The sequence below is a fragment of the Acidovorax sp. DW039 genome, assembly GCF_037101375.1.
Taxonomy (GTDB): domain Bacteria; phylum Pseudomonadota; class Gammaproteobacteria; order Burkholderiales; family Burkholderiaceae_C; genus Acidovorax.
In genome coordinates, this window is record NZ_AP029020.1 from 286,332 (window position 1) to 343,646 (window position 57,315).

Genomic DNA, 57,315 nt, shown 5'->3' on the forward strand with positions numbered 1-57,315 from the left:
TAGACGATGACTTCGTGAAGATACTCACAGCGCTCGCTGGGTCGCGCGTTGAGATGGCGTTTGAGAGGCGTGGTGAGGGAACTTCGACGTACCCCTTCCATGGAGAAATCTTATCCGTGGATGAGCATGCAGGCACGATACAAATCCTACGCACCAGAACGCACGCAGGCGAAGTCCACACCATGGGTCTTCGATACTTCCTGAGTGCTACAGCGCCCAACTGCGAACCTTTTTTGAACAGCCTAGCGATTGATCGTCATAAGGCCCAGCTACAAAAATCAGTTGTTCGTGATAGGGCGATAGAAGTCCTGAAAGCGGATTCATTGGGCATTCAGAGCCACACTCTCACTGAATCCAGGTTTCTGAGCACGTCAACCATGGGCGATAAGCCGTCCAAAAGGTTCATTTTCGCAGATAAGTTGGATGCCACTCGGACCGTCAGCATCAGTGCCCGCTCAATGGCAGATGCGTCGAAATTCATGGCATCTCAGGACCTTTTCATGACCCTGGATGAGTCATTAGTGATCGCAATCAAGGGGCATGTGCTCTGGCCTGCGGGGATCGCCTACGACAGGCTCAGCAACCCTGAGGCTTGGAAAGCACCTTGGGATGCTATTTTCACGGCTCTTGACGATCTTCCCGCCGCAGCGTTGACGTTTTACCTTCAAAAAATGCGGGGCGGTTCAGTTGCTGTGAGGGACATCCAATCAATCGCTCCCTCAGTGCGTAGTAGTCTTGCGATCCGTAGTTTGCTGACCACGGAGGAACGCCCCGCGTCATACGAAGAAACCGTGAAACGAATCTCGGTTTCTGGTCTGAAAGATCTGCTCAAACATGCGGGAGTAAAGGCAAGAGTTCCGACGCGGTTGCTACTTGAGGCTCAGGTCCTATCTGTTATGACAAACGATCTGCACAAGAAGGCATTGCAGCTGATGAGTGCTCCCAAAACGTCCCTGAGGCCTCCGTGTGAAATGTCGAATGATGATTTCGCAAAAGCCCTCAATGAAATGCGGGATTTGATCTACACGATGCGCCAGTGGCTCAGAGCAACTTACGAATTGGAGCGCGAGGATGAACTAAGGTCACTTTCAGCCAGTCACTGATTGCAGTGGACAGAGCCAGGGGTACGATTGCACAGTGGCAGGAACGACTTCCATCAAGCAAGTTGAGAAAGGCAAGGCTCGCGCGGCATTGCGTGAGCTGATCATTGCCTGGGCCCATGATGCAGATACGAACTCGGCCACATACATCCTGGAACTAGGCCCTGACCGCTCTGGTGCCAAATCTCGCTGTCTCTGCCCTGGTTGCGGCAGTCCGCTGATCGCCGTCAACAACGCAAAAATCCAGCGCAAGGTTCGACCCCACTTCCGCCACCAACAAGGCGTCAACAGCAAGAACTGCTCTATCGTGGCTGCGCGGCTGGCCCTTCTGCGTTCTATGAATGAACTGGGCTGGATAGATCTGCCTGCACGCGAACGCAAGGCCACTATGACAGGACTGGATGGCACCAGCTATGAAGGAATCGCGGCCAGACCACCCGAGCGCATCTACATCACCAAGGTCGAGTTCAGCAACAGTGCCCCGGCAGTGCTGCATTGCGCCGATGGCAGAAAAATCAACGTCGTGCTGCATGGCGATGCAGCATCCCCCCATGATTCAACTACCCATGGGGCCACCATTGTCATAGAGGTGGACGATCCTGATATCGCTCTCATGGATCCTCAAGAGCTGAGGCAGCTCATCACCTTGAACCCCGCCGCCTGCTGGCGTCAGCATTGGAATGACGCGGAAATTCTGGAAGAGGCCAATAGTCAGGCGCGCGATACCGCCATTGAGCATCTGGCGCTTGCCCCCGATGACCTGGAGCTTCCCAGCGACATGCCCGCTGAACTCAAGTCTGAAACCGTCCTTCACTACGCTGTGAAGCACATTCTCAAGGAGGCTGGTGAGCTGCATACCCCTGAAGCTGTTGTGTATGCAGAGGCCTTCTCTGAGATTGATCACCACCACCGGACATGGAGGCTTCCTGAGCAGCGCTTGCGGCTTTCCAATGTGGAAATGGAAAAGAGATTGGGCCTGACCCGTCCTGATCTCGTCTGCCAGGCGGTGGATACCTCAAATGGCCCCTCCTACCCTGTTCTGTGCATAGAAGTCACGGTATCGAACCGCATCTCGGAGGAGAGGCGCAACAGGATCCAGAAGGTTGGAATGCCTGCGATTGAGATTGACCTCAGCCGCCTGCAGGGGCGCATCACCAGGGACAAGCTCAAACAACTGGTCGTCAACTCATCCCAATTGAAGCAGTGGATCTTCAATCCAGTGTTGCGCGATAGATCCATGGAACTCGATAAAGAGGTCCGTGATTTGGCTTCCGCTGAGGACGATGCTCTCCAAGAGCAAAGAGAAAAGCTTGAGCGGATCAAGGCGATCCCTCGGCGCCAGATAGTTGATCTCTACATTGAGTCTGCTTACCGTTACTTCCTTCTTTTCCAAGACACTGAGGGCAGCTGGCCAGCGCAAAACTCTTCACAGTTCATTGCTGTAGTGAAAGCAAAGCAGCAGTTGTGCGAGCATGCAAGGCTGCTTGCCGCCAAAGGTTTCCCAGGCGCCGATGAGAACGATTTTCTAAACCCACGCGGGCTGCTGGAAGGGCTGCTTTCACTCAAATTTGATCGTGGTCTATCGCGCAAGCTGAACACAGGGTTTGAGGTGTTAAATGTGCTGATGTCGGAGGGCAAGGGGATCACCCACGAACTCACACCGATATACCTTGCTGCGGCCAAAGTTTTCGATGTGCCAATGACCTCAGAGCAGCAGGCCATTTTTGGGGAATGGAGTAAAGCAGCACGGCACCGCATTGCAACCATAAAGCACAGCTACGTTCGGAACAGCAAATACGATGCGCTCATTGGTACCCTATTCCCCGAGTTGATTGATGCGCTGGTGCGCACTACGAGCAGGCATCTGGCAACCGTCTATGAAAAACACCAGCCCCGCACTCAAGGAATCAGTGCGCGGGCGTCCTCGCCACTGAAGACCTCGAAACAGCTCAGCTACACGGTTCCACAGTGGCTGCAAAATCCCATGTTTTTTTCTGGTGCCGAACTGCAAAACTGGATAGAGCAGAACCCCGAGTCGGCGAAAACCCTCGGCATTCAAACCAGTGAGAAGAATAGAGACGCCTGAGCTGCGAGCGCAGCTGTATCCAGTAGCCCACACCTGCACACACTCTGTGCATCGCCGCTTACACTTCGCTCACAACAATCATTGGCAACGACACCATGAATCGTCCAGAACTCGTTGAGTTAATTGCGTCCAAGAACGAACTGTCCAAGAGCGCCGCAAACCGGGTGCTGGACACCTTGATCGAGACCATTCAAAACACCGTCAAAAAAGGAGAAGCGGTGCAGTTGATCGGCTTTGGCACGTTCAAGGCAAGCAAGCGCGCTGCGCGCACCGGCAAAAACCCAGCCACTGGTGCCGCCATCAAGATCCCCGCATCCACGGTGCCCAAGTTCGTTGCAGGGGCCAAGTTCAAAGCTGTGGTGGACCCCAAGGCTGCCAAGCGCAAAGCAGCTAAGTAAACAGCCGCCCTACTCCCATAGAAAACGCCGCCACTGGTCTCACGCCACTGGCGGCGTTTTAACTTCGATATCCAACGAATTTACCCATGACGGCATTCCAAGTGTCTTTTCAGGCGGAGATCGCCCGCCTGGTTCGCAAGCAGGTCAAGGATGATCAGGCCGCGCTCAAGCAATCTGACCGTAAACAGCGCGAGGAAGTCACCAATCTCAAGCAAGAAGTCAAAGCGCTGAGCGGCTAGGTGCGTACGCTCACCAAGCAGCTGGCCAGAATGGAAAAATTGCTCCAGAGCCAGCAGCCAGTCAAAGAGCCGCGCGTGCCCCGCTCTCCTGATGGTTTTGTTTTTGACGACCAAGCACTGATCGCCAAGCGTCATGAGCTGGGCCTCACGCAAGCCCAGATGGCGCAGTTGCTTGGGGTATCGAGCCTTTCTGTCTACAAGTGGGAAACCGGCTCCGTTCATCCTCGTGCCAAGCAGCTGGAGCGGCTGCAAGAGGTTTTGAAGATGGGCCCACGGCAAGCCATGAAAGCCATTCGCGCCACCACCGCTGAGGCATAGTGCTTATGCCTGACACCTACAGCAGCTTTCGCGCTGGCCTCGAAGCAGGCCTTGCCTGCCTGTGGAAGCCATGGTTCATGAGTGGCGTGCGCAACGGCGGGTATGAGCAGACGCTGCGCAACGTGTGCATGCCAGCCATCGAAGAGGCCATGGGCCGTACTGCCTTCACCGAGTCAGACGGTCGCCGTGACCTGGTTTTGACCAGCGTGCGGAGCGATGCTCCGTCGAGCACCGCATGTGAGTTCAAAACCAACTTCGCATCTCAGATTGGAGACATCGAGACCCGCCCAGCTCAAGCGCTGCTTCAAATCAACCGCAGCAGCCTCAAAACCCATCAGGATCGTATCGTGGTCTACGCCGTGGCAGAGCTAGTGCTCGAAAGTGACAGCGACCAGTGCCTGGCAGTGCATCACAACGCCAGCGTCGGACCGAAATCCTACAAACGATTCCTCAAAGAAAACCCGGCTCAGATGCAGCGGATCTCACGGATCTTCGACTCCCCACAAGATCCAGGTCAACGTTTCGAGCGTGTCTTCGAGAAGGGGCTGAGAAAGCTGTACCTTGAAGACAAGTCGGGGTTTGCGCGCCTGCATGTTTGGACGCTCTACGTGCCAGGTTGAAGCGGTACCACCACCAGCGTTGTATCTTCACCCTTGACCAAGTGGCGGCGGGTCAGTGGCATCCTCTGCCTCAAACCGTTCATTGAACACCCAGCGAAAAGGTGTGTCTTGGGACTCGTCATCAAAAAGCTCGCTGGCCATCTTGCATTTCACGGTCACGGTAGGCACTTCGGTACCCCAGACATCGTGCTCAAAGAAAGCTCCCTGCAGCCGTTGGAGAGATAAGAATGCCCACGGGTGCACGAGTACCCACAATGCCCCCTGCCGCTTCTCACCAAAAAATCATAGCGACACCCGCAGTCGTAGGAGCGATGCTCACGGTGGATCGCTAGCTTGATCTCACTACTCAAGCTGGCATCGCCACTTTTACGCATGCTGCTCAAGCTGTTGTTTTAGGCACCCAAAATGGAAAGCCCCCTGTGGCACAAACAAGCCAGCCCTTGAGGGAGATGAAGACCTCTTGCACCGTGCTTTCGACACAGCAGCCATGCGACATGGTTCACATATTCCGGCGACTGGCTTACGAACAAGCTCTCGAAGATCGCAAGGTAGCCGAAATCAACGCATCTGCCCCTCCCGCCTCAGCATTTGCGAACTGATTTGAAATGCCACCGCATGCCCCCTCGTCCGACAAGCTTTCTTAAAAAAAACTCTTCGTCATACAGGCTGTCCTCGCTGCACAGACTCATCAGTAGATGTTTTCGACAGACTATTCCAATGTCCTCATCTGCATTGTGTACACGACTTAAATAGAGCGCGGCCTAGTGCGCGTTACACCAAATATGGCAGTGAAAAATCATCACACGCGTTAAGAGCAATATTTATACAAGTGATATAGAACATCATCAGCGTTCCATTGACTGATATTGCTGCAAAGCGAATGATTGATCCCTAGGCGCTGCGTGCTTCTACACGGGGCCCGACGATCTGGTTGATCAACCGATTGGCAACGATATAAAACAAAGGAGACGCCCATGCATGAATGCCCCGTCACCCTGTTTCCGCAGCAGATCCGCTGGGAGACAGACGGCACTAGCCGCATTCCCTTCCAGACCTATACCGATGAGGCGCTATACCGCAGGGAGCTGGACCGTTTGTTCTACAACGGGCACTGGTGCTATGTTGGCTTGGAAGCGGAGATTCCCAACGCGGGGGATTTCAAACGCACGGTGATTGGCGAGCGTTCGGTGCTGCTGGTGCGTGACAAGGATGCTTCGATCCACGTGGTGGAAAACGTCTGCGCCCACCGGGGCATGGCGTTTTGCCGCGAGCGGCATGGCAACCGCGAGAGCCTGACCTGCCCATATCACCAGTGGAACTACACCCTGTCGGGCGACTTGCAGGGCGTGCCGTTTCGGCGTGGTGTGAAGCAGGATGGCAAGGTCAATGGCGGCATGCCTGCAGACTTCAACCCGGCGGAGCATGGGCTGACCAAGCTCAAGGTGGCCACCCGTGGCGGCGTGGTGTTTGCGTCGTTTGACCACAGCGTGGAGCCGCTGGAGGAATTCCTGGGCCCCACCATCCTGGGGTACTTTGACCGGCTGTTCAATGGTCGCAAGCTCACCATCCTGGGCTACAACCGCCAGCGCATTCCGGGCAACTGGAAGCTGATGCAAGAGAACATCAAGGACCCGTACCACCCCGGCCTGCTGCACACCTGGTTCGTTACCTTTGGGCTCTGGCGTGCCGACAACAAGTCGCAACTGCTGATGGATGCGCAGCACCGCCATGCGGCCATGGTCTCGACTCGTGGCGCGGCGGGCAAGGCGGCGGATGTGACGCAGGTGTCCAGCTTCAAGGCGGGCATGGAGCTGAACGACCCGCGCTTTCTCGACATTGCGCAGGAGCACTGGTGGGCGGGGCCGGCCCCGGCGGCCAGCGGGGAGGGTGCTGCGGCGCCGAGCGCGGCGGCACCGGTGCCCACGGCGGTGATGATGACCGTGTTCCCCAGCGTGATTTTTCAGCAGCAGGTCAACAGCGTGTCCACGCGCCACATCCAGCCGGATGGCAAAGGCGCTTTTGATTTTGTGTGGACGCACTTTGGCTTTGAAGACGACAGCGAGGAGATGACGCAGCGCCGCCTGCGCCAGGCCAATCTGTTCGGCCCGGCGGGCTTTGTGTCGGCCGACGATGGCGAGGTGATCGAGTGGTCGCAAGAAGGCTTTGAGACCAAGCCCGCGCACCGCACGCTGGCCGAGCTGGGCGGGCGCGAGGTGGGCGACACGGACCACATGGTGACCGAGACGCTGATCCGGGGCATGTACGAATACTGGCGCAAGGTGATGGAGGCGGAGGCTTGACCATGATGGACTTCCAGACCTACTTCGAACTGAACCAGCTCTACGCCCGCTACGCCCGCGCGCTCGACGCGGCGGACTGGGAGGCGTGGCCTGAATTTTTTATCGACCACTGCGTGTACAAGCTGCAGCCGCGCGAAAACCACGAGCGCGGGTTTCCGCTGGCCACGCTGGCGTTTGACAGCAAGGGCATGCTGAAAGACCGCGTCTACGGCATCCGCGAGACGCTGTTCCACGACCCCTACTACCAGCGCCATGTGGTGGGTGTGCCGCTGGTGCACAAGGTGGATGCCGATGGCCGCATCCACTGCGAGGCCAACTATGCGGTGCTGCGCACGCGCCTGTCGAAGGAATCGACGGTGTTCAACGTGGGGCGCACGCTGGATGAGGTGGTGCCCACGCCCGAGGGCCTGAAGTTCGCATCGCGCCTCGTCGTTTACGACAGCGAGATGATCCCCAACTCGCTGATCTACCCCATCTGAGGAGCCGCCATGACGACGATGACAACGAACTGGATTGACGCCGCAGCGCTGGACGATGTGCCCGAGGATGACGTGATGGGCCTGGCCGTGGCCGGGCGCGACATTGCGCTGTATGGCGTGGGCGGCGAGGTGTTTGCCACCGACAACCTGTGCACCCACGGCAATGCACGCTTGTGCGATGGTTTTTTGGAAGGGCACGAGATTGAATGCCCGCTGCACCAAGGCAAGTTTGATGTGCGCAACGGCAAACCCACCTGTGCGCCCGTCACCGAGCCGCTGCGCAGCTATCCCGTGAAGATCGAGGGCGGTCGCGTGTGGCTGGCCCTCGACTGAGCGCTGCTTTCCCCCAGAAGGAGTACCCCATGCTCGATGAGCGACCTGCGGTCGGAGCTGCCGCATTGCCGGATGGCAGTGCAGGCGTCCGTCCGATCCACACCATCGTAATCATTGGCGCGGGCCAGGCGGGCGGCTGGGCGGCGCAGACGCTGCGCAGCGAAGGCTTCACGGGCAGGCTGGTGCTTGTCGGTGACGAGTTGCATCCACCACACGAGCGGCCACCGCTGTCCAAGGCTGTGTTGTCGGGCGCGGCATTGCCCACGACAACTTGGCTCATGAAGCCCGATGCCTTTAGCGCACTGGACGTGGAATGGCGGCCCAGCACGCGAGTGCAACGCATTGACCGCACCGCCCGGCAGGTGCTGCTTGCGGATGGCGAAACATTGCCCTACGACAAGGTGATCCTATGCACGGGGGGGCGTGCACGTCAACTCGATGTGCCAGGTACCGACCAAGTGCAGCTGCACACGCTGCGCACTATTGAAGACGCGCAGGCACTAGCGCCCACCTTGGCCCCTGGCCGCAGCGTGGTGGTGGTTGGTGGCGGCTGGATTGGCCTAGAGGTGGCGGCTACGGCGCGCCAGCAGGGCGCCGACGTAGTGGTGGTCGAGACCCAGAGCCGCCTGTGCGAACGCACCGTGCCTGTCGAGATTTCTGACTATCTGCTGGCCTTGCACAGTGCGCAGGGCACGCGCGTGCTGCTGGGCACTGGCGTGCGGGGCTTTGCCCGTGCTGCAGATGGCCGCTCAGAGGTCTTGCTGGCCGATGGCAGTGTGTTGGCGTGCGACACCATCGTACTGGGCATTGGCCTGGTGCCCAACGACGAGCTGGCGCGCGCGGCGGGCCTGGCCTGCGATGGCGGCGTGCGGGTAGATGCCCAGTGCCGCACGTCCGACCCCGACATTCTGGCTGCGGGCGATGTGGCCGTAGCACCCAACCCGTGGGCGGGCCGGAGCCTGCGGCTGGAGTCGTGGCAGAACGCGCAGGAGCAGGGAATGGCCGCTGCGCGCTCGGCCCTGGGCCATGCCGTGGATTACCAGCCGCTGCCGTGGTTCTGGTCCGACCAGTACGGCATGAACTTGCAGATCTACGGCATGCCCACGCCTACGCACCGCGTGGTGCAGCGCGGCGATGCGGCCAGCGGCAGCTTTGTGCTGTTCTACCTGGCAGGCGATGTGGTGCAAGCAGCCATCGGCGCCAACGCTGCGCGTGATTTGCGGTTTGCCCGCCGCTTGATCGAGCAGCGCAAGCCGGTCGATACAGAGCTGCTTGCCGACCCGGCCACACCCATGTCCAAACTTTGATCCAGCTCTGGCGGTGCACGGTTGGCGCTCTGGCGCCATCGGTGGTCACAGCCAACGCTTGCCCCTCCTGACCCACTCCCTTTGAAGAAAGAAACTGCGATGACCACCACCTACCTCTGGACCCCACCCCCCGTGTATTCGCTGCCCGTGCGGGGCCGCAGCGAACGCTTGCCCGTCCACCGCCTGTTCTTTGTTGGCCGCAACTACCACGCGCATGCGGTCGAGATGGGGCGGCCCGTGGACAAGTCGGTCGAAGTGCCGTTCTATTTCACCAAGGCGCCGTCCACACTGGTCGAGTCGGGCGCCACCGTGGCCTACCCGCCCGGCACGCAAAACTACCACCACGAAATGGAACTGGTGTTGGCCATTGGCGCGCCCGGTTTTCGGGTGAGCGAGGCCAATGCGCCTGGCCTCATCTACGGCTACGCCTGCGGTCTGGACATGACGCGCCGCGACCTGCAACTGGTGGCGCGGGATAAGGGCCGCCCGTGGGACCTGGGCAAGGATGTGGAGCAGTCGTCCGTGGTCTCCGAGATCGTGCCCATGCCGCAGGTGGTGCTGGGCCAGGGCAACCTGGAGCTTTCGGTCAATGGCACGGTGCGCCAGAAGTCCGACCTGTCCAAGCTGATCTGGAACATCCCCGAGCTGATTGCCGACCTGTCCAAGTTCTACCACCTGCAGCCGGGCGACCTGATCTTTACCGGCACCCCCGAGGGCGTAGGCCCCGTGTTGGCAGGCGACCGTATCGACGGCCACATTGAGGGCGTGGGCAGCATCGCGCTCCACGTTGGCCCGGCGGAATAAGAAAAAAAGCCACATCCAGGAGACAACCCCACCATGACCACCGACCTCACACCTTCCCCCGTGCGGCTGCATGCCGTTGCGGGCAAGGGCCAGCCCGAGCCGACGCCCGAACTGGAGCAGCTGTACCGGGGCTTTGAGCAAGAGCTGCTGGTGCCGCTCTGGACGCAGATTGGCGACCTGATGCCCCGCCAGCCCCAATCCAAGGCCGTGCCCCATCTGTGGCGCTGGGACCGCTTGAAGGCCCTGGCCGCACAGGCGGGCGCCATCGTGCCCGTGGGCCGTGGCGGGGAGCGCCGTGCGATTGCGCTGGCCAACCCGGCGCTGGGTGGGCGCCCGTTTGCCACGCCCACGCTGTGGGCCGCCATTCAGTACCTGATGCCCGGCGAAGACGCGCCCGAGCACCGGCACACGCAGCACGCGTTTCGTTTTGTGGTGGAAGGCGAGGGCGTGTGGACGGTGGTGAATGGTGACGCCGTGCGTATGTCGCGGGGGGACTTTCTGCCGCAAGCCGGCTGGAACTGGCATGCCCACCACAACGCTGCCACCGAGCCCATGGCCTGGATCGACGGCCTGGACATTCCGTTTTCGTACTACACCGAGAGCCAGTTTTTTGAAGTGGGGCGCGAGCAGCTTCCTCCCGCTGAGCGCACCACCGCCGAGCGTTCATATTCCGAAAGGCTATGGGGCCACCCGGGCCTGCGCCCGGTGTCGATGGTGCAGGCGCAGCCCGCCACGCCCCTGCTGGCCTACCGCTGGGTGGACACCGACCGCGCGTTGGCCGATCAGCTCGCGCTGGAAGACGAAGGCCAGCCGGGCACGCTGAGCCCCGGGCATGCGGCGGTGCGCTTTACCAACCCCACCACCGGAGCCGATGTGCTGCCCACCATGCGGACCGAAATGCACCGCGTGCGCGCGGGCGGTGCAACGCGGGTTCAGCGTGAGGTGGGGTCGTCGGTGTTCCAGGTGTTTGACGGCAGCGGCACCGTCACGGTGGGCGAGCGCACTTGGCAGGTGGCGCGCGGCGACTTGTTTGTGGTGCCGTCGTGGCAGCCGTTCTCGGCCCAGGCGTCGGCCGCGGGCGCAATCGACCTGTTCCGTTTCAGTGATGCGCCGATTTTTGAGGCGCTGCACAGCCACCGTGCGCAAGTCACTGTTTGATCCATCACTTACCAAGCCGGATACGGCTTTCATAAAACCAAGGAGACACCCCCCCATGCTGACCGCCATTCGTTCACAGTTTTTTAAACCCGCTCTGGCGTTTTGCGCGCTGGCCCTAGTGGCCGCCGCGAGCTTGCCCCGTGCCGTGGCGCAGACCTTCCCCGCCAAGCCCGTTCGCTCCGTTGCACCGTATTCACCCGGCAGCGGCCCCGATGCGGTGATGCGCATCCTCAGCGAGCGCCTGTCGCGCAACTGGGGACAGCAATTGGTCATCGACAACAAACCAGGGGCCAATGGTTTCATCGCTATCGGTGATGCCAAGCGCTCGGCGCCAGATGGCTACACGCTGCTGCAGGTGGACAATACGCACATGGCCTTGCAGCCGCATTTGTTCAAGCAATTGCCCTACGAGCCGACCAAAGATTTCGAGCCCGTCGCACCGGTGTATTTCACCAACTTCTTTGTGGTGGTGGCTGCAAATTCGCCGTGGAAGGATGTAGGTGACTTGATCAAGGCGGCCAAGGCTACTCCGGGCGACATTACTTACGGATCTTGGGGCATCGGCAGCGTAGCCCATGTGGGCGCGGCCATGCTCGAAGCAGCGACTGGCACGAAGATGATGCATGTGCCTTACAAAGACATGGGAAGTGTCTACACCTCGGTGGCCACGGGGGACATCAAGTGGGCGTTTGGCACGGCAGCGACGGCTGGGCCGATGTTCCAGGCCAAGAAGGTGAAGTTTCTGGCCCTGGCTGCGCCCCAGCGCCTGGCGGGCTTTACCGACATCCCGACCATGGGCGAAGCGGGCGGACCGGCCGGTTTTGAAGTGAAGACCTGGGTGGGCTTGTTTGCGCCGGCTGGCACGCCCAAGGCGGCCATCGAGAAGATCAATGCCGACGTAGGCAAAGTGCTGGCAACGCCAGAGGTCAAGGAGCGTCTTGCGACCTTTGGCTTTGAGCCGTACATCGGCCCTCCCGCGGAGCTTACCAAGGCCATCGAACGCGATTCGCGCACCTTCGGTGAAGTCGTCAAACGCGCCAAGATTGCCCTGGACTGAAACAGAGACCGAGCATGAAACTCTATTCCTTCTTTCGCAGCGGCACCTCTCACCGTTTGCGCATTGCACTCAACCTCAAGGGGCTGGCCTACGATCAGGTAGCGGTCGATTTACGGCGCGAGGAGCATCTGGGCGATGCCTTCAAGGCTATCAACCCGCAGCAGCTGGTGCCCGTGCTGGAGGTGCAAGAGCGCTTGATGATCCAGTCGCCCGCCATCATCGAATGGCTCGAAGAGCGCTATCCCAACCCGCCGCTGCTGCCCAGCGATGCCAGTGACCGCGCCCAGGTGCGCGCCCTGGCCGCCATCGTGGGTTGCGACATTCACCCCATCAACAACCGCCGCATTTTGGAGGCGCTGCGCCACCGCTTCAGTGCCGATGAGGCTGCTGTGAACGAATGGTGTGGAACTTGGATCAGCGCAGGCTTTGATGCCATTGAGGCGCTGCTGTCGAAGGACCCGCAGCGCGGTGATTTCTGCTTTGGTACCGCCCCCACGCTGGCCGATGTGTACCTGGTGCCGCAGGTGGAGAGTGCGCGCCGCTTCAAAGTAGACTTAGCACGCTGGCCGCTAATAATGGCAGTAGACGCGGCATGCGGGCAGTTGGACGCCTTTCGCAAAGCGGCGCCGAGCGCGCAACCCGATGCCAGCTAAGATCAAATGACAACGCGCAGTAAGGCAATTCTGAACAACTATCCGTGTGGCGAATGGTTAGCTGTGGCAAGCCTCAGTCGCCCTGCATATAGAAGGCCTCAGCATGAATATGGGAAGTCTCCATGCCTTTGCTCAGGGCCAGCAGCGTTGTTGTCTCAACCATAGCTGGTGAGCCGCACAGATAAGCATGCCAGCCATGCAGGCTGGCATGGTCCTGTTCGATAGCCTGGGTTACCAGGCCACGCCGCTGTGTTGCAGGGTCTGCGCCTGAAGCAACAACCACATGTACCTTGAGTGTAGGGTGCTGGCTCCGCAGCTCATCAAGCCATCCCAAGCCATACAGCTCGCGGGACGAGCGCACACCGACGTACAGATGGACGGGGTTACGCATGCCTTCGACCACCGTAGCGCGCACTACCGAGAGCGCCGACGCTAGCCCTGTTCCCCCGGCCACACAGAGTATCGGCCCCTTGTGCTGCTGGCGAAGGTAGGCTGCACCCAGAGGGCCGCTGACCTTGACCTTATCCCCAACCTTCAGTTGCTCGGCAATATAGTTGCTAACCCGGCCGCGGGGCATGAGCTGGATGTGGAATTCGAGCAGGTCCTCGCCCGGAAGACTCGCCATGGAATAGGGGCGCACATGCGTTGGCGTAAATGCAATATGCATGTACTGGCCCGGTGAGAACGCAATCGGTTTGGCCACTTTGATCCGCAGGCGCCGAATCTCCGCCGCTAAATGATCAATGGCTATGACCGTAGCCTTGGCTGAGCGCGCCTTATGGACTACGGCATCTTCGGGAGCCGGTACTTCAATGGTGCAAGGTGCCGTCAAATAGGTCTGGCAGGCCAGAACGGCACCGTCCATGCCGTCCAGCGGACGTTGCTGCTCACGCCCACCGTCAAGCACTTCGCCGCTAAGCACTCTGCACCGGCAGATGCCACAGCGACCTGATAGGCAGGAGTAGGACATTGGAACCTGCGCTGCGCGCAAAGCCTCAAGCAGATTCGTGCCGGGCTTGGCGCGGATCACGCGGTTAAGCGGTTGAACAAGAATGTCCATGGAAGGCGGCCTTTGAGGTCATATATAGCAAGCCACGCATACGAACGATGCGGGCAATTGCCTCGTCATTGTGCCGACGAACCAATGCCTGCAATACCATCAGCGCTTCGTATCACCTGATTTGATGGAACGGCGATGGAGCTATCAGATATAGACCTGAACCTGCTGGTGCTTTTTCAACAACTCATGGTCGAGCGGCGTGTATCCAAGGCCGCGGACAACCTTGGGCTCACGCAGTCGGCCGTCAGCAACGCGCTGGCCAAGATGCGCCGCATCTTTGACGACGAATTGTTCCTACGCACCTCTGGCGGCATGGTACCCACGCCCTTTGCTGAACAGCTCGCCGAACCCGTGGGCTACGCGCTGGGCATGATCTACAGCGGGCTGAACCAGCGGACGCAATTCACGCCCGCCACACTAAAACGCACCATCACCATGGGCATGACAGACATCGGTGAGATCGTCTTTCTACCAACCCTGCTGGAACGCTTGAGTCGTGAGGCTCCTGGTGTCACGCTGAACACAGTGCGTAACAATGCCACCAACCTACGGGAAGACATGGAGGCTGGTAAGGTGGACTTGGCCATCGGCCTGTTGCCGCAGCTAAAAGCGGGCTTTTTTCAAAGGCGTTTGTTCCGTCAACGGTATGTGTGCCTATTCCGAAAGGGGCACACACTGGACCGACCGAAACTGCTAATCACTGACTACAAGGCGGCGGAACATCTGGTGATCGTCTCTGCCGGGACCGGGCACGGGATTGTCGATGAGCTGATACGAAAGTCGGGAATTGATCGCATTGTGCGGCTAAGCGTGCCGCACTTCGTGAGCGTGGGCCATATTCTGCAAGGCACGGAACTCGTGGCCACGGTGCCTGAACGTCTGGCACAGAAGCTGGTGGAGCCTTTTGGCCTAGTGTCACGCACACATCCGGTGAAACTGCCCGAGGCACCCATCAGTATGTTCTGGCATGCAAAAGTACACCGCGAGCCGGTAAATCAGTGGCTGAGGGGCATGATATTCGAATTGTTTGGCGGGAGTAGCACCGGTGACATAGGTTCGCCGTGACCGCTGGTCCCCAAAAAGGGTAAAGCGTAAATTTAGGGCACTTGCTGAACAAGTAATCGAATTGGACGATCCGCTTAGTAAAGAGTCGAACCAGTGCTAACCGAAGTTCATTCGCAGTATGCATTCGAGCCCAATCGGTAGGCGCCCGTTACCGCACTTAGGTACTGAGGAGCGATCACGGCGCAAAGCTTATGCCACGATACGCTCTGTTCTATCACCGCCAGAAACGTATCACGTTTGGTCCAATAACGGTAGGGTTCGAATCCTTCGCGTAGATATGCGCCCCCCGCCAATGGGTTGTTGCTTCACTTTTCAGGTGCATCGATACATGCAAACATCCCGCCATCCTTGGATTTTTTCAGCGTTACCTTAAAAACTTTCCCATTCATCCTCCGCTCCACCGGAAGCCTTGGCTGCGGGCTTGGTCGCCCCCCCTGCCCCGGGTCTGAGCGCTGGCGCAGCCTTGGCCACCGGTGCCGACAGGCTGGCCGCTGGCTTGGATGCCGGGGTCTTGCCCAGCTTGGCTGCCGTCTGGCTGGTCTTGCCTGCCAAAGCACTCTTGGCGCTGTAAGCGGGGGCTGTAGTCCGGCTGATGCTGGGCGCGGGGGCTGCGCTGCGGTAGCTGGTGTCTTGTGCGAGCTTGAAGACGGCCACAGCGTTGACCAGTTCTCCGGCCTGACCATTGAGGCTGGCTGCAGCTGCGGCCATTTCTTCCACCAAGGCGGCGTTTTGCTGGGTAGCCTGGTCCATTTGCGTGACGGCTTCTCCCACTTGACCCACGCCCTGGCTTTGTTCGCTACTGGCGGCGCTGATCTCGCCCATGATGTCGGTGACGCGGCGGATGGCGGTGACGACTTCGGTCATGGTCTCACCGGCTTTGTCCACCAAGAGGCTGCCCTGCTCCACTCGCTCTACGCTGGCCATGATCAAGCTCTTGATTTCCTTGGCAGCCTCGGCACTGCGCCCTGCCAAGCTACGCACTTCACTAGCCACCACCGCAAAACCACGGCCTTGCTCGCCTGCACGGGCAGCTTCTACAGCGGCGTTCAGCGCCAGGATGTTGGTCTGGAAGGCGATGCCGTCGATGACGGTGATGATGTCGGCAATCTTGTTGCTGCTGGCGTTGATGCCTTTCATGGTCTCAACCACTTCGGCAACGACGGAGCCGCCTTGTTCTGCCACGCTGGAGGCGTTCATGGCCAGCTGGTTGGCGGTGCGGGCGTTGTCGGCGTTTTGGCGAACTGTGGAACTCAGTTCTTCCATGGAGGCTGCGGTTTCTTGCAATGCGCTGGCTTGATGCTCAGTACGAGCACTCAGATCGCCAGTTCCAGCCGACAGCTCTCGCGCAGCGGTAAATACAGAGTCTGCAGAGCCTCGGACTTGTGAGATCGTCCCGACCAACTGCGTTCGCATACGCTCCAACTGATACAAAAGACTGCTTTGGTCTGTCGCAGCCACAGGAACCGTTGTGGCGAGGTCCCCTGCAGCAATGTGCTGGGCAGCTTCGGCGGCAACTGCTGGATCACCCCCCAACTGCTTTTTGACGGACGCAACAAGCCACCAACCCAGTACGCATGCAGATATCAAAAAGAAGATGAAAATCACTACGAAGACATACACAGTCTGATTAACGGAATTGGCGACTCCTGTACTAACCCCTTGGGCGTGAGCTTCCTGCAGTTTCCCAGCTTCGAGAAATAAGTTTCTGATTTCAACGTGCAAGGGATCGGTTTTCTTGTTTAGTTCCTCCATGGCCCCATCTGCTCGCCCAGCATTAGCTTCAGAATAAAGGCGCCCAACCGATGAGGAGTATTCCGCCCACTTGGAGCGCAGCTTTCCACCAACAGCCTTGATTTCAGGAGTTAGCCCGTCCTTTTCCAGATAAGCAATCGCCTCTTCAATTACTTTGGTTGTTTTTCCGTTCAAGTCCAAAGTTTCAGCACGCGATTTCTCATCTGTTTTCAGAATATAGGGATACATGCGTCGGAAGTGGACCGCGGCTTGGCGTCCAGCATCCACCACAAGCCGCAGGGGAACGACGGTGTCGCCATACATACTGGACACAGCACTGGAAGCCCTGAGCAGTTGGGTTCCTCCCAAAGCCGACACAATGATCAGGCCAGAGATGCAGTAGATCAAAAGAAAACTGATCTTAAAAACAAGGCTTTTCCCTGCAAACATACAAGTCCCCTTCCTTTTCTCATCGATCTGGGCTCAGTTTCAGCGGAGTATGCAACACAATCAATATATTAAAAATATAGCATTTGGATGAGATTTTTATTCGTCGTTGCACTAGAAAAGATCACCTGTACGTAACTCGTATCAGGCAACTAGAGCGTGTAATGAACTTTGTTCCGTGATTACGGAACCGAGGGGAGAGTCTGTAGAGACCCCGCAAGCCTGACTTGACCTTGATGGATCAGCACGCGCCCCAGCGCAAGCATGATCTGCGCGAGTGTTCAACGCGCTGCGTTGGCTGGTGCGCGCGGGAGCACCCTGGCGGATGCTGCCCAACGATCTGCCGCCTTGGGAAGCGGTCTACCAGCAAAGCAGGCGCTGGCTTGACGCGGGCTGCTTCGAGGCGACGGTGTCGGATCTGCGCTCCATCATTCGCATAGCACAAGGGCGCCAGGGCCAGCCCAGCGCAGTAGTGATGGATGGGCGCACGCTGCAATCTAGTTGCGAGAGCGGTCCACGTGCAGCCTACGACGGACACAAACGCAAGCGCGGCAGCAAGGTGCACATGGCCGTGGACACGCTGGGCCACTTGCTGGCAGTGCATGTCACGCCTGCAGACGAACAGGAACGTGCGCAGGTGCAGCGCCTGTGCGAAGAATACAGCAGGCCACGCGCCGCACGGTACAACTGGCCTGGGCAGATAAAGGCTATACGAGTGAACCTGCCCGAAGCAAGGAAAGCTTTGTACAGCTGCCGCGTCGCTGGGCGGTGGAGAGAAGCTTTGGCTGGCTGCCGAGGTTTCGCAGGCTCTCCAGGGACTACAAGCGACTACCCGAGGTGCTGGGTGGGCTGCATTTCCTGGTGGTTGCGGTGCTCATGCGGCACGCTACCGCACGATACTCGCTGTAGCGGGAAGTTCATAACACGCGCTGGACGAGCACTCGCGATCTCACCCCGCTACCACGTATACATCTCGTCGGCGATCAGGGCCGCAGGGCACTGCTGAGCAATGCTGCCCACTGTGAGCCTGATGTACTCGGTAGCTTCTAGCCCGCCTTAAAGTCCATTTCCGCCATCGCACCCATCTTTGCAATTTGCATATCCGATCAAAAGGGCTCCTTAGTCATCACGATCATTGCCAAGCAAGTGGGCAGGAGTGAAAAACTGATCTGTACGCCAATTAGTTTCTTTAAATTTGTGGGAGCGAGGCTAAAAAGCATTGCTAGTTGTGATCATTGATTGTTTGTAAAGTTTTTGCAAACGCGAATCATTGCTATTACCAAAGAATAAAATCGCTTGCTTGAGATGCAACGCCGATTTCGTGAGGTGGTTGCAAGAGCTTTTCCCTTTGCATGACCCCACCCTCAGACCATCGCCGACGCTCCTTCTGGCTCAAGACATTGCACGAGTGGCACTGGGTCAGCTCGGCCATCTGTCTGCTGGGCATGCTGCTGTTTGCCATCACTGGCATCACGCTCAACCATGCCGGACAGATTGAGTCCAAGCCAGACGTGACGCGTTCGCACGCCCAGGTCCCAGAGGCCTTGTTGCAGGGGCTGGCTGCAAGGGCTGAAGACACCAAACGGTCGCCCGTACCGCCTGAACTGGCGCATTGGGCGCAACAGCAATGGGGCCTGTCGCTACAGGGGCGGGAGGCCGAGTGGGCGCCGGAAGAAATCTACGTGTCGATGCCACGCCCAGGCGGTGATGCCTGGCTGCGCGTGGGCCTGCAGGATGGTGAGGCGGAGTACGAGCACACAGACCGTGGCTGGGTGGCGTATTTCAACGATCTGCACAAAGGCCGTAGCACAGGGGCTGCGTGGAACTGGTTCATCGACCTGTTTGCGGTGGCTTGTCTGGTGTTCTCCATCACCGGGCTTTTCATTTTGAAGATGCATGCGGGCAACCGCCCCTGGACCTGGCCTTTGGTCGGTCTCGGGCTGGTGCTGCCAGCCCTGCTCGCACTGCTTTTGATCCATTGATTCCTCTTGGATCCCCTCTTGGTCCCTTTTTGATTTCTGACTGATCCGTTTGAAGAAAGACCTGTCTATGTCAATGTGTTTCTCATCGCGCCCGTCTGCCCGGCTGCGCTACACCGTGGCGCTGGGCGCATGCCTGGGGGCACCTGCCTTTGCTGCAGGGCTGGGCGTAGGGGTGGAAATCCCCCGCCTGCAGGTGGCTGAATACCACCGCCCCTACGTGGCCATCTGGTTGGAGCGGGCTGACAACACCGTCGCCTCCACCTTGTCGGTCTGGTATGACGTGCGGCTCAAGAACGCCGAGGGCTCGGGAACCAAGTGGCTCAAGGACATGCGCCAATGGTGGCGTCGCACGGGGCGAGACCTTGAAATGCCCATCGACGGGGTGACCAGCCCGACCCGGCCGGCAGGCAAGCACCAGTTGCAGTTCACCGAAGGCAAGAACCCCTTTACTGCGCTGCCCGCAGGCAACTACAAGCTGGTGGTGGAGGCCGCACGCGAAGTGGGGGGGCGCGAGGTCGTTTCCGTGCCTTTCACCTGGCCTGTGGCCAAGGCCCAGCAATTGCGCGCTGCAGGCAGCAGCGAGCTGGGCGAGATCACGCTCGATCTCAAGCCCTGACGGGCGGCAGGCCCTGTGCAAATTTTCCTAACCGACAGTTCCAACTGACTGTCCGCTCACTCGGAGTTAACTGATGCAATTTCCTGTTCGTTTCGCACGCTTTGCCGCAGGCGCGGCCCTTTTGGCGGGTCTGACATCCGTGGCCCAGGCCCACAACATATGGCTGCTGCCCTCCAGCACGGTACTTTCCAAGGCTGAATGGATCACAGTGGATGCCGCAGTCTCCAACGACCTGTTCTTCTTCAATCACGTCCCCCTGGGGCTGGACAATCTGGTCGTGACAGCCCCTGACGGCTCCACCGTGGCCCCGGAGAACACCCTGCGTGGCAAGCTGCGCAGTGTGTTTGACCTTAACCTGACCCAGCCGGGCACTTACCGCCTGGCCGTAGTCAACGGGGGACTTATGGCCACCTACAAAGACAAGAACGGCCAGCCGCGCCGCTGGCGTGGAACCCCCGAGAAATTTGCCGCCGAAGTACCTGCCGATGCGCAGGACTTGAAGGTTATCCAGTCGGCCAATCGCGTAGAGACCTACGTCACGGTGGGTAAGCCCAGTGCCGTCAAGCCCACCGGCAAGGGTCTGGAGCTGGTGCCCGTGACCCACCCCAATGACCTGGTCAAGGGTGAGAAGGCCACCTTTGCCTTCCAGGTGGACGGCAAGCCTGCGGCGAATGTGGAGGTAACGCTGGTGGCGGGCAGTTCGCGCTACCGCGACAAGCTGGGTGAGATCAAGGTCAGTACCGATGCGCAGGGCCAGTTCAGCATCACCTGGCCCGCAGCAGGCATGTACTGGGTGGATGCCGATGTGAATGATGACAAGACCTCCGTTCCCCAGGCCAAGGAGCGACGTCTGTCGTACGTAGGCACGCTCGAAGTCTTGCCTTGAGGCTGATGTACCACCGCTCTGCGCCCCCGGTGCGCGTGCGCTTTGGTGCGGGCTGCAACCTTGGTGGGCTTTGCCCGCCAGCTCCCACAGCGACCTCCCCCCAGCCACAGGGCGCAGGGTGGAGCGCTTCCGCCCTAGCTGCACCGGTGCTGCGCGCTCGTGACCCGACGGTCCTGCACACGCTGGCAGGCGAAACCATGGGGACCACCTGGTCGGTGCGGCTGGCCAATCCGGCCTTTGCTCCGCTGGAGCCGGTGCAGCAGGCCGTGCAGGCTGCGCTGGACAGGGTGGTGCAGCAAATGAGCCATTGGGACGCTGCCTCAGACCTCTCGTGCTTCAACAGCGCCGCGGCGGGCTCATGGCACACCCTGGCCCCGGAGTTTGCGCAGGTGATGGCCTGTGCCATGCACTGGTGGCAGGCCAGCGGTGGCGCGTGGGACCCGACCGTCGGGCCGCTGGTGCAGGCCTGGGGTTTTGGCCCCGCCTCGCGCAGCAGGGCAACGTCTGGTGAGGAATGGTTGCCGCCCAGTCCGCACGTGTTGCAGGCGGCGCTGGGGCGGGTGGGGTTTGACCGTCTGCAGTTGCGCTTGGCTGAGTGCCAGATGCACCAGCCCGGTGGCGTGCAGCTGGACCTGAGTGGGATTGCCAAGGGCTTTGGCGTGGATGAGGTGGCCCGCACACTGCATGCGCTGGGCTTCAGTGCCTTTTTGGTGGAAGTGGGCGGCGAGTTGCGTGCCCACGGTCAGCGGCCCGACGGCCACCCCTGGCGCGTGCAGGTGGCGGCGGTACCCGGACACACCGGGGCACCCCTGGTGCTGCGCCTGCAGGAGATGGCGGTTGCCACCTCGGGCGACCACTGGCATGCCTTTGAGCACGGAGGCAGGCGCTATTCCCACACGCTGGATCCACGCACCGCAGAGCCTGTCGCCCATGCACTGAGCAGCGTGACAGTGCTGCACCCCGACTGCATGCAGGCCGACGCTCTGGCCACGGTGCTGACCGTGCTGGGCCCTCAGGAAGGCCTCACGTTTGCGCAGGACCACGGCATTGCGGCCCTGCTGTGCGAACGCACGGCACACGGCCCGCTGCTCCACGCCAGTGCTGCGTGGGAACAGAAGGACTGACCCCTTGATGACAGGATGGAACCCCACAGCCACGCGGTGGCTGCTTGCTGGTGCGCTGGTGGTGGGCTACGCAGCGCTGTGTTTCGCCATCTGGTGGCGCGAGCGCGCAAAGCGCCAACGGGCTGCGGCAGAAGCAGCCGCCTTGGCCGCCGCGCGGCAAGGGGTGGATGCCTTGCTGGTCGTCTATGCCAGCCAAACCGGGCAGGCCCAGGAAATAGCGCTGGAGACGGCCCGCCAGCTGCATGCGGCGGGCGAACCTGTGCGCATCTGCCCCATGCATGAACTGACGCCCGATGCCTTGCAGGCCGCCCGGCATGTGCTGTGGGTGCTGAGCACCTGCGGCGAAGGCGACCCGCCCGACCATGCCGCCCGCTTTGCCAGCGAGGTCATGGCGCGCGCGCTGGATCTTTCCCGTCTGCGCTATGGCCTGCTGTCGCTTGGGGACCGGCAGTACACCCATTTCTGCGGCTTTGGCCGCAGCGTGGACGCATGGCTGCAGCGTTGCGGTGCCACGCAGTCATTTGTGCCAGTGGAAATGGACAATGGAGACCCCCAGGCGCTGCAGCAGTGGCAGGCCAGCCTGGCCCAGGTGGCCCACGTCAGCGACCTGTCGGCCTGGCGGGCTCCGGAGTTCGAAAACTGGACCTTGAGCCACCGCCTGCATCTGAACCCCGGCAGCGCTGGCTCACCGGTGTTTCACATCGAACTGGCCCCACCTGAGGGGGCCGCTGGGCCGCTGGCGTGGGAGTCAGGTGACCTGGTTCAGGTGCGACCGCCGCAGGAGCCGGACCGTCCGCGTGAATACTCCATTGCCTCGGTGGCCAGCGACGGGCGCGTTCATCTGCTGGTGCGCCAGCTGCTGCGGCCCGATGGCACGCAGGGCGTGGCCTCCACCTGGCTCACGCACGGTGCCCCCTTGGGCTCGGCAGTGGCCTTGCGGCTGCGCCCGCACAGCAATTTCCGGCTGGAAGAGAATGCCCGCCGCCCCCTGATCCTGATCGGCAACGGCACGGGCCTGGCCGGGCTGCGTGGACACCTGCGCGCTCGCCAGGCCCTCCAGGCAGGGCCCAACTGGCTGATTTGGGGCGAGCGCAATGCCGCGTTGGACTTCCACTATCAGCACGAGCTGAAAGCCTGGCTGCAGCAGGGGCACCTGCAGCGGCTGGACGCCGTGTTCTCCCGCGACCAGCCCCACCGCGTGTATGTGCAGCATGTGTTGCGTGATGAGGCCGACACCGTGCGCGCCTGGGTTGCCCAAGGGGCCGCGCTGTACGTATGCGGTAGCCTGCAGGGCATGGCGCAAGAGGTGGACCAGATGCTGCGCCTCATCCTGGGTGCGCAGCCACTGGACGACCTGCTGCGGCAAGGGCGATATCGGCGTGACGTGTATTGAAAACAAATTCGTGAACTCCGAAGGACAGTTTTACCGAAAGCTTCAATCACCACACAAATCTGATTAGTGCACGACAAGTCAACTGGTGACTGTTCCGAAATCAAGGCTTGATGTACTCATTTAAAAAACATGGATGTGAGATTCTGAGAGTCTGTTTACTATCTTTGTTTGGCGAAAAGAATGCCGTACCAAAGCGAGATAAGCAGATAGAAGTTCGCTGAAATTGAGCCACTGCTGCGCAGGGAGTGCGCTTGCTGGAATCCACATTGCGGTGGACACTGATAGAGCTTAGGCAGGCTATTGCGGTAACCACGGCAGAGGTGACGGACCGCCAAAAACGCTGCATGCATTGCAGCGCTGTAGATAGGCTTTGAGCCAAGTGCAAGTCTTGCTGGGTGACAGCGGCTATGTGGGCAAGCCATTCGCCAGAGGCGCTCAAGACATTCTGGGTGCGCACGTCACCGTACAGATCCCTAAACGCACTGAGCCGCATAACTTCACAAGCTGATGTCCAAGCGTTGGGGGGTGTAGCGCAGCTTTGCCTGGCTGGACAAGAACAGCGGTTGTGGAAGAAACTGCGAGAGGTCGCTTAACACCAGCTTACAGTTGATCGCTTGGCGTTCTTGGCGCTGCTGCCCAAAAGATTTTGAACAGGTTCCAAGATACAAGATTTAGAGCATGCAGATACAGTGACAGCGATTTCAACGGGCTTTCGCGTGCTGACATCATCAGGACACTGGCGGCAGGCGCCAGACATTCGGCACCCCGATCGGAAATGCCGACCATCTTGCCTGTAACAAAGCCAAGGCATGGCGCTACGACATCGCTCCTGCACATAAGATCACGTCCATGGTCTTTGCCACAAAACCTGAGAGCGAACTCGCAGAAAGAAAGCTGACGCTGAACATTGCAGACTCCGTTCCTGTAGCCACATGGCACATAGCCCTGGTCTTGGCACAGGGCTATGTGCACCGGCTGGGTCACTCGGACGGATTCAGCGCTGATTTCTCGCCTTGCATTACCCAGCTCCAGTCGCATGTGGATCTGGCTTCCCAGCGTATCCAGCGACTGGCCAAGTGATGAACGCTGCCCCTGCCACCACCCCCATGAATGCAGCCACGTCGCGGGCTGGCGGCTTCATGGCAGAGCGCCTGCGTGCCAAGGGCTGGTCGATTCGGGACGCCGCGCAATACCTGGGGGTCTCGCGCCAGAGGCTGTACACCGTGTTTGATGACCCAGGCCGCGCCAGGCTGTGGGAGTGCGCCATCGCCGGAATGCCTGTGTGCACTGCTCAGATCAAGGAAGAGTTGCGTGCTTCACGCAAGGCCAGCGCCCAAGCCAAGCCAAAGCACGTAGCGCCCCCCAGCGAGCACCCCCCCGAGTTTGAGCCAGGCGATAAGGTCATCGCCATCAGGTCATCCGGTCTCGCAGACGAGGATGAGGAGGCGCTGATCGTGAGCGTGAGGGGAACCAAGAAGGCTGGGGACCTTGCCATTTTGGTGCAAGGTCCTTCGGGCGAAGACTGGCTCCCAGAAAAAGACTTCCACCATTACTTCTCGTCCACCGGCCTGAACACTTACCGTCCATAACAGCCCATGAGCGACGACCGCAAAATCATTTTCCTGCGCACTGACGCAGACGGCTTGGCTAACTCCACAGGGGAGGTCCTTGTTGTGCTGGAGCTGTCCAGGCGCGAGATCGAAACCGGCAACATCGCCAGCGCTTTGGAGCGACTGATGGTGATGACAGACACCAAGCAAAACGCCCTGCGCTTTCAGGAATGCCTGCTTCTCAACGTCACCGGCTACGACGATGATCCCCGTGAACTGGCCGAGGTCCCAGAGGTCAGACGCTTCATGGGAGCCCTGATTCAGCAGTGGCCGCACTGGATGTGGTTCCTGGCCAGGGACTCTGGCGCCATTCCGCTGCTCATGAGCTTGCTTTGTAAGGTACAGATCACCCGCATTGATGACATGGTGGGCATGGCCATCCTTGACAGAGAAGAGCTGAACGCGAAGATGAATGATCTGCTGGAGCGTGGCGAGGCGATGTTCAGGGCATTCGAGATCAGCACAGCCCTCTCCCAGGCGTCAGCCATCAGTGCCCGAGCTGAGCTGAACATGCCATGAACGACCTGACCCCTTACCACCATCCGATTAGGCCCCGTTCTGACGATGCCGCGTTGACGCTGATCACGCGGTACATCACCGACGATCTGGCAGCGATACGGGCCTTTTTGGACACCTACTCCAACAAGTCACGCCACACGACCCGCTCCTACGAAAAAGAGTGCTACCGCTTCCTGGTGTGGCTGCGCGCCAGGCAATCACCCGAGCCAGACTTGTTGCCCGAGGTGCAGCCGCAGGACATCAACGACTACCTGCAGTTTCTGAGAAGGCCCCGTCCCTTTGATGAGGAGTATCTACTCTCGCAGGGCTGGGACCATCAGCCGTTCAGAAAACCGCTGTCCGAAGAGTCCATCAAGCACACCGTCACGGTGCTGTTTCGGATGTACACGGCCATGCGAGAGCTTCGCCGCTCGCGCGATGTTCCCTACGCCATGTTCAATCCGGTCAAGCTCGCCCACGATGGCATCGCTGGCACCACGCAGGACGAAGATATCGAGCAAGCCCTGACAGATCAGGAGTGGGATGCAGTGCAGCGCGCAGTAGAGGCCCTGCCGCGCGACACCGAGCGTAATCAAAAGCACTACCACCGGGCCCGCTGGCTCACCCAGCTGCTTTACCGTGCCTACCTGCGGCGCGAAGAAGCGGCGCTTTTGACGATGGGGTGTTTCCAAGCGAGTCAAGACGGGTGGAACATCAAGTTTGTGGGCAAGGGCAACAAGAGGGCGAACATCGTTGCCACGGCCAAGCTCATGGACGAGCTGCGCCTGTACCGCACCTCACTGGGACTGCCCCCACTTCCAGCATACGGAGAGACCACTCCTGCCATTCTGGCTGTCACCGGCAAGGGAAAAGGTGTCAGCCACCAAGCCATCTATCTGATCTGCAAAGAAATCTTCGCAGCAGCAGCCGACCTGATAGAGCCAGAGGATGCGGCGGCAGCTGAGAGGCTGCGAAGGGCATCACCACACTGGATGCGGCATACCGGTGTTTCGCACTCAATGGAGGCGGGTGTGGACCCTCGTTACGTCCAAGCTCAAGCACGGCACTCCAGTCTGAAAGTGACCGCTGTTTACGACCACAAGAAGCGTCGGGCTTGGAGAAACGCCCTCGAAGTGTCTACCGCCAAAGAGAAGCCGGTCGGGGAATAAAAAAAGGGATCTGTCACCATATCATGCTGATGGCTGTGATGCGAAACCGTGCCCAGTCGCGATTTCCAAGGGTTCGAGAACGCTCTCAAGAACTTTAGCGCCGGAAACCCCGTAGCGTATTTTCGAGCTCTGGAGATGCAATTTGGTCCAACCTCCGAATAGCCCCCTCGAGGTATGCCATGTCCTTTTGAGAGGCACCAAACTTCTCGAAAAATGGCTTCCACGCACGAGCCACCAGCCACACCTCGTGCAGCGCCTTCAGCGCTTCCATCCTGCTCGAAAAGTATACCGCCCAGTGGGTCATGAGGTTGTCCAGGGTGGCTAGCCTACCCCTTTCCCCAACCTCCAAGTGCAGCATCCGTTCCTGGGCAACAACGCTCATAGGGAGTACGTCATAGAGCGGGCTGAGCGTCCATCCTTTGGCTGCGACCTGGTACAGGAATCCATGATTACGCAAGTGGTCATCAGTGTTAGTGACGAAGATGTTGAGAGCCTGACGCTTAAACAGCTCACGCAAGTCGCGCGCAAGGTACCTGGGGAGCGCGCGGGCACGCATTTGCTCAGCCAAGGCCTTGTAGGAGCTACGTATTGCGTCATGTTCATCGATGCCCATGAGTGTGAGTGCCGAGCAAAACCCTATGCGGCCTTCAATAGACTCCAGACTAGGTCCCTTCAACGGCTCCCAACTCTCTTTGTCGGGGTCAGGAACGACCCCAGGCTCTGCCCAGTAGCGGTCGAATCGCCGGATGAACAGTACCTTGGTATCGCATACCTGCTTGACCTCTATGGGAGGCACACGAAGTCCCGCGGCACGCGCAAGCTCCATTGCACCAGCTTCGAGGACAGCGTTACAGGCGCGGTCTGATTTGGATGGGAACTTGGCGAGCCAGAGAACACCGTCATCGGTGCGCACGGAAGCTTTAGGACGCGCGCCGCCGGCGCTCCCAAGGCTTCCGAAGTATATGGCGAGGTCCTCCCCGACGGGTTCCTCATTCTCGATGCGGTCTGCCGCCTCCAGAAGGCGCGTCAGGTCCATCTCGGCAGACACCGGGGCCGTAGCCTCGGAGTCTCGCGCGAGGCGCACATCCAAGGCACCCACCCGGTCTGAGCCCGCTTCCAAGAGATAGGCCACTTCCGGCAACTTGTTTACAGTTACTTTGAGCTTATTCTCAATGACCCTACGCCCCCAGGCATCAGGGGCAGCGTCGCGGATACCCCCGAACTCCGTGAGTCCAGCCAAGACGAAGCGCTTGGCCCCACCTTCCTCATCCTTCAGTGGCAAGGCGACGGGGTCCACCTCGACTGCGTAGGGGCGCTGCACATAGCGCTTGCCGTAGACGAATACCGGCTGCATGGTGTTGGCACCCTCCAGCGAACCCGCTGGTACGAAGCCAGCGCCATGCTCATCCGCCACGTATGCGAACACAAAAACGTCACTGGGAGGACGGGCGTAGGGGTTACGGTCAAAAGTCATATGGGTCTTTTTCAACCTTGCGCATGGCGGTCATTTCGGTAGATTGCCCAGCATCAGACCTAAAGGTCGCTGTGGACCCACTTTTGTTACCAAAAGTGGAGACTGCGATCTTGCGTCTGGCGCTTGCATTCGACTTGTAGACGCGCTGGATGAGGGGAGCCTCATTGAAAACACGCACCGCCGCCGACTTGTCTGTCAGTAAGCCAACCAGGGTCAGCTCGGGCTCTAGGGCATGTAAGTAGCGCAGGACCTGCGAGAGCGTTCGGCTTTCGTCCCCCTTCTCCAGTAGCACCGCGGTGGACCTAGAAACACCTGCGCGCGCTGCCGCCTCACTCTGGGTCATGCTGCGCGCAATGCGCAGTTTGCGGAGATGGGCGCCAATCTGCTCTGCCTCTTTCAGGCGGACATCAGGCGTGCGGAGTGATTCGTCGTACTTCATAGATATCCCGCAAAGGTAGAACCCCGTTGCTGCAAGGTGGCAGAAACCGGCCGGGCTTTGACGTTGCGTTGGGCAGATGGCAGCGTCTGCAATTACAGTCCTTGTTCGGAACAAAGGCTGTGATTGCAGACATATTTTCACCAAAACCCGATGATAGTCAAACTCATGCCAGGATCTTTAATGTCGCTAATAACAATCACTAAGTAGCTCGCAGACTGCGATTGGCGACATAGTTTTCATTGTTTATGTGGATCTGCCCCAGTCCTAGCGACATAGCTGATACCGCAACAATGGAGCGTTTACGGACGAAGATGGGCTGGAGTGTTTTGACGCGGGTATGGCTCACGCTGCTGCAGTAACCGAAATCAGCTGCTCCTTCGAGGAGGGCGGATGCTGGACACTGGCGGCAGTGGCGCACAGGTTGTTCTCTGAAATAGGTAACCGGTTGGAGTGCACTACCAAGCTGAAAACTTCATGCATGCCTGGGCGGCGTTAGATGACATCGGCGACCCTAGCATCAAGCTGAACGATCGTGAGGAGATGCTCATTGCGGACAGGAACGCAATGGAGTGGCTTGCAGCCGAACACGGAAATGAGTTAACCGGCTTTTACAACGACCACTAGAACATGGAGCTTAAAGAGGTAAGCCCGCACCTAAAGGCTCGACTTGAGGTCTAGCCGAAAGTGTGCAGCTTGTGCCCACGTTTGATCAGGTAGGCCATCACATTCACAAAGCGTCTCCTCGCCACCTCCAGGTCTGCGAAGAGTTCCTGACGACGACCATGCCTGCGGCTGCTCTGTCCATACCAGTGCCGATTGATGACGCATCCCTCAAAGAGGTTCACATCCAGCGAGAGGATGCAGAGTCTGTGGCCACGAACGAACACCTGCTGCATGATCTGGCTCGCAGCGATCAGTCCTTGGGGGCTGCCTTCGCGGCACCGCGTGAGCGTCGGCGCACTGCGTCAATGGCGACATCCGCACTGGTAGCTGCCTTGATGTTCTCGTGGAACTCGGGCACGTAGGACCAGCCCAGCACACAGTTGGGGTAGGCAGCCACTGGCGAGCCACGCTCATCAATGATGATCTCCATCCCGCCTTGCTCCAGGATTTGCCCGTAGGTCACCGTGGTGCTGGGCTGCAGGAATCGCATCAAGCCCTATGGCCTCCAAGTAGCGCGTGGAACTGCCAGCGAGCAGCTCGATGTACTGGCCCTCATGCTTGCCAGACCACTTGCGCACTGCAATGGCCACCCTGGTTTTCATAGGGGGAATACCCACCTTGTATTCAAATGACAGTGACGGTTTTGGGGCCCTCGGTTTTTCTCTAGACGTTGCCATATTTATTTTCCCAAGAATCGGGCGAAACTGCGAACGCCCTTACCCACTTTGTTATTCGAGGGGCTGAGCAGAGGAGACGGAATCTACTGGCGCGGAGATGTCGGCCACACGAGGTTTTTTGAGAGCCGATTCGGATTTGGCATGTGTCTGCACTGCAATACATTGCAAACGGAGCATCAGAGTGCGCGGGCTGGGCACTCTCAAATTACTTGCGCATACCCGAAGAAACGACCGCGCCCATCTGGTTGATGGCTGCCTTCAATGCGAAAGAACTATTGTCCAAATGCAATCCCAAATTGGTAAGACCGCTTAACCGCTAAGCGCCCATACGCGCTGGGGTTGCTTTGAGCACACTGAACAATATGGAAGGGCACCCATCCGCAAAATTTTTTATTTGCAGGTTTCATATTCACATTGCACTCAACAGTGAATCGCTTGCGTAGTTCTTCGCGCAACGATTCATCTTGAAATTGAGAAACGGGCAGCTCAGTCACCAGCAGGTCAATTTTCTTTTTACAAATCAACAGCAAGCCTGCGTGGAACAGTACCTTATATGAATCTGCTTTTTGGTATTCAGTGTGCAGTGAGCGTTCCCACATTTCGGCGTGATCAGTGGATACCCTGCCACCACTCTTGGCCACATTCACATGCAGGGAGTCATCTTGCTTTTTCCCGTCAAAATGGCTACCAAAATGCGCTTTGGGTGCAACACCCGTTGGGTGAATGACGGTTGTCACCTCATCCTCTGATATGCAAAATCCGGTTTTGAGATTTTAATATACGATATTTTTCCATACAAAATAAACTGTTGCAGTTATTTAAACAAATCGCCAATGCTTGCATATTTGTTGCATCGAAAGTGGCGTTTGTGCGACTTTTGTCGCCCCCCAGCATCCCTTGATCATCTCCCAAGTAGGCCTATTCTGTCTCCCTACGCTCAGCACGTCTATGGCGGTTGGCGAAGGAGGAGGGAGATATGGTATCTCTGTCAGTTCAACTGCGAGCAAGATGAAGAACAAGCGCAATCATCCTATTAGGATGAAATTATAGGGGTACTTTCATCCTGAAGAGCTGTAGACATCCGTCCTCCTTGTACAAGTCTATTGCACTGACTACATCCTATTAGGATGAATAGGCACGGTACTTTCATCCTGACCTCATTGCGGGCATCATTCGTTATCGAAGTGCTCCGCAAGAGCCAAAACGGTGGTCTAGTCGGATGAATTTGACCGGTACTTACATCCTAATAGGATGAAGCACTTTTTCACAATCCCCTGAAAGCTATCTGCTACATCCTATTAGGATGAATATATAGGGTACTTTCATCCCGGAAAACTTGCTGTTTTGAGCAAATCCCGCCAGGATGCATGTACCGGGTACCTCCATCCACGGTAAATAGATGAATCTACCCCGAACTGAAGCCGAGCGCTATGAAGATGCCATGACCGCACTGGAGACCTGCATCATGGAGCTGTACAACCAGGCAGTCACGGCTGCCGATGACTACATGGCCTTTGTAGACCGTGAGGAGGCCAGGGCGACAGGCTGGGAGTCTCGAGCCACACTGCAGCTGTCATGCGTTCCACGTGGCAATCACTTGGATCTGAAATGGACTGGTGTCAGATGGTACGGACCAAAGAACAATCGAAAGATGGCTCGTGTTCGAATCACCACTGTAGGTGAAACTATGTCTTATTCAAAAGATAAGTTGACTCCGTTTGCCAAAGAATGGGAAATCGACAAGGTGATGGAGACTGAAGCCAAATTGCATGCGATAAGACGAAAAGCAAAACACATCGTTAAGTCGATGACGTATGTGAGAAACGCACTCAAAGTCTACAAGGCCAACGGAGGAGGCGATGAAGATATTTCGGAAGAGGATTCGGCCAAATAGGTCCTATGTAAATGCATGAGATACCACTCTTAAAACTACGAGGACTTGTTTTCACGCAAGGAATCATGCGTCCGAAATCCTATGAGATGCATGTGGTTTTTGTATTCGTAGCCTCATGTCTTGGTTTTGCGGCTGTGTTCCTTTCCTTCCTGCCCCCTCATCACCCTTTCTTCACGGCTTTCACGTATGCGATCCGGCGTTTATTGTGGCCCCAAGCTCAGTCTCTATGTAAATGTATGAATCTATGAGTGCATGGTGAGGGCCTTTTCCCTCTACTCGCCCTTAAAATGAACCCACGATCTTTCCCGGTTTTGGGCTTTTGTTTTTCTTGCGTTTCGCCTGAAATTTCGATGGAGTTTTGCCTTTCTCTCCCTTCGAATCGCCTTTGGTCCTTCTCCCCGGATTTAATTTACTTCCCCGGCCCGAGACTGAATTCCCTTCCTTGGGTATTCTTTATTCTCCCTCTCGATTGGAATCCAGTCCTTTTACGCACGAGCTCCCTTACGCCCGCTGCATGCCTTTCTTGGGTTCGGGGCTACCTTTGATTCTGGTTTTGGGTTTGAAGTTGGAGGTTTTACGCTCAGGCTTTGAATCAAGCCTCCCTCGCGAATCAGATTAACCGCTGACTTCGGTGCTCCAGCCCCAAGTCTTTGGTACCCTGTTGAGCCGACGACCGCCCGGCGAGAAACTTCGCCCGCATGCTTCAACTCCATGCCAAGGACATTTTTGGGTGTTTCTGTGCAGAGGTCGCTGACGACCTTACCGTCTTCAAAATCTTGCACCTGCGGCAGAGGGCATTCTTTCCTCGGTATGGAAGGCGATATTCTCGGCGACCGGGGCTTGAGGTATGCCTTCGGCCTTGTATTCATTGAGGAACTCCACGCAGCGGGAATCGTCGGGATCGAGGAAGCGCTGCAAACTATGCTGGAACCGATACCAGCCACCGAGAGCTAAAAATCGACGCCCCCACCTCGTAAGATTCCTCACCATGACTACCAAACCCACCTGGACACAGGAAGCACTTGAACAAACGCCTTGGGCGAAAGAGTTCAAGAAGGAAGCGCCAGTCAGTTATGCCACGGCCATCCGCTATGCCCTGGAAGACAGGCTGGAGGTGATCATTGAGCACACCACCGAATCAGCTGAGCCGCAATGGGTCATCCGTGTGCTGGACGATCCCTCGTTCTGGATGGACGCTGTACCAACCAAAGCAGCGGCGGTGCAACTCAGCCGAGAGATGGGTTGGAAGATCGTCCAGTAGCTGTTGGGATACATCCGCACACTATCGGCCGATACACCCTCGGCGTTTCCAAAATACATAACCGCCAGAGACATGAGCCCATGGCGGCTTGCTCCGGAGGAGATCGAACGAGCGATACTTACTTCCCAGCCTTGTCCGCCTTACGCTTGGCAGCCTTGAGATCCACCACGGCCTTGAACTTGGTACCTGCGACAAACTTAGGTACCCTGCTCGCAGGGAGCTTCAGCGCAGCGCCGGTCGATGGGTTCTTGTCCATACGCGCTGCACGCTTGGCCAACATGAAAGTACAGAAGCCCGCCAATTCATCCACCTGGCTTTCTTGGCTCAACTACTCTAAATATTTTGAACAGGTGCTTAGCAAAATTGCGCATCCTGTCCACTCGTAGTCTCACCTGGTCAAGAAGCACGGCTCAAAGCAGCTGCGCGAAGTCGGTGCGACCCTTGCTATTCCGCTCCTCAGCATGCGATGCGCAAGGCCACGCGAACGATTGATAAGGTCCGATTGGACCAACATGTTTCGAGATTTTGCTTGGGCCGCGATATCTACAACGAACCGAGCTTTGAAGCCATGTTCAGCGCCCCCTATCCACTCTCTGTTAGGAATTTTCTCTGCCCCCAGAAAAGTGCAGGTCATGTAATCCAAATTGCACTAGAACTTCGCTGTTTTGACGGCGCCAAGGACTAGGGAGTGCTGAACAAAGTTTTAAAAAACTGAACATAGTTTCAAAGCTCGGTTCGTCGCAGATCTAGCGGCCCAAAACAAAGTCTCAAAATATGTTGAACTGATTGGACTTTATCAATCGTTCGCGTGGCCTGGCGTACCTGATAGGCGAGGAACGGAATAGCAAGGGGCAGCGCCGACTTTGCAAACTGCTGAAGAGTGGACAAGATGCGCAATTTCGCTAAGAGAGGCGTGACCGTGGTGCTGAGCGCAGGTCTGACTCCAACATGATCGTAAAAATAAACTCTGTAACCTAAAAATAAAACCTGTAATGGTGATGTGCGCCTTTAGCCATGGTTTCCTCGCGCCTCAGTTGAGGCGCTTTTTGTTTTCAGAACGCGAAGGCATGAAGGTGGTTGGATAGCTGCTTCAGGCTGGGAGCGGGTCGTCAGTCATTCCTGGCCAATGACCGCTCATTCCCCGACCGGGCATCTGGCTGGTTAGCGCAGTGCCTCAACCAGGCGGCGGGAGCGAAACCAGGGGCTCAGTAGTGGTTGAATTACGGATGCTCCACGGTCCGAGATGATCGGAGCCGAGGCATATGACAACAGCGGGTGCTGTCGAGTTGGTGCGCCTACGTCCGGAAACCATTCATCCACCCGATGCCATACATGGGCACCAGTTGCGGGGAGCGGGCCTGCATGGATATATCGCGCCTTCGGTTTGTCTTGGCTATGCCCGCGCTGGTATTCCCTGCCGATTACGTTTGTCCACTGCCACGCGGAAAGCTTCAAGGTTTTCGATGTCTGCCAAGAGTTCTTCTGGATCCGGAATTGGAAGCCGTCCAACCGGGCTGGCCGCATCGTGCTCAAACTTCGAGCTCTTCGACATACCAGCTTCTATCTGCTTGTAGTCATCGTCAGTCACTACAACGGCTTTGAGCTTTTGTGTGGACACGCCTTCGCCAAAACGCTGGACAACGCCATTGAACAAGACCTCTTCGACGCAACGCTCCCAGGCTAGGCGCAGTCGCCCGTAAGCCGCAGTCGTTAGCATTCGATGGCGGTCATCATCTCCGTCTTTCTTGGCTCGCTGGGCATCTACCTGCATTTGCCGTAATTGACCCACACGCGCCTTGGTTCCTTCGACATCGAACGGGAGACTTTGGGAGTGAACGCCAAAGCCGTTGGCAGTCCTTCGGATGTAGTTCTTGGCCAGCGATGCGCCAACGGCCTCAGCCTTCTGCTCCAAGATTGCGAGGAAGTAGATGTCGTGGGTGAAGATGATCACCTGCCTGACTTTTGATTCATGCGCGAGGCGCTCTGCCACCTCCCACCGGCGTCGATGGTCAAGGGAGGAGACGGGGTCGTCAAAGACGATGCCACCTTTGCCCTTTCCGAGTTTGATCTCCGCCAAGAAGGATGCGATGGCGATCGCACGTTGTTCACCTTCGCTTAGGACTGCGGATGGCGCGCCACCTCCGGGAAGCTGCAGCGTCAGCTTGAATTGAGTTTTGCCCCCTGGGGACTCGGGCTTCATGCCGATATACAGCTCATGGACTTTGAGGCAGCGAAGCTCAGCATTGAGCGCATCAGCGAGTTCTTGGCTGGCCATCGTCCGTGAAAGCTCTGTGGATTTGCGAGATATCGCGCGTGTATCCATTGCATTGATGCACGCCTGCAGCTTGAGGGCCTGGGGCGAGGTGACCGGTGCTGGGGCGGGCTTACCGTCCAGCAGGCGGTGGAGCACGTTCAGGATGTGGGTCTTGCTGGCAGCCCCTGACTCCAGTGCCAACTCCACTGCAGCGAGCACAGCTTGTTCATCGTGGTGCAGCACCAGAGCCAGAACCTCCACCATCTCTCGGTCGCCGCCTGGCTGCTTCAAGAGGGCGGCCTGCAGGCGCTTGAAGGCTGCTGGCAGTTCCAGGAATGGAACACCATTGCGCAAGGCCCCGGGCTTGCGCTGCAGCACTGCTAGGTAGTGGCGCCAGTCGTACACGGTCTGTCCCGCACCATGGTGGTTACGCTCGATCAGGCGCTGATGCTCGCACACGATCTGGCCTTCGGCGGCGACCACCAGGCGATCGGCGTAGACCCGCAGGCTCACCGGCCGATTGGCATACGGCGCCGGCACGCTGTAGCGATTGCGCTCGAAGTGGACCAAGCAGGTGGGTGAGACGCGCTTGGTGTGCTCCACAAAGCCATCGAAGGACCGGGGCATCGGCATCAAGGTTGCCTTCTCTTGAGCCCAGACATCCGCGACGGTGCCCGGCAGCTTGCCGTGCTCGATCTCGTGCCACAGCGCCACGCAGCGCTCTTCAAGCCAGGCATTGAGATCGGGCAGGCTTGGGAATGGAGGCACTACTTGCCACAGGCGATGGCGGGCATCGCGCACGTTCTTCTCCACCTGGCCCTTCTCCCAGCCCGAGGCCGGGTTGCAGAACTCGGCCTCGAACAGGAAGTGGCTGACCATGGCCGCAAAGCGCGCATTGACGTCGCGCTCCTTGCCACGGCGCACCCGGTCTACAGCGGTGCGCATGTTGTCGTAGATGCCACGGCGGGGAACGCCACCCAGGACTACGAATGCATGGTTGTGGGCATCGAACAGCATCTCGTGCGTCTGCAGGGGGTAGGCGCGCAGGTAGAACGCTCGGCTGTGGCTGAGCTTGAAGTGGGCTACCTGCAGCTTGGTGCGCACTCCGGCGAGAACAGCCCAGTCCTCGCTCCAATCGAATTGGAACGCCTCGCCGGGGCCGAAGGCCAAAGGCACAAAGGTGTCGCAGCCGGTGGTCGGCTGGGCCACCAGGCGTTGTTCTTGCCAGAGGCGGACAAAGGCCGCGACCCGTTTGTAGGAGCCGGTATAGCCCAGCGCCTGCAGATCGGCGTATATCTGCTTGACGGTACGCCGCTGCTTGCGGGATCGGCCAGCTTCCGTCTTGAGCCAGCCCGAGAGCTTCAAGGCAAAGGGATCGAGCTTGGAAGGGCTGACCCGCTTGGCATAGTGCGGCTCGGCCTCGCCTGCGCGCAGGTACTTGCGAATGGTGTTGCGCGAGAGGCCCGTGCGGCGGGCGATCTCCCTGATGGACAGCTGCTCTCGCAGGGCCCAGCGCCTGATGACACTCAGTGTTGCCACGTCTATCACTCCTGGTCTCCTGCTGCTCAACAAAGCAGCAGGTTAGGGTTAGTACGTGGGTCAGATTTAGATGGAAATCCTGGGGACTAGTGGGTCACTTCTGCGTGGAAATCAACAGCATTACCCCTCCTTGGACTTGCCTACGCCGAACTCAACCACAGGTTCGTTGCTGGCGACATTGCTACCGGAACTTTGAACAGAACAGCTTGAGCGGTCGGCCCGCTGGGCCCACGTATGGTAGCTGCACCTCCGTATGCAATTTGCGCCGCACATGAGTCGTCAGCGGCAGTTCGTCCGTTCATGCAGTAGCCATTCCCGTGGCTTGACGGATACGGCCTTTCGGCGTTGTTGTATGGAGAGGTACGCATAGATCGAGGCGTACCACAACAGTCAAATTTTCACGACTATCCAGTGCTTCGAATGTCGGAAATGCCTAACATTCCCGTACGCATCATGGAGAGTTCAGCGCCTCCTGGAGGGGTGGGTGAGCCAGCCTTGCCTCCGCTACTCCCTGCCGTCGCCAATGCCGTTGCTCGTCTGACAGGCAAGCGGGTGACGCGACTCCCGCTATCTCTGGAATAGCCAATTGGCTGAGCTCTTGATGCAGAGACGTACGTGATCGTTTCCTCTGGGCGGGAAAATCCTAGACATTGCGCAAGGTGCAAACCCTCTTGCTAGGTGACCGCCTCTGATGTGGGCGCCCGCGGCAGCGCTAATCCAAAAGGATAGCTGATCTCAGGCAAAGCTCGATGCCTGCAACAGGCGGCGTCTACTGCTGACCTGCATGCTGCAGTCGAATGCCAACTGCAGTGTGCGTTTGTACAGCGAGATCGTGAGCAATCCTCAGCGCAGTTGTTCGTCAATCGCAAATTGAACTTTTGAACAAGAGAGAATGTGGAAAACTTGGATGTGATGGTGTTGCGCACGCTGCAGGTCTGGCGGGCTGCGGGTCGCCGTGCACTGCTGGCCACGGTGGTGCGCACTTGGGGTTCTTCGCCGCGACCGGTGGGGTCCATCATAGCGCTGTGCGAGGACGGTGCGGGAGTGGGCTCGGTGTCCGGCGGCTGCATCGAGGACGACCTGATTGACCGGCACACTCGCGCCTATGCGCGCGTGGCGGGTGCGTCGGCCCGTGATGCCGCGAGCCGGCGCATTCCCAGCGGGCCGCCCACCTTCGTCAAATACGGCATCACTGCAGACGAGGCCCACCGCTTTGGCCTGCCCTGCGGCGGCACGCTCGAGTTGCTGCTGGAGTACGACCCCGCCCCTAGCGCGCTGACGGATCTGATCCGCGCCCTGGAGGCCGGCCGCCTCATGCAGCGCACGGTGTGCCTGTCCGACGGCGCCGTGACGCTGCTCGCTGCGGCAGCGCCCGCCGAACTGGTGGTGGACGATGTGCAGCTCACCAACACCTTTGGGCCGGAATACCGCATGCTGCTGATTGGCGCGGGCCAGCTGACGGAGTACCTGGCCACCATGGCGCTCTTCAACGGCTTTGCCATCATTGTGTGCGACCCGCGCGAGGAATACCGCGGCAGAGTGCAAGCCCATCGACTACCTCAAGCCCGATGGCAAGCTGACGTTTGACCGCCTCTCCAGCGTGTTCATCAGCAACACCCACCACGAAGAGAACCAGCCCGCGCACCTGACGCTGAAAGACGCGAGCGTGCCGGTCAACATCAATCTGGCCAAGTACGCTGGCCCTGAGGCACGCTACTGCCCCGCAGGCGTGTACGAATTTGTGCCCGACACCGCTCAGGGTGGCAATGCCCAGCGCCTGCAGATCAACGCGCAAAACTGCGTGCACTGCAAGACCTGCGACATCAAGGACCCCACGCAAAACATCGTGTGGGTGACGCCCGAAGGGGGAAGTGGCCCGAACTACGCAGGCATGTAAGCTACGAAATCGATAGCATGCACACTGACTGTAGTAGCACAGGCCATCACGCAGCGGTGCGCGTAAGTTGAAATTTACCCATCGCGTGCGCGAGCCGGTTGGCCTGGTCCTTGAGGCTCTGGGCCGCTGCAGCTCCCTCTTCCACTAGCGCTGCGTTTTGCTGTGTCATGTGGTCCAGCTGGTCCACCGCGTGGCTCACCTGGCCGATCTGCGTGCTCTGCTCACTGCTGGCGGCGTTGATCTCGGACATAAGCATGGTCACGCGCTCCACACTCTGCACGATGTCGCCCATTGTGGCACCCGCAGTCACCACCAACCTAGCCCCATCGCTCACCTTGGTCACACTGTCGGAAATCAATGCCTTGATCTCGCGCGCTGCGTTGGCGCTGCGCCCGGCCAAGCTGCGCACCTCGCTGGCCACCACCGCAAAGCCGCGCCCCTGCTCACCAGCACGTGCTGACTCCACAGCCGCATTGAGCGCAAGGATATTGGTTTGGAACGCAATGCCGTCAATAATGCCCACAATGTCGGCTATTTTCTTGCTACTGGCATTGATCTCCTCCATGGTCTTGACCACTTGGTTGACCACTTCGCCCCCCCTGCCGGCCACCTCTGTGGCGTTGAGCGCCAGCGCGTTAGCCTGGCGCGTACTGTCGGCATTGGTTGCGACCATCTGCGCCAGCTGCGCAATACTGGCCGCCGTTTGCTGCAGGTTGCTGGCCGCATGTTCGGTACGCACGCTCAGGTCGGTGTTACCCGCAGCCACTTCGGAGCTGGCGACATGGATGGATTCACCCGAGTCCCGCACCTCAGTCACCACGTAGTGCAGCGACTCGACCATCTTGTCCAGCGCAGTAAGTAACTGGCCGATCTCGTCGGTGCGCTGGGTTTGCATACGCACCGTGAGGTCGCCCTGCGCCACCACGGCAGCCGCCTGGGAAGCTTGGCGCAACGGCAACACGATGGAGCGCCGCAGCAGCAAACCAAACAGCGCCGAAAGCGCCACCACGACCACAACGGCAATTGCGCTGATCCACTGCGCTCGCCAAGCGTCAGCAATCATACTGTCGCTCGCCTTCAACGATGCCCGCTCCGAAGCGCCCAGCAACTGGTCTATGGCCTTAAGGTACTGGACCAAGGCAGCCGAATGCTCCTGCAGCTCTTTTTGACTGATGATCTTGGACTCGAGGGCATTCTGTACCAATGCATCGCGCAGCACCGCATAACGCTGCCGTTGCACCTGGACCTCGGCCCACAGGGGTTTAGTGCTTTCAGCGGTCGAAGCTTGGGTCAAGGCAGCCTCGATGCGCTGGCGCAGGGCATCCTCAGCCGCCAACTGGGTACGCATTTCGGCTACCAGGGGGAACACATCGGACGAGAGCGTAGCGCGCAAGGCAATCTGGCCGATATGAACAGACTGGGTTTTCCAGTCACGCACCGAGCGCTCGATGGGCAACTGTTCCACCGTTAAGATTGCCGCCTGGCGGCCAGTGCCCACGCCCGTCATCCAAGTGATCGCCCCCAGCAGCGCCACAGCCAAGCCCAGGACCCCAAAGCTGGCCGCGAGCTTCTGGCCGACGCTAAAGCTGCGCCGAGCCTGCGCACGCGCCATGGGACGCCGGGCTTCGAAAGCCATCGGAGTATCCACAGGCATTCCAGACAATGCGGTGCGATAGGTTGCACCAGATGACGTGGGTAAATAGTCCATGAGCGTTCTCTTGGTTAAGCCATACACGGCAGGTCTGAGCGATGGGCCGAGCGTAGTGCTGCGCTCGCCCCCCGTGTTCAATGCGAAATAGACTCTCCAAACCCGCCACCGCCGGGTGTAGATATCTCAAACACATCGCCAGGCTCCATCAGTGCGGAGCCGATGTGGCCCAGCTCCTCAACTTGGCCGGTGGCACGCAGCACGCGGTTGGCACCAGGCCTGCCAGGCTGGCCGCCCGCCATGCCAAAGGCAGGGTTCAGGCGCCCGTTCGAGAGGATGCTGGCCGTCATCGCCTCCAGGAACCGCACGCGCCGCACGCCCCCATCCCCACCAACCCAGCGGCCTGCACCGCCCGAGCCGCGCAGAATCTCGTAGCTGTCGAGCACCACCGGGAAGCGGAACTCCAGCACCTCGGGGTCAGTGAGGCGCGAGTTGGTCATGTGGGTCTGGACCACGCTGGTGCCGTCAAAACCGCGCACCGCCCGGCCTGTGGCGTCCAGCACCGCACCCGCACCGCTGCCACCGGCAATGGTTTCGTAGTACTGGTACTGCGCATTGCCGAAGGTGAAGTTGTTCATGGTGGGCTGGCTGCCCGCCATCACACCAAGGGCGCCAAACAGCGCGTTGGTGATGCAGGTGGAGGTCTCCACATTGCCCGCCACCACCGAGGCCGGCGGGTTGGGGTTGAGCATGGAGCCTTGCGGGATGATCACCTGCAGGGGCTTGAGGCAACCGGCGTTGAGCGGGATGTCGTCGTCCACCAGCGTGCGGAACACATACAGCACGGCCGCCATGCACACGGCACGCGGGGCGTTGAAGTTGTTCATCTGCTGCGGGCTGGTGCCTGCAAAGTCGATGACCGCGCTGCGCTCGGCCACATTGACCTTGACCGACACGCTGATCTGCGCGCCGTTGTCCAGCGGCAGGGTGAAGCTGCCGTCCTTGAGCTGCGTGATCACACGGCGCACCGACTCTTCGGCGTTGTCCTGCACATGGCGCATGTAGGCCTGCACGACATCCAGGCCAAACTGGTCCACCATCTTCGACAGCTCCTGCACGCCTTTTTCGTTCGCCGCGATCTGTGCGCGCAGGTCGGCCAGGTTCTGTTGCGGGTTGCGGCTGGGGTATGGCGTGGTGCCGCCGCCCGTGGCCAGCAGGGTGCGCACTTCCTCTTCCAGAAAGATGCCCCGGTCCACCAGCTTCACGTTGTTGATCTGCACGCCCTCCTCGTCGATGCGCGTGGAGAACGGGGGCATGGAGCCCGGTGTGGTGCCGCCAATGTCCGCGTGGTGGCCCCGGCTGCCCACATAAAACGTGGGCTCGTTGCCCTCGGCCACGTACACCGGGGTGATCACCGTCACATCCGGCAGGTGGGTGCCCCCGTGGTACGGGTCGTTGAGCATGTACACGTCGCCCGGGTGCATCTTGCCCGCGTTCTCGCGGATCACGGTCTTGATGCTCTCGCCCATGGACCCCAGGTGCACGGGCATGTGGGGCGCGTTGGCGATCAGGTTGCCGGCCGCGTCGAATAACGCGCAGCTGAAGTCCAGACGCTCCTTGATGTTCACCGAGTAGGCCGTGTTCTGCAATTGCAGCCCCATCTGCTCGGCAATGTTCATGAACAGGTTGTTGAACACCTCCAGCAGCACCGGGTCCACGGTGGTGCCTGCGGCGTACTGCACCTTGCGGGCGGTCACGCGGTCTAGCACCAGGTGGTCCAGGTCGGTCAGGCGCGCAGACCAGCCGGGCTCCACCACGGTGGTGGTGTTCTTCTCGGCAATGATGGCCGGGCCGGGGATCACGTCGCCGGGGTGCAGGTCCTCGCGCACCACCAGGGCCGCGTCGTGCCAGGCGCCGCCCGAGTACATCTGGACCACCTCGCGCTGCGGGTGCTTGCGGTGCGGGTGCACGGGCAGGCGCGGCTCGGCAGGGGCGTCACCGGCAATCATGGCTTCGACCGACACGGCCTCCACCACCAGGCCCTTGCCGGCCATGAGGAAGGCAAAGCGCTGGCGGTAGGCGGCCTCAAAGGCTGCCTGGATGCTGGCCATGTCGCCAAACGGCACGACCAGGGCCGAATCCGTGCCCTCATAGCGCACATGCACGTTATGGCGCACCTGCACGGGGTTGGTGCTGACCTGCTGGCGCTCCAGCTCGGCCTGCGCGGCAGCGCCCAGCGTATCCAGGCGCTCGGCGATCAAGGGCAGAGATTCAGCCGCCAGCGGCATCTCCACCGCCTGCTCGCGGATCACGGTCTGGTCGGCCAGGCCCATGCCATAGGCGCTGAGCACACCTGCCAGCGGGTGCACGAACACGCGCGACATGCCCAGGGCATCGGCCACCAGGCAAGCATGCTGGCCGCCTGCACCACCAAAGCACTGCAGGGTGTAGCGCGTCACGTCATAGCCGCGCGCCACGCTGATCTTCTTGATGGCGTTGGCCATCTGCTGCACGGCAATCTGGATGAAGCCTTCGGCCACTTCTTCGGGCTTGCGCTGGGTCTGCGTCGCAATCTCTTCAAAGCGGACGCGCACCGCGTCGGCGTCCAGCGTTTCGTTGGCTGCGGGGCCGAACACGCTGGGGAAATAACGGGGCTGCACCTTGCCCACCATCACGTTCGCATCGGTCACGGCCAGCGGGCCGCCCCGGCGGTAGCTCACAGGGCCTGGGTTGGCACCAGCGCTCTCGGGACCCACGCGAAAACGGGCACCGTCATACGCCAGCACCGAGCCACCGCCCGCCGCCACCGTGTGGATACTCATCATGGGAGCGCGCATGCGCACCCCCGCCACGTGGGTCTCGAACTCGCGCTCGAAGGCCCCGGCGTAGTGGCTCACATCGGTGGAGGTGCCGCCCATGTCGAAGCCAATAACTTTTTCGTGCCCGGCCAGGCCCGCTGTGCGCGCCATGCCGACGATGCCGCCTGCAGGGCCGGACAGGATCGCGTCCTTGCCCTGGAACGTGCCCGCATCGGTGAGGCCCCCTGAGGACTGCATGAAGAACAGCTTGACGCCCGGCATCTCGTCGGCCACCTGCTCCACGTAGCGGCGCAGGATGGGCGACAGATACGCATCGACCACCGTGGTGTCGCCCCGGCTCACGAACTTCATCATGGGGCTGGTTTCGTGCGAGGTGCTGATCTGCGTGAAGCCGACCTCTTTGGCAATGCGCTTGGCTGCCTGCTCGTGCTGGGTGTAGCGATAGCCATGCATGAACACAATGGCCACGCTGCGCAGGCCACGCCCGTAGGCGGCCAGCAGGTCGCCGCGCAGGGTGGCTTGGTCCAGGTTCTGCAGCAGGTTGCCATGGGCGCCCATGCGCTCGCGGGCCTCGATGACCTCGGTGTAGAGCAGCTCGGGCAGCTGGATGTGGCGGTCGAACAGGCGCGGGCGGTTCTGGTAGGCGATGCGCAGCGCGTCCTTGAAGCCTTTGGTGGTGACCAGCAGTGTGGGCTCGCCCTTGCGCTCCAGGAGCGCGTTGGTGGCCACCGTGGTGCCCATCTTCACGCACTCCACCAGCGCCGGGGTCACCGGCTCGCCAGGCTGCAGGCCCAGCAGGTGGCGAATTCCCGCCACCGCGGCATCCTTGTACTGCTCGGGGTTTTCAGACAGCAGCTTGTGTGTGGTGAGCGAGCCGTCGGGCCGCTTGGCCACGATGTCGGTGAAGGTGCCGCCCCGGTCAATCCAGAACTGCCAGCGGTTGCCGGCCGGTGCGGTGGTCATGGTGGAGGGTGCTTGCATGGTGATTGGACTCACTGGTTAACGGATGAACTGAAGAACTAACGGACCGGCGTTGGAAGTCGGACTAGCGTTGGAAGTAATAGGGAATGAAAATCTTGTTGGCTTCGTTGCCCACCGACTGCACCCATTCGCGGGAGAAGCGTTCGCCCAGGCGCTTGAGTTCGGTGTCCAACTCGGCGGATGCGCGTTCGACCTTGATGCCCTTGCGCTGCAGCTCGCCTACCGACTCCTCGGCCACGGCGGCGCTCAGGGCCCAGCCACGTGTCTCGGCCTCTGCTGCCATCTGAGTCACGGCCTGGCGCGCGGCCGGGGGCAGCGCATCAAACGCCTGCTGGTTTACAAACACGATGTTCTTGGGTAGCCAGGCATTGATGCCGTAGTACTGCTTGATCTGGCCCCAGACCTGGTTCTCCACCCCGGTCAGTGCCGAGGTGATCATGGAGTCGAGCTTGCCCGCCGACAGCGCCTTGTTGACCTCGACCATGGGCACGTCCACCGGGGTGGCCCCCAGCAGCTCGGCAATGCGCACGGTGGCCGGGTTGTAGGTGCGCATGCGCGTTCCCTTGAAGTCGGCCGACGAGCGCACCGGCCCGATGGAGAACAGCCCCTGGGGCGGCCAGGGAACCGCATACAAAGCCTTGAGGCCTTTGGCTGCAAAGTGCACGTCGATCAGCGGGCGCTGCAGGTCCCACAGGCGGCGCGCATCGGCGTAGCTGCGCACCAGAAATGGCACGGTGTCAGCCCCGGCAATGGGCATACCCTGCACCAGGCTGGTCATGATGGTTTCGCCCGCCTGGGCCTTGCCGTCCTGCACGGCCTGGGGGATTTCGCCCAGCTTGAACAGCGTGTTGTTGGCATGGACCTCGATGCGCAACGCCCCGCCCGAGGCGCGCTCCATGTCTTGCGCAAATTGCACCACATTGCGGGTGTGGAAGGACTCTGCGCGGTAGCCTGTAGCCAGCTTCCACTGCGTCTGGGCGCGCAGCACCGGGGCCACGGCAAGCGCGGCCAGCAACACAACGGTTTTCATGGGGGACTCCTGTGCAGGCTGGGCAGCAATGCGGTGGATCAGCCCTGCATCTGGCGCGGCAGCCAGAGCACCACGTCAGGCACGAAGTAGGTCATGATGACTGCCACGATCATCAGGGCGAACAGCGGCAGCGCGGTGCGGGCAATCCAGGTGACTTCACGGCGCGTCATACCCTGCAGAACGAACAGGTTGAAGCCCACGGGCGGCGTGATCTGCGCCATCTCGACCACCAGCACGATGAAAATGCCGAACCACACCAGGTCAAAGCCCGCAGCCTCCACGGTGGGCAGCAGCACGGCAATGGTCAGCACCACCATGGAGATGCCGTCCAGGAAGCAGCCCAGCAGGATGAAGAACACGATGAGCAGCAGCATCAGCGCAAACGGCGAGAGGTGCAGCGCGCCGATGAACTCGGCCAGGTGACGAGGCAGGCCGATGAAACCCATGGCCAGCGTGAGGAAGGCTGCGCCCGCCAAAATGAGGCCGATCATGCAGTACACACGGCAGGCAGCCACCAGGCCTTCCTTGAAGCGGGCCCAGTTGAGCGAGCCCTCGATCTTGGCCAGGATCAGCGACCCGGCCACACCCAACGCTGCGGCCTCGGTGGCCGTGGCGATGCCGCTGTAGATGGCACCCAGCACCACCACGATGAGCGAAACCACGGGAATCAGGTGGCGCGAGGCATAGAGCTTCTGTGCAAAGCTCAGCTGGGCATCGGGCGCAGGCACCTTGTCCTTGTTGAACAGCGCCCACACGACGATGTAGCCCATGAACAATGCCGCCAGCAGCAGGCCTGGAATCACACCCGCCAGGAAGAGCTTGGAGATCGACACATTGGCCGCCACGCCATAGACGATCATGATGATCGACGGCGGAATGAGCAGGCCCAGCGTGCCCGCCCCAGCCAAAGTGCCTACCGAAATGTCTTCGGGGTAGCCGCGCTGCTTGAGTTCAGGCAGTGTGATCTTGCCGATGGTGGCGCAGGTGGCGGCCGATGAGCCCGAGATGGCGGCGAAGATGGTGCAACCCACCACGTTGACGTGCAGCAGGCGGCCGGGCAGGCGCTCCAGCCACGGGGCCAGGCCCTTGAACATGCTGCTCGACAGCTTGCTGCGGAACAGGATCTCACCCATCCACAGAAACAGGGGCAAAGCCGTCAGCGTCCAGCTGGAGGTGGACCCCCAGATCGTCAGCATCATGCTGTCGCCTACGGGGCGGTTGGTAAAAAGCTCCATGCCGAACAGGGCCACTGCGAGCAGTGACAGGCCGATCCACAGACCCGATCCGAGCACTGCGAACAGCATAACGATCAGGCCCAAAGCGATGAGGACGTCCATGATGGTGTCTCCGGATTCGGGTTACTCGGAACGCGCTGATTCGGACACGGCCATGAAGGCCACCCCCTGAAAGCGCAGAACAAGGGCATGGGCAAACGACAGCGCAAAGCCGATGCAGCCCATGGCCATGCTGAGCTGCGGGATCCACAGCGGCGAGGCGTCGGCTGCGGGCGAGATGTCGTGCGTGATGTAAGAAATCCAGACCGAGCGCACGGCATACCAGGCGATGTAGACCGTGAGCACCAAGGCGGCACTCAGGCAGAACCATTCGAAGGCCGAGCGCAGGCGCGCTGGTAGGCGGTCCAGCACCAGCGTCACGCGGATGTGGTCGCCGTTTTGCAGCGTGCTGGGCAAGGCGAAGAACAGCGCAGCGGCGATGGCGTAGCCTGCGTACGCATCGAGCCCGTCGATGTTCAGGTGGATGACTTCGCGGGCAAACACGCTCAGCGTGACGGCGGCGAACGCAGCCAGCATGGAGATGCCGGACAGCAGCATCAGCAGCCGGTAGAAATTTCGGACGAGTTTGTCCATGGCGTACTCCGGTAACGCTTGAAAAATGAAAAGGGAGTGGCTGGAAACGGGGCAGCACGCACGGGGGCGCTGCCCGGCCCCTTGGCGGGGCCTGGAGCGCGGCGCTTACTTCTTGCGGTAGGCGTCGATGATGGCCTGGCCCTCGGCACCGACCGACTTCACCCAGTCGGCGGTCATCGACTCGCCAATGCTGGCGAGTTCCTTCTTGATGCTGTCGCTGGGCTCAGCCACCGTCATGCCCTTGGCGGCCAGCTCCTTGATGAACTCCTTGTCCACCCGCTCGCTGGTGGCCCAGCCGCGCGCTTCTGCATCGGCTGCAGCTTTCAGCACAGCGTCCTGCAAGGGCTTTTCGAGCGCATCAAAGGCTTTCTGGTTGACCACCGTGGCATTGCGCGGCAGCCAGGCGCTGACGGGGTAGAAATACTTGACCTGCTCGTACAGCTTGGACTCCACACCGCTGGCGCTCGACGTCAAGAAGTTCTGCACGGTGTTGGTGGCCAAGGCCTGGCCCAGTTCGGACAGCTGGATCGTGACGGGCTGGGCTTTGAGCAGCTGCGCAATGCGGGTGGTGGCTGGGTTGTAGGCGCGCATCTTGGTGCCTACGAAGTCTGCTGGCGTGCTCACAGGCTTGAGCGAATACAGCGACTGGCCGGGCCATGGCACGGTGAACAGCACCTTCACCCCCTGCGATGCCAGCAGCTTCTCTTGCGCAGGCTTGGCAGCCAGGTACAGGCGCTTGGAGTCTGCGTAGCTCGTGGCGAGGAAGGGGATGGAATCCACGCCGAAGAGCGGGTTCTCGTTGGATGCGCCCGAGAGGATGAACTCGGCGGAGGGCACCTGCCCGGTCTGCACGGCACGCTTGATCTCGTTGGCCTTGTACAGCGAACCACCGGGGTGCACGGTGATCTTGAGCTTGCCGCCCGTTAGCTTGTCCACATCGGTGGCGAACTGCTGCACATTTTGCGTCTGGAAACTGTTGGCACCGTAGCCGGTGGGCAGGTCCCACTTGACCTGGGCCTGGGCCGCGCACACGCTGAGGGCGGTCGTCATACACAGTGCAAATTTTTTCATGGTGAGACTCCTGGGGTAAGCCGCTTAGAAGCTGGCGAGTTGGTGGTTGAGAAGATCGGTGACCAGCATGCAACCTGGGGCATGGGTGATGCAGAACGCTGGTTGGGCGTTGAGGATGGCGGACTGCGGCGTGACGCCACAGGCCCAGAACACAGGGATTTCGTCAGGCAACAGCGCCACGGCGTCGCCGTAGTCGGGCTTGGCAATGTCAGCAATGCCGATGAGTGCCGGGTCGCCAATGTGCACCGGTGCGCCATGCACGTTAGGGAAACGCGAAGTGACCTGCACCGCGCGGATCACATCGGCCGCAGGCATGGGCCGCATGGACACCACCATGGCGCCGCCGAAGGGCCCTGCGGGTTCGGTAGCGATGTTGGTACGGTACATGGCCACGTTCTTGCCCTCGTTGATGTGGCGCAGGCTGATGCCGGCGTCTTGCAACGCCGACTCGAACGAGAACGAGCAGCCGATCACAAAGGTCACGAGGTCGGTGCGCCAGAGGTCGGTGATGTCAGTCACCTCTTGGGCCAGCTCGCCGTGGCGCCAGATGCGGTATTGGGGCACGTCGCTGCGGATGTCGATGCCCTGCCCCAGCGAAGGCAGCGTGACCTGGCCGGGCGCACTCACGGCCAGCACCGGGCAGGGCTTGGGGTTGCGCTGGCAAAAGCGCAGAAAATCACCCGCCTGCACCTCGGGCAGGATCACCAGGTTGCCCTGCACCCGGCCATGCGCCAGGCCGCTGGTGTGCGATGCCCAGGCCCCTTGCCGGACGACGCTGCGCACGTGGCCGGGGTTGTTGATGCCCTCGGCGCCAAACACTGCCAGCGCTTTGTCTTGAGCTGAATCCACCGTATTTCCTTGCATTGAGAAATGTCAATTGCATGACGTTGGGCGGATTGTGTTGGGCTGCACTGCCTGCTGGCAAATTCGAAAATTTTCTCTTAGCTCATCGATTTTTTCGATGCACTTCATTGGGGCAGAGCGAACCAAACTGGTGCTCTAGGATTAACCCTTATTTGAAATTTAGGGGTTAACCCGAACAAAAAATTGCACTCTCATCGCTGTAGCGCGTGCGTGTGCTGGCAGTGCTGCTTCCCCGCTCCGCGTCCGTGCGACGCCGGACAAACATTGCAGCCGCTGCGCTCCATGCACTGCGCCGGTGCATGGAGCGCATAAAAGTGCGCAAAGAAGCGCGTACGGGACCGCTCAGGCGCGTGCTTTGCGCACCTTGGATGGCGGCTGTTGCGCGTCGATAAAGCTGAGCGCCGAGCGCACAACGGCCTCCATGGCCGGAGACGAGGGGTCTTCGCGGTAGCTCACGTGGATGGGCAGAGGCTTGAGCGCGGTATCGCAGGCCAGCGCACGCAGGTCCGGGAACGCCAGCAGCCGCTGCACGGCCAGCCGGGGCAGCGTCGCCACGCCAAAGCCGCCCTGCACCAGCTGGACCATGGCCGAGATGGACGAGATGGTGTGCACGCAGCGCGGCTCCACCTGCGCCTGGCGCAGCGTGTCGAGCAACGACACGTGCGGCTGCGAGCCGCGCTGAAAGGTCAGGATGTCGGCCCCTGCAAAGTCTTCGAGCGCGTAGCGGCGCTTGCGGTGCGTCTTGCTGTTGCCCACAAACACCATCTCCATGGGCGTCACCGCCTGGCTGCGGATGCCGTCCGCCGCTGCCGGCAGGGCTGCGAACACGGCATCCAGGGTGCCGCGGCGGATCTGGTCGAGCAACATGGGGGTGGTCTCCACCGTCAGCTCCAGCTCCAGCAGCGGGTTGTCCTTGCGCAGCTGCTCCACCCACGGGATGAGCCATGAATGCAGCACCGATTCGATGGCGCCGAGGCGGATCGACACCTCCAACGGGCCACCCGATCCCATCTCGGACTTGAGCTGGCGCTGCAGCTCCAACATGCGCTTGGCGTAGACCAGAAAACGCGCCCCGGCCACGGTGAGCTTGAAGTGCTTGTCGCGCCGGTCGAGCAGCAGCACGCCCAGTTCCTCTTCCAGCGCGGCGATGCGGCTGGACATGGCCGACTGCGTGAGGAACAGCTTTTCGGCCGCACGCGTCACACTTTTGAGGGAGGCCACCCAGTAAAAGGCTTCGACAAATCGCAGGTTCATGGAGGAGGCTCCAAGACACATTTCAGCAGCCGCCGAATGCTCCTATTTCAATAGCTTAACGAGCCTGATTGCAAAGCGAAAATGGTCATTTTTATCAGCAGTTTAAACAACGAGGTGCACGTTGCCAAAAGGTAGGCTTAGACAAGTAAGTGAAGATGACTTGTGTGACCTGCCAGTCAACCCAAGTGCACCATGAACTACACCCATCTGAGCCAAAGCGAACGTTACCAAATCCAAAGCCTTGTGGACGGGACGGGACTCAACGAGAACTACAATGGGTTAATACGCTACTACTTCCCCAAAGGTAGTGACTTGTGCGGGACGCATGAGGTCTTCCGTGGCGACCCTCAGGCTATGGTGAACGCGCCACTCAATGGTGGACTGCGGCGATCGAAGATCAGAGCCGAAAGGATGTTATGAGGCGAGCGAGCTTTTGGGACTCGTCTTGAAGCACTTGGGTAGCCGCAGATGATTCCTCAACCAATGCTGCATTTTGCTGGGTCACCCGGTCCATGTCGCTTACGGCGAGCCCTACCTGTTCAATGCCAGAGCTTTGTTCTTGGCTTGCAGATGCAATTTCGGTGACGAGCCCCGTGATGCTACGCACCGTCGTGACTACTTCACGCATAGTCTCCCCTGCCTTGTCGACCAAGGCCGCACCCGTCTCAATGCGCTGAGCCGATGCGCCGATGAGTTGTTTGATTTCTTTCGCAGCCTCGGCGCTGCGCTGGGCCAAATTGCGCACTTCACTGGCTACCACAGCAAACCCTCTGCCTTGCTCACCAGCACGGGCTGCTTCTACCGCAGCGTTAAGCGCAAGAATGTTAGTTTGAAAAGCAATGCCATCGATTACGCCGATGATCTCGGAGATTTTCTTGGATGCCTCGGTTATGCCGTTCATAGTGTGTACTACTTCATTTACCACCGCGCCTCCCTGTTCAGCTACTGCCGACGCACCCGTGGCGATTTCCCGCGCATGCCGCGCGTTTTCAGCGTTTTGGCGCACCGTGGCCGTCAGTTCCTCCATGGAGGCAGCCGTTTCTTCCAGAGAACTAGCTTGGCTTTCCGTGCGCTGCGAAAGGTCCAGGCTCCCGGTTGCGATCTCTGATGCCGAGTGGCTGATAACGCCCGCAGTCTCGTGAATGCGCGTGACCAACTCATGCAGTTGTTCGCGCATTCTCTCTACTGCGGCAATGACACTACCCTCGGGGGCGCTGCGTTCTTCATCTTCTTTGGACCGCGACAAATCACCGGCTGCAATGCGGTTGGCGATATCGGATGCGGCGGAGGGCTCTCCACCGATGGCATTGAGAACGCTGCGTGTTGCAGTCCACGCAATCAGCGTCAAGACGGCGCCTAGTGCGGCTAGCGCTGCAACCGACTTGATGACGCTTGAGACGAATGCCTTCTGGATGTCGTCAACGTAGTCGCCCGCGATGAGATCCCAACTCCAAGCAGTCGAACGTTTGGCGTATGCAACCTTCTCACTGGGTTCTTTCTCACCGGGCCGAGGCCACCAGTAGGTCAGATAGCCATTTCCTTGTGAGGATGCGGCGGTGGAGGCAATCATTCGATACAAAAGATTACCCTTGGCATCTTTGAAATCGCTCATGTTTTTGCCGTTAATTCCAGGGCTGGCTGGGTTGTTCAGCACCACAGACTCGGTAGTGATGCTAGTGACGTAACCTGCCCCGTTCGCGTAACGCAACTGACCAACCCGGGCAATAGCAGTCGCTTTGGCTTCGTCCTCACTCAACTTTCCTGCTTTGGCTTCTGCCGCAATGGAGGAGATCAAACTGTCTGCAGCGTCTACGATATCTTTGAGCGCCTGTCGTCTCGCCTCAAATGCGTTTGACCTGGCATCGTAGGCGTTGATCATGGTCAGTGAAAGCAGTGCTAATAGACTGAAAGCTATCGGCGCAAGCAACTTTTGACGAAGGGAGAGAGATCGCATGGCACTAGGTTTTTTGAGCTGATCTTGTAATTCATAGTACTTAGAAATTCATGTTGTTTCTATTTATTGCTCTTCATTGGCAAAAATGCACAGTTGTTACGTAGCGGCCGGGCAACAACTATCCGGAAAGAAAACCGTGTTGATTTCCACGCAGAAGTGACTCACTAAGGAAATCCTGCAAAACCTTGCGAACAGCCTGATAAACGGCAACACAGTCAAGCGCAGCCGCAAGCGCGAGTTCCTGGATGCCATGGAACTGGTGGTCCCCTGGGCCGAGTTGGTCTCGCTGATAGATCCCTACGCCCCCGAGAGTGGTCGCCGGGGTCAGCAGCCCTTTGCAGTGCAAATCCTGCTGCGCATCCACTTCATGCAGCAATAGTTCAAGCTGAGCGATCCCGCCATGGAAGAAGCGCTGCACGACGTGCCAGCCTTTCGGGACTTTGCGGGCCTGACCCACTGGGACGAACAGATTCCCAATGAATCGAGCATCCTGCGGCTTAGGCATCTTCTGGAACGCCACAAGCTGGCCGATCAGATCCTGGCCACGGTCAATGCGCTGCTGAAGGCCAAAGAGCTGCAGCTCAAAGCAGGCACGGTGGTGGATGCCGCCTGGATTGCAGCGCCCAGCTCCACCAAGAACAAGGACAGAAAGCGCGACCCAGAGATGCATTCGAGCCAAAAGGGCAATGAGTGGCACTTTGGCATGAAGGCGCACATTGGGGTGGACGCGGACTCAGGCCTGGCGCATGCGGTCATTGGCACCTCGGGAAACGTGGCAGACGTTGTGGAGGGCAAGGATGGCAAGCGTGAGTCTGTGGAAGTAAAGGCACCTGTGCGGGCCCTGGGTGCTGGTGTGCAGCCTGCTGCCCACGGTGGTCACACGCATTGAGACAGTGTGTGAGAGAGCCTCGTGTGGCTTTGTGCCCGCATCACTTCCGCTGAGTGAGGTAGGTCTGTGTGCGTAGTTTCACTTCGTTGTTGAAATCGCCGTAAAAATAGCTACCAGCGCTTATTCTGTAAGCGCTGGCAGCTATCATTTTTATGTCGCAGCCAGATCGTTTTGCCCCTTCCGGGGGTGTGAGCCGCAATACCGTCATCGTCGGCAGCGTCGTGCTTTTCCACATTGCCGCCATCTGGGCACTGCAGTCAGGTCTGGTGCGCAAGGCCGCCGAGGTGATCGTGCCGGCAGAGCTTCTCAGCGAATTCATTGCGCCGCCCGCTCCCAAGGTTGCGCCGCCGCCGCCCAAGCCTCCAGCGCCAACCCCACCCAAACCCGCGCCCAAGCGGCGGTATCGAGACGCGTTACGGGGGAATCGCAAATTGGGCACTACACCTCAACAATTCATCTGCGAGACTTGAGATGTCACCGCGCATCACTAGCCGATCAAGCCACTGATTCGGAATTCCAGAACTTCCATAGAAAGCTCCGGCGAGTTGTCCGCAGATCGCTGCTGTCGTATCTGCATCATCACCAAGATTGGCCGCGCTCAGAACTGCTTCTGAGTATGACTCCGTACTAGCGAAACACCAGAGTGCAGCTTCCAGCGAGTCCACACAGTACCCTGAGCCTCTGATCTCACTTTCTGCTTTGGTCCTGTATCGCTCGTTTGCGATCTCAGAAACTCTGGGACCAAATGCCTCTGTAGCGGCACTTGCCAAAACCAGGGACTTGGGCTGCCCCGTCAATGCGGCCCTGAGCAATAGCCCAAACAATCGCGAGCACTCAATGGCTTCTTGTGCCCCATGGGTAGTTCGAGTGCTCTCTGCCGAAAACTGAAGCACCTTCGCAACACTGTTCCTGTAAAACATGGGTATGGGGGCCAAGCGCATTAGCGCACCATTTCCAGCACTTCGCGAATCAAGGCTTCCCGCAAACGGGTCTCCCGAGCAAATGAAACGATCCAGCGCTGCAGCCACGGTCATGCCAATATCAAAGCACTCACCGTTGCTACTCATATAGCCCACGCTACGCCAGTTGCAATAGCGATTCATTTGATCAACAGGATCAAAACCTCCTTTGTGAACCAAGCTAGTGGCCAGACACAATGCCATCGATGTGTCATCGGTCCATTCGCCTGGCTTCAATCCAAAGGGGCCGCCGCCCTGCATGTCGACGAGTGGCCGAAACGTTCCCCTGGGCATAAATTCCACAGTAGTGCCAACAGCGTCTCCACAAGCGAGGCCCAGGAGACACCCACGGTATCTGTCTATGGCGGTCAGTTCGATCTGTTCATTCAACGGGCGTCCTCCTTTGCAGAGTGGATGCTGTGAGCTACTGCCGAGCAGATGGTCTTCACTGCGGACAATTCTTATGAGTCAGCAAGTTCAGTCCTCGGACTGAAGGTTCTGGGAAACAAGGTGGCATGCGAGCGATCTACCAAGCGATAGCCCATGGCAGGACGACCAAGGCCGCCGCTGATCATTCCAACCTCTTCCATGAATTCAGCGTCCAACATGCGCTTTCTGAAACCGCTTTTGTCGACGGGCCGCCCTAAGACAATCTCATAAGCATGCTGCAGCTGAGGCAAGGTAAAAGGCTCCTCCAGAAGAAACGCTGGCAAGGAGGTGTACTCCACCTTGCTGCGCAGACGCGCCAAAGCGCTGCCCAGAATTTCCCCATGATCGAACGCTAACCTCTTGCGACTGGCGACCTCAACGTCGATCCAGTCAACATCAGCAGCATTCGCGCCCTTTCTCAGCACCAAATCTCTCGCTGGCACCAAGGCAAAAAAAACGTTGGTTACGGACCAGCCACGAGGGTCTCGCCTCACACCTCCCCAGCTACCTAACTGCTCAAGGTAGGAGGCGTCCAGCCCCGTCTTCTCGCGCAACTTTCGCAGTGCGCACTCCATCAGGTTCGCATCTTGGTCAACGTCTATGAATCCCCCTGGTAGCGCCCAACGACTCGGATACGGCTCACCCTCACCGGAAGGTCGGCGTACCAAAACAACTTTCAGTGTGTCATTCAGAACCGTAAAGATGACGACATCCACGGTGACCATGGGACGCGGGAAGTCCAAGGATGGCAATTGAGGTTTCACAAATTTGATCTCTCAAGGTCAATAGTTGTACTGCACAACCCACAAGTTGTATAGTACAACTTAATTTATAAAAACAAAAAAGGGAGAACCTATGAAATTTTCAGAAAAACAAGTCGTGGCAACCAGCAAATTCCTGAGTCTGGTTTTGCGTCACAAGCCTCAAGTGATTAGCTTGGACCTGGACTCCAACGGCTGGGCAAACGTTGATGAGTTGCTGCGCAAAGCGTCTCTGGCAAAGCACACCCTGTCACTTGAGTTGCTTCAATTCGTCGTTCAAACCAACGACAAGAAGCGCTTTTCATTCAGTGATGACGGCACCCGGATTCGAGCCAATCAAGGTCACTCTGTCGATGTGGACTTGGGGCTTACAGCCATCGATCCGCCAGCGATCTTGTTTCATGGAACAGCTGAGCGTTTTATCAGCTCCATACTGGCGACGGGGCTGCAAAAGCGTCAACGTCACCACGTTCACTTAAGCGAAAACAAGGACACTGCCATTCAGGTTGGGCGCAGGTACGGGGTTCCCGTTCTGTTGGCGATCGATGCGCGGCAAATGGCCCAAGATGGAGTTTCCTTCTACCAAGCAGACAATCAGGTTTGGTTGACCGATGAAGTGCCTTCGCGTTATCTGACCATCGTCTCAACGAAATAAGCCAATCTCAGGAGTCGCTTGTCGTGAAAAAGCCCACCATTGCTCTGGACGCTGATGGCGTGCTTCTGGACTACAGCCTGGCCTACGCCCACGCGTGGCAACGCGCATTTGGGATTCTTCCGCAGGAGATCGATCCGCAGGCATATTGGCCCATGCAGCGCTGGGGTGTTGACCAACTCACGGGAGAGCGCCGTCAACAGTTCAGGGACTGCATGGACGAGACATTCTGGTCCACTATTCCGGCATTGGACAAAGCAGTGGAGGCCTGTCATCTATTGCACGATGCGGGGTTTCATCTGGTGTGCGTCACAGCGCTGCAGCCTCAATTTGAGCAAGCCCGCCTTCGCAACCTGCGCGATTTGGGGTTTCCTATCGAAACGGTGATTGCCACTGGCGGTGATGTGTCTGGCCGCAGTCCTAAGGCGAATGCGGTGGACCAGTTAGCACCTGTGGCCTTCGTAGACGACTACCTTCCGTATTTCAAAGGCATTCGGCCTGATGTTCACTTGGCATTGATTCATCGTGGCCGCAACGGCACTCCCAATGTTGGACCCGACCTGGATGCCGTGCACTCCCAGCATGAAAGTCTGTGGGAGTTCAGTGAGTGGGTGCTGAAGCAACCGAATCTCAGGTGAACATCTAGCCATGTCGTTGGGGTTCTACCTATTGGGCCTGAATGCTCTCCATGGCCAATGGCTCTGGCAGGGCACTTGGTTTAATTCCTGATTACTGCAATTCACTCTGATACGAGCACCCGTCATTCAACACACACATTTGCATGCAATGGCGTTATAAACAGGCCCTTTTTACCTCTACCCATTGACCACCTATGAACCGCGCAGAACTCGTTGAAATCCTGGCTTCAAAGAACGACCTGTCCAAAGCTGCTGCTGCAGCAGTGCTGGAGTCTTTCATTGATGCCGTCCAAACTGCTGTCAAGAAGGGCGACGCTGTCCAACTCGTGGGCTTTGGCACTTTCAAGTCCGCCAAGCGCGCTGCTCGAACGGGCAAGAACCCCTCCACGGGGGTGGCCCTGAAGATCCCAGCAACCACAGTACCCAAGTTTGTAGCGGGTGCCAAATTCAAGGCTGTGGTGGACCCAAAGGCTGCCAAGCGCAAGGCAGACAAAGCAGCCAAGTAATAAACCACAGGCTGTGGGTTCACAGGCCTCATTCAAAACCGCCTCTGGCCGTTGGTCTCAGGCGGTTTTGTTTTGCTCGCCCAGCAGAAACGCAGTAAATACTCACGCTCGCGAGATGGTCCGATCCCGTAACATCGCAGGCATGAATACGTTCTCCAATGCATTTCGTGCTGAAGTCATCCGGATGGCCCGCAAGGAACTCAAGCCTGAGCTCCAGGGTATGCGCAAAATCATCACCAGCCATCGTTCTGAGATTGCAGCCTTGAAGCGTGAAGTCAAAGCATTGGCGTCGCAGTTGCAAGCCGCACAGCGTTTGACCAAAGCGCCCAATACGCCGAACGCCCAGGCTGCGGCGAATGCTCCCAGGCGAGCTGCTGGCGGCGATTTCAACGCTCAAGAGTTTGCAGATAAGCGCGCCGAACTGGGCATCACTCAAAAGCAGATGGCGCAGCTTGTGGGGG

General features: G+C 59.2%; 49 protein-coding genes and 9 pseudogenes (1 of these 58 cut by a window edge). 37 read left to right on the forward strand and 21 right to left on the reverse strand.

The window, feature by feature from the left end; genetic code table 11:
- Positions 1-182 precede the first annotated feature (182 nt).
- The 14 genes from AACH87_RS23025 to maiA all read left to right on the forward strand — a co-directional run bounded on the left by AACH87_RS23025 (position 183) and on the right by maiA (position 12,852).
- Positions 183-1,103, forward strand: a complete 921-nt coding sequence (locus tag AACH87_RS23025; RefSeq protein ID WP_338799168.1) for a hypothetical protein — start codon at positions 183-185, stop codon at positions 1,101-1,103.
- 34 nt (positions 1,104-1,137) lie between these two features.
- Entirely contained in the window at positions 1,138-3,186 is a 2,049-nt protein-coding gene (locus AACH87_RS23030; protein ID WP_338799169.1) for a hypothetical protein, read from the forward strand.
- Between the two features lie 80 nt (positions 3,187-3,266).
- Positions 3,267-3,584 (forward strand): HU family DNA-binding protein, encoded by a 318-nt coding sequence (locus tag AACH87_RS23035; RefSeq protein ID WP_338799368.1) that lies wholly within the window; start codon positions 3,267-3,269, stop codon positions 3,582-3,584.
- A gap of 86 nt (positions 3,585-3,670) precedes the next feature.
- The gene (locus AACH87_RS23040) at positions 3,671-3,823 is read left to right on the forward strand and encodes a hypothetical protein (protein WP_338799170.1); all 153 of its coding nucleotides are present in this window, start codon (positions 3,671-3,673) and stop codon (positions 3,821-3,823) included.
- 30 nt (positions 3,824-3,853) lie between these two features.
- A complete protein-coding gene (locus AACH87_RS23045; protein ID WP_338799171.1) occupies positions 3,854-4,141 on the forward strand; it encodes a helix-turn-helix domain-containing protein in 288 nt (95 codons plus the stop codon).
- Positions 4,142-4,146: 5 nt separating this feature from the next.
- Complete coding sequence (locus AACH87_RS23050) at positions 4,147-4,761, forward strand: hypothetical protein (protein WP_338799172.1); 615 nt, start codon at positions 4,147-4,149, stop codon at positions 4,759-4,761.
- Between the two features lie 974 nt (positions 4,762-5,735).
- Positions 5,736-7,061: an aromatic ring-hydroxylating dioxygenase subunit alpha gene (locus AACH87_RS23055; RefSeq protein ID WP_338799173.1), complete on the forward strand. Its 1,326-nt coding sequence runs from the start codon at positions 5,736-5,738 to the stop codon at positions 7,059-7,061.
- Between the two features lie 5 nt (positions 7,062-7,066).
- The gene (locus AACH87_RS23060) at positions 7,067-7,540 is read left to right on the forward strand and encodes an aromatic-ring-hydroxylating dioxygenase subunit beta (protein WP_338799174.1); all 474 of its coding nucleotides are present in this window, start codon (positions 7,067-7,069) and stop codon (positions 7,538-7,540) included.
- Between the two features lie 9 nt (positions 7,541-7,549).
- Positions 7,550-7,873, forward strand: a complete 324-nt coding sequence (locus tag AACH87_RS23065; protein WP_338799175.1) for a non-heme iron oxygenase ferredoxin subunit — start codon at positions 7,550-7,552, stop codon at positions 7,871-7,873.
- 29 nt (positions 7,874-7,902) lie between these two features.
- Positions 7,903-9,180, forward strand: coding sequence for an FAD-dependent oxidoreductase (locus AACH87_RS23070; RefSeq protein ID WP_338799176.1), 1,278 nt, complete (start codon positions 7,903-7,905; stop codon positions 9,178-9,180).
- Positions 9,181-9,279: 99 nt separating this feature from the next.
- Complete coding sequence (locus AACH87_RS23075) at positions 9,280-9,984, forward strand: fumarylacetoacetate hydrolase family protein (RefSeq protein WP_338799178.1); 705 nt, start codon at positions 9,280-9,282, stop codon at positions 9,982-9,984.
- A gap of 33 nt (positions 9,985-10,017) precedes the next feature.
- On the forward strand, positions 10,018-11,142 hold the full coding sequence (locus AACH87_RS23080; protein WP_338799180.1) for a cupin domain-containing protein: 1,125 nt from the start codon (positions 10,018-10,020) through the stop codon (positions 11,140-11,142).
- Between the two features lie 55 nt (positions 11,143-11,197).
- Positions 11,198-12,199, forward strand: coding sequence for a tripartite tricarboxylate transporter substrate binding protein (locus tag AACH87_RS23085; RefSeq protein WP_338799181.1), 1,002 nt, complete (start codon positions 11,198-11,200; stop codon positions 12,197-12,199).
- A gap of 14 nt (positions 12,200-12,213) precedes the next feature.
- Positions 12,214-12,852, forward strand: a complete 639-nt coding sequence (gene maiA, locus AACH87_RS23090; RefSeq protein ID WP_338799182.1) for a maleylacetoacetate isomerase — start codon at positions 12,214-12,216, stop codon at positions 12,850-12,852.
- 73 nt (positions 12,853-12,925) lie between these two features.
- Here maiA and AACH87_RS23095 read toward each other — a convergent pair whose 3' ends face one another.
- Complete coding sequence (locus AACH87_RS23095) at positions 12,926-13,912, reverse strand: 2Fe-2S iron-sulfur cluster-binding protein (protein ID WP_338799183.1); 987 nt, start codon at positions 13,910-13,912, stop codon at positions 12,926-12,928.
- A 135-nt stretch (positions 13,913-14,047) separates the two neighbouring features.
- Between AACH87_RS23095 and AACH87_RS23100 the strand changes: the two genes are divergently transcribed.
- Complete coding sequence (locus AACH87_RS23100; RefSeq protein WP_338799184.1) at positions 14,048-14,977, forward strand: LysR family transcriptional regulator; 930 nt, start codon at positions 14,048-14,050, stop codon at positions 14,975-14,977.
- A gap of 99 nt (positions 14,978-15,076) precedes the next feature.
- Here the strand turns inward: AACH87_RS23100 and AACH87_RS23105 are convergent.
- Positions 15,077-15,270 (reverse strand): annotated as a pseudogene (locus AACH87_RS23105) (IS5/IS1182 family transposase); the annotation flags it as partial.
- A 76-nt stretch (positions 15,271-15,346) separates the two neighbouring features.
- Positions 15,347-17,158 (reverse strand): methyl-accepting chemotaxis protein, encoded by a 1,812-nt coding sequence (locus tag AACH87_RS23110; RefSeq protein ID WP_338799186.1) that lies wholly within the window; start codon positions 17,156-17,158, stop codon positions 15,347-15,349.
- 233 nt (positions 17,159-17,391) lie between these two features.
- On the opposite strand from AACH87_RS23110, the pseudogene AACH87_RS23115 reads away from it, so the two are divergent.
- The 11 genes and pseudogenes from AACH87_RS23115 (at position 17,392) to AACH87_RS23165 (ending at position 26,433) form a co-directional block, all read left to right on the forward strand.
- Positions 17,392-18,078: pseudogene (locus tag AACH87_RS23115) on the forward strand (IS5 family transposase).
- A gap of 429 nt (positions 18,079-18,507) precedes the next feature.
- On the forward strand, positions 18,508-19,137 hold the full coding sequence (locus AACH87_RS23120) for a PepSY-associated TM helix domain-containing protein (RefSeq protein ID WP_338799188.1): 630 nt from the start codon (positions 18,508-18,510) through the stop codon (positions 19,135-19,137).
- 73 nt (positions 19,138-19,210) lie between these two features.
- Positions 19,211-19,753, forward strand: coding sequence for a DUF2271 domain-containing protein (locus AACH87_RS23125; RefSeq protein WP_338799369.1), 543 nt, complete (start codon positions 19,211-19,213; stop codon positions 19,751-19,753).
- Positions 19,754-19,826: 73 nt separating this feature from the next.
- Positions 19,827-20,639 (forward strand): DUF4198 domain-containing protein, encoded by an 813-nt coding sequence (locus AACH87_RS23130; protein ID WP_338799191.1) that lies wholly within the window; start codon positions 19,827-19,829, stop codon positions 20,637-20,639.
- Positions 20,640-20,644: 5 nt separating this feature from the next.
- Positions 20,645-21,763: an FAD:protein FMN transferase gene (locus tag AACH87_RS23135; RefSeq protein WP_338799192.1), complete on the forward strand. Its 1,119-nt coding sequence runs from the start codon at positions 20,645-20,647 to the stop codon at positions 21,761-21,763.
- A 7-nt stretch (positions 21,764-21,770) separates the two neighbouring features.
- Positions 21,771-23,156 carry a sulfite reductase subunit alpha gene (locus AACH87_RS23140; RefSeq protein WP_338799193.1) on the forward strand — a complete coding sequence of 462 codons (1,386 nt, stop codon included), beginning with the start codon at positions 21,771-21,773 and terminating at the stop codon, positions 23,154-23,156.
- Between the two features lie 238 nt (positions 23,157-23,394).
- Positions 23,395-23,806: pseudogene (locus AACH87_RS23145) on the forward strand (transposase); the annotation flags it as partial.
- Between the two features lie 199 nt (positions 23,807-24,005).
- A complete protein-coding gene (locus AACH87_RS23150) occupies positions 24,006-24,236 on the forward strand; it encodes a hypothetical protein (RefSeq protein ID WP_338799194.1) in 231 nt (76 codons plus the stop codon).
- On the forward strand, positions 24,236-24,745 hold the full coding sequence (locus AACH87_RS23155) for a helix-turn-helix domain-containing protein (protein ID WP_338799195.1): 510 nt from the start codon (positions 24,236-24,238) through the stop codon (positions 24,743-24,745). The genes AACH87_RS23150 and AACH87_RS23155 overlap by 1 nt, the downstream gene beginning before the upstream one ends.
- 6 nt (positions 24,746-24,751) lie before the next feature.
- Positions 24,752-25,285: a DUF1817 domain-containing protein gene (locus AACH87_RS23160; RefSeq protein WP_338799196.1), complete on the forward strand. Its 534-nt coding sequence runs from the start codon at positions 24,752-24,754 to the stop codon at positions 25,283-25,285.
- On the forward strand, positions 25,282-26,433 hold the full coding sequence (locus AACH87_RS23165) for a site-specific integrase (RefSeq protein ID WP_338799197.1): 1,152 nt from the start codon (positions 25,282-25,284) through the stop codon (positions 26,431-26,433). Before AACH87_RS23160 ends, AACH87_RS23165 begins: the two co-directional genes overlap by 4 nt.
- Before the next feature lie 94 nt (positions 26,434-26,527).
- On the opposite strand, the gene AACH87_RS23170 is transcribed toward AACH87_RS23165, so the two are convergent.
- Together AACH87_RS23170 and AACH87_RS23175 are read right to left on the reverse strand one after the other, a co-directional pair.
- Positions 26,528-27,907 carry a HipA domain-containing protein gene (locus AACH87_RS23170; protein WP_338799198.1) on the reverse strand — a complete coding sequence of 460 codons (1,380 nt, stop codon included), beginning with the start codon at positions 27,905-27,907 and terminating at the stop codon, positions 26,528-26,530.
- Positions 27,897-28,346: a helix-turn-helix domain-containing protein gene (locus AACH87_RS23175; protein ID WP_338799199.1), complete on the reverse strand. Its 450-nt coding sequence runs from the start codon at positions 28,344-28,346 to the stop codon at positions 27,897-27,899. Before AACH87_RS23175 ends, AACH87_RS23170 begins: the two co-directional genes overlap by 11 nt.
- Before the next feature lie 450 nt (positions 28,347-28,796).
- Between AACH87_RS23175 and AACH87_RS23180 the strand changes: the two genes are divergently transcribed.
- Complete coding sequence (locus AACH87_RS23180; protein ID WP_338799200.1) at positions 28,797-28,970, forward strand: hypothetical protein; 174 nt, start codon at positions 28,797-28,799, stop codon at positions 28,968-28,970.
- Between the two features lie 289 nt (positions 28,971-29,259).
- Here AACH87_RS23180 and AACH87_RS23185 read toward each other — a convergent pair whose 3' ends face one another.
- Both AACH87_RS23185 and AACH87_RS23190 read right to left on the reverse strand, forming a co-directional pair.
- A complete protein-coding gene (locus AACH87_RS23185; protein WP_338799201.1) occupies positions 29,260-29,499 on the reverse strand; it encodes a hypothetical protein in 240 nt (79 codons plus the stop codon).
- A 459-nt stretch (positions 29,500-29,958) separates the two neighbouring features.
- Positions 29,959-30,423 (reverse strand): hypothetical protein, encoded by a 465-nt coding sequence (locus AACH87_RS23190; RefSeq protein ID WP_338799202.1) that lies wholly within the window; start codon positions 30,421-30,423, stop codon positions 29,959-29,961.
- A 704-nt stretch (positions 30,424-31,127) separates the two neighbouring features.
- On the opposite strand from AACH87_RS23190, the gene mobI reads away from it, so the two are divergent.
- Together mobI and AACH87_RS23200 are read left to right on the forward strand one after the other, a co-directional pair.
- The gene (gene mobI / locus AACH87_RS23195) at positions 31,128-31,580 is read left to right on the forward strand and encodes a conjugative transfer protein MobI(A/C) (RefSeq protein ID WP_338799203.1); all 453 of its coding nucleotides are present in this window, start codon (positions 31,128-31,130) and stop codon (positions 31,578-31,580) included.
- Positions 31,581-32,568: 988 nt separating this feature from the next.
- A complete protein-coding gene (locus AACH87_RS23200) occupies positions 32,569-32,841 on the forward strand; it encodes a hypothetical protein (RefSeq protein ID WP_338799205.1) in 273 nt (90 codons plus the stop codon).
- Positions 32,842-32,959: 118 nt separating this feature from the next.
- On the opposite strand, the pseudogene AACH87_RS23205 reads toward AACH87_RS23200, so the two are convergent.
- The 3 genes and pseudogenes from AACH87_RS23205 to istA all read right to left on the reverse strand — a co-directional run.
- Positions 32,960-33,145, reverse strand: a pseudogene (locus AACH87_RS23205) (HU family DNA-binding protein); the annotation flags it as partial.
- 1,089 nt (positions 33,146-34,234) lie between these two features.
- Entirely contained in the window at positions 34,235-35,164 is a 930-nt protein-coding gene (locus AACH87_RS23210; protein WP_338798822.1) for an AAA family ATPase, read from the reverse strand.
- Positions 35,165-35,182: 18 nt separating this feature from the next.
- Positions 35,183-36,643 (reverse strand): annotated as a pseudogene (gene istA, locus AACH87_RS23215) (IS21 family transposase); the annotation flags it as partial.
- An 885-nt stretch (positions 36,644-37,528) separates the two neighbouring features.
- Here istA and AACH87_RS23220 point away from each other — a divergent pair.
- Positions 37,529-38,167 (forward strand): annotated as a pseudogene (locus AACH87_RS23220) (XdhC family protein); the annotation flags it as partial.
- A pseudogene (locus AACH87_RS23225) lies at positions 38,166-38,531 on the forward strand (4Fe-4S dicluster domain-containing protein); the annotation flags it as partial. The pseudogenes AACH87_RS23220 and AACH87_RS23225, both read left to right, overlap by 2 nt.
- 46 nt (positions 38,532-38,577) lie before the next feature.
- Here AACH87_RS23225 and AACH87_RS23230 read toward each other — a convergent pair.
- The 9 genes from AACH87_RS23230 to AACH87_RS23270 all read right to left on the reverse strand — a co-directional run bounded on the left by AACH87_RS23230 (position 38,578) and on the right by AACH87_RS23270 (position 52,020).
- A complete protein-coding gene (locus AACH87_RS23230) occupies positions 38,578-40,239 on the reverse strand; it encodes a methyl-accepting chemotaxis protein (protein ID WP_338797035.1) in 1,662 nt (553 codons plus the stop codon).
- A 77-nt stretch (positions 40,240-40,316) separates the two neighbouring features.
- Complete coding sequence (locus AACH87_RS23235) at positions 40,317-43,979, reverse strand: hydantoinase B/oxoprolinase family protein (protein WP_338797036.1); 3,663 nt, start codon at positions 43,977-43,979, stop codon at positions 40,317-40,319.
- Between the two features lie 64 nt (positions 43,980-44,043).
- Complete coding sequence (locus AACH87_RS23240) at positions 44,044-45,009, reverse strand: TRAP transporter substrate-binding protein (RefSeq protein ID WP_338797037.1); 966 nt, start codon at positions 45,007-45,009, stop codon at positions 44,044-44,046.
- 38 nt (positions 45,010-45,047) lie between these two features.
- The gene (locus tag AACH87_RS23245; protein WP_338797038.1) at positions 45,048-46,346 is read right to left on the reverse strand and encodes a TRAP transporter large permease subunit; all 1,299 of its coding nucleotides are present in this window, start codon (positions 46,344-46,346) and stop codon (positions 45,048-45,050) included.
- A 21-nt stretch (positions 46,347-46,367) separates the two neighbouring features.
- Positions 46,368-46,877, reverse strand: a complete 510-nt coding sequence (locus AACH87_RS23250) for a TRAP transporter small permease (protein WP_338797039.1) — start codon at positions 46,875-46,877, stop codon at positions 46,368-46,370.
- A 105-nt stretch (positions 46,878-46,982) separates the two neighbouring features.
- Complete coding sequence (locus AACH87_RS23255; protein ID WP_338797040.1) at positions 46,983-47,948, reverse strand: TRAP transporter substrate-binding protein; 966 nt, start codon at positions 47,946-47,948, stop codon at positions 46,983-46,985.
- A 24-nt stretch (positions 47,949-47,972) separates the two neighbouring features.
- Positions 47,973-48,749: a putative hydro-lyase gene (locus tag AACH87_RS23260; RefSeq protein WP_338798823.1), complete on the reverse strand. Its 777-nt coding sequence runs from the start codon at positions 48,747-48,749 to the stop codon at positions 47,973-47,975.
- 405 nt (positions 48,750-49,154) lie between these two features.
- Complete coding sequence (locus AACH87_RS23265) at positions 49,155-50,066, reverse strand: LysR family transcriptional regulator (protein WP_338797042.1); 912 nt, start codon at positions 50,064-50,066, stop codon at positions 49,155-49,157.
- 397 nt (positions 50,067-50,463) lie between these two features.
- On the reverse strand, positions 50,464-52,020 hold the full coding sequence (locus AACH87_RS23270) for a methyl-accepting chemotaxis protein (RefSeq protein ID WP_338797043.1): 1,557 nt from the start codon (positions 52,018-52,020) through the stop codon (positions 50,464-50,466).
- Positions 52,021-52,195: 175 nt separating this feature from the next.
- On the opposite strand from AACH87_RS23270, the pseudogene AACH87_RS23275 reads away from it, so the two are divergent.
- Together AACH87_RS23275 and AACH87_RS23280 are read left to right on the forward strand one after the other, a co-directional pair.
- Positions 52,196-52,810: pseudogene (locus AACH87_RS23275) on the forward strand (IS5 family transposase); the annotation flags it as partial.
- Between the two features lie 332 nt (positions 52,811-53,142).
- Positions 53,143-53,304: pseudogene (locus AACH87_RS23280) on the forward strand (energy transducer TonB); the annotation flags it as partial.
- A gap of 18 nt (positions 53,305-53,322) precedes the next feature.
- Here AACH87_RS23280 and AACH87_RS23285 read toward each other — a convergent pair.
- Both AACH87_RS23285 and AACH87_RS23290 read right to left on the reverse strand, forming a co-directional pair.
- Positions 53,323-54,240, reverse strand: a complete 918-nt coding sequence (locus AACH87_RS23285; RefSeq protein ID WP_338799371.1) for an ADP-ribosylglycohydrolase family protein — start codon at positions 54,238-54,240, stop codon at positions 53,323-53,325.
- Between the two features lie 89 nt (positions 54,241-54,329).
- Positions 54,330-55,022 (reverse strand): NUDIX domain-containing protein, encoded by a 693-nt coding sequence (locus AACH87_RS23290; RefSeq protein WP_338797045.1) that lies wholly within the window; start codon positions 55,020-55,022, stop codon positions 54,330-54,332.
- 130 nt (positions 55,023-55,152) lie between these two features.
- On the opposite strand from AACH87_RS23290, the gene AACH87_RS23295 reads away from it, so the two are divergent.
- The 4 genes from AACH87_RS23295 to AACH87_RS23310 all read left to right on the forward strand — a co-directional run.
- Positions 55,153-55,713 carry an RNA 2'-phosphotransferase gene (locus tag AACH87_RS23295; protein ID WP_338797046.1) on the forward strand — a complete coding sequence of 187 codons (561 nt, stop codon included), beginning with the start codon at positions 55,153-55,155 and terminating at the stop codon, positions 55,711-55,713.
- Between the two features lie 23 nt (positions 55,714-55,736).
- The gene (locus AACH87_RS23300; RefSeq protein ID WP_338797048.1) at positions 55,737-56,348 is read left to right on the forward strand and encodes an HAD family hydrolase; all 612 of its coding nucleotides are present in this window, start codon (positions 55,737-55,739) and stop codon (positions 56,346-56,348) included.
- 194 nt (positions 56,349-56,542) lie between these two features.
- Positions 56,543-56,854 carry an HU family DNA-binding protein gene (locus AACH87_RS23305; RefSeq protein ID WP_338797049.1) on the forward strand — a complete coding sequence of 104 codons (312 nt, stop codon included), beginning with the start codon at positions 56,543-56,545 and terminating at the stop codon, positions 56,852-56,854.
- A gap of 142 nt (positions 56,855-56,996) precedes the next feature.
- Positions 56,997-57,315 carry the 5' portion of a helix-turn-helix domain-containing protein gene (locus AACH87_RS23310; RefSeq protein ID WP_338797050.1) on the forward strand. It continues 128 nt past the right edge of the window, so only the first 319 of its 447 coding nucleotides appear in the window; it begins with the start codon at positions 56,997-56,999; its stop codon lies beyond the right edge, outside the window.

What these genes read in the sequence shown, in the direction of transcription:
- AACH87_RS23025 (WP_338799168.1), top strand. Translation starts at nt 183, where the DNA reads ATGGGTCTTCGATACTTCCTGAGTGCTACAGCGCCCAACTGCGAACCT.
- AACH87_RS23040 (WP_338799170.1), top strand. Translation starts at nt 3,671, where the DNA reads ATGACGGCATTCCAAGTGTCTTTTCAGGCGGAGATCGCCCGCCTGGTT.
- AACH87_RS23045 (WP_338799171.1), top strand. Translation starts at nt 3,854, where the DNA reads ATGGAAAAATTGCTCCAGAGCCAGCAGCCAGTCAAAGAGCCGCGCGTG.
- AACH87_RS23050 (WP_338799172.1), top strand. Translation starts at nt 4,147, where the DNA reads ATGCCTGACACCTACAGCAGCTTTCGCGCTGGCCTCGAAGCAGGCCTT.
- AACH87_RS23055 (WP_338799173.1), top strand. Translation starts at nt 5,736, where the DNA reads ATGCATGAATGCCCCGTCACCCTGTTTCCGCAGCAGATCCGCTGGGAG.
- AACH87_RS23060 (WP_338799174.1), top strand. Translation starts at nt 7,067, where the DNA reads ATGGACTTCCAGACCTACTTCGAACTGAACCAGCTCTACGCCCGCTAC.
- AACH87_RS23065 (WP_338799175.1), top strand. Translation starts at nt 7,550, where the DNA reads ATGACGACGATGACAACGAACTGGATTGACGCCGCAGCGCTGGACGAT.
- AACH87_RS23070 (WP_338799176.1), top strand. Translation starts at nt 7,903, where the DNA reads ATGCTCGATGAGCGACCTGCGGTCGGAGCTGCCGCATTGCCGGATGGC.
- AACH87_RS23075 (WP_338799178.1), top strand. Translation starts at nt 9,280, where the DNA reads ATGACCACCACCTACCTCTGGACCCCACCCCCCGTGTATTCGCTGCCC.
- AACH87_RS23080 (WP_338799180.1), top strand. Translation starts at nt 10,018, where the DNA reads ATGACCACCGACCTCACACCTTCCCCCGTGCGGCTGCATGCCGTTGCG.
- AACH87_RS23085 (WP_338799181.1), top strand. Translation starts at nt 11,198, where the DNA reads ATGCTGACCGCCATTCGTTCACAGTTTTTTAAACCCGCTCTGGCGTTT.
- maiA (WP_338799182.1), top strand. Translation starts at nt 12,214, where the DNA reads ATGAAACTCTATTCCTTCTTTCGCAGCGGCACCTCTCACCGTTTGCGC.
- AACH87_RS23095 (WP_338799183.1), bottom strand. Translation starts at nt 13,912, where the DNA reads ATGGACATTCTTGTTCAACCGCTTAACCGCGTGATCCGCGCCAAGCCC.
- AACH87_RS23100 (WP_338799184.1), top strand. Translation starts at nt 14,048, where the DNA reads ATGGAGCTATCAGATATAGACCTGAACCTGCTGGTGCTTTTTCAACAA.
- AACH87_RS23110 (WP_338799186.1), bottom strand. Translation starts at nt 17,158, where the DNA reads ATGTTTGCAGGGAAAAGCCTTGTTTTTAAGATCAGTTTTCTTTTGATC.
- AACH87_RS23120 (WP_338799188.1), top strand. Translation starts at nt 18,508, where the DNA reads ATGACCCCACCCTCAGACCATCGCCGACGCTCCTTCTGGCTCAAGACA.
- AACH87_RS23125 (WP_338799369.1), top strand. Translation starts at nt 19,211, where the DNA reads ATGTGTTTCTCATCGCGCCCGTCTGCCCGGCTGCGCTACACCGTGGCG.
- AACH87_RS23130 (WP_338799191.1), top strand. Translation starts at nt 19,827, where the DNA reads ATGCAATTTCCTGTTCGTTTCGCACGCTTTGCCGCAGGCGCGGCCCTT.
- AACH87_RS23135 (WP_338799192.1), top strand. Translation starts at nt 20,645, where the DNA reads ATGTACCACCGCTCTGCGCCCCCGGTGCGCGTGCGCTTTGGTGCGGGC.
- AACH87_RS23140 (WP_338799193.1), top strand. Translation starts at nt 21,771, where the DNA reads ATGACAGGATGGAACCCCACAGCCACGCGGTGGCTGCTTGCTGGTGCG.
- AACH87_RS23150 (WP_338799194.1), top strand. Translation starts at nt 24,006, where the DNA reads ATGGTCTTTGCCACAAAACCTGAGAGCGAACTCGCAGAAAGAAAGCTG.
- AACH87_RS23155 (WP_338799195.1), top strand. Translation starts at nt 24,236, where the DNA reads ATGAACGCTGCCCCTGCCACCACCCCCATGAATGCAGCCACGTCGCGG.
- AACH87_RS23160 (WP_338799196.1), top strand. Translation starts at nt 24,752, where the DNA reads ATGAGCGACGACCGCAAAATCATTTTCCTGCGCACTGACGCAGACGGC.
- AACH87_RS23165 (WP_338799197.1), top strand. Translation starts at nt 25,282, where the DNA reads ATGAACGACCTGACCCCTTACCACCATCCGATTAGGCCCCGTTCTGAC.
- AACH87_RS23170 (WP_338799198.1), bottom strand. Translation starts at nt 27,907, where the DNA reads ATGACTTTTGACCGTAACCCCTACGCCCGTCCTCCCAGTGACGTTTTT.
- AACH87_RS23175 (WP_338799199.1), bottom strand. Translation starts at nt 28,346, where the DNA reads ATGAAGTACGACGAATCACTCCGCACGCCTGATGTCCGCCTGAAAGAG.
- AACH87_RS23185 (WP_338799201.1), bottom strand. Translation starts at nt 29,499, where the DNA reads ATGCGATTCCTGCAGCCCAGCACCACGGTGACCTACGGGCAAATCCTG.
- mobI (WP_338799203.1), top strand. Translation starts at nt 31,128, where the DNA reads ATGACCGCACTGGAGACCTGCATCATGGAGCTGTACAACCAGGCAGTC.
- AACH87_RS23200 (WP_338799205.1), top strand. Translation starts at nt 32,569, where the DNA reads ATGACTACCAAACCCACCTGGACACAGGAAGCACTTGAACAAACGCCT.
- AACH87_RS23210 (WP_338798822.1), bottom strand. Translation starts at nt 35,164, where the DNA reads ATGGATACACGCGCGATATCTCGCAAATCCACAGAGCTTTCACGGACG.
- AACH87_RS23230 (WP_338797035.1), bottom strand. Translation starts at nt 40,239, where the DNA reads ATGGACTATTTACCCACGTCATCTGGTGCAACCTATCGCACCGCATTG.
- AACH87_RS23235 (WP_338797036.1), bottom strand. Translation starts at nt 43,979, where the DNA reads ATGCAAGCACCCTCCACCATGACCACCGCACCGGCCGGCAACCGCTGG.
- AACH87_RS23240 (WP_338797037.1), bottom strand. Translation starts at nt 45,009, where the DNA reads ATGAAAACCGTTGTGTTGCTGGCCGCGCTTGCCGTGGCCCCGGTGCTG.
- AACH87_RS23245 (WP_338797038.1), bottom strand. Translation starts at nt 46,346, where the DNA reads ATGGACGTCCTCATCGCTTTGGGCCTGATCGTTATGCTGTTCGCAGTG.
- AACH87_RS23250 (WP_338797039.1), bottom strand. Translation starts at nt 46,877, where the DNA reads ATGGACAAACTCGTCCGAAATTTCTACCGGCTGCTGATGCTGCTGTCC.
- AACH87_RS23255 (WP_338797040.1), bottom strand. Translation starts at nt 47,948, where the DNA reads ATGAAAAAATTTGCACTGTGTATGACGACCGCCCTCAGCGTGTGCGCG.
- AACH87_RS23265 (WP_338797042.1), bottom strand. Translation starts at nt 50,066, where the DNA reads ATGAACCTGCGATTTGTCGAAGCCTTTTACTGGGTGGCCTCCCTCAAA.
- AACH87_RS23270 (WP_338797043.1), bottom strand. Translation starts at nt 52,020, where the DNA reads ATGCGATCTCTCTCCCTTCGTCAAAAGTTGCTTGCGCCGATAGCTTTC.
- AACH87_RS23290 (WP_338797045.1), bottom strand. Translation starts at nt 55,022, where the DNA reads ATGGTCACCGTGGATGTCGTCATCTTTACGGTTCTGAATGACACACTG.
- AACH87_RS23295 (WP_338797046.1), top strand. Translation starts at nt 55,153, where the DNA reads ATGAAATTTTCAGAAAAACAAGTCGTGGCAACCAGCAAATTCCTGAGT.
- AACH87_RS23305 (WP_338797049.1), top strand. Translation starts at nt 56,543, where the DNA reads ATGAACCGCGCAGAACTCGTTGAAATCCTGGCTTCAAAGAACGACCTG.